The organism is Flavobacterium ovatum, assembly GCF_040703125.1.
GTDB classification, from domain to species: Bacteria; Bacteroidota; Bacteroidia; order Flavobacteriales; family Flavobacteriaceae; genus Flavobacterium; species Flavobacterium ovatum.
Map to the genome: position 1 here is coordinate 1 of NZ_CP160035.1, position 57,671 is coordinate 57,671.

Consider the following 57,671-nt stretch of genomic DNA (forward strand, 5'->3'; position numbering starts at 1 on the left):
AATTACATAGAATTTATGAACAAAACTGCACAATCAGTATGGGAAAACTGTCTGTCTTTTATAAAAGACAACATTCAAGACCAAGCCTACAAAACTTGGTTTGAACCAATCAAGTCAGTTGAACTTACCGATAATGCGCTTTATATTCAAGTTCCTAGTAAATTCTTTTACGAATGGCTAGAAGAACACTATGTGAAATTATTAAAAGTCGCCCTAACCAAAGAACTTGGGAAAAACGCAAAGTTACTCTATAAAATCAAAATGGAAAACACTTATGGTAACAAACAACCGTTTACGGAACAGTTACCAAGCGCCAATAGAGTTCCCATGAAACCGCAAGAAGTTGATGCTCCATTAAAAAATTTAAACCCAGAGTTAAGAAATCCATTTGTAATTCCTGGCATTCGTAATTTAAAAATCGAGTCTCAACTAAACGCAAATTACAGTTTTGACAATTTCCTTGAAGGAGATTCTAACAGATTAGCTCGTTCAGCAGGTATGGCTGTCGCCAATAAACCAGGTGGAACTTCTTTTAATCCGCTATTAATCTTTGGAGGTGTTGGATTAGGTAAAACACATTTAGCACACGCTATCGGTGTAGAAATCAAGGACAAATACCCTGAAAAAACAGTTTTATACATTTCAGCTGAAATTTTCACACAACAATATATTGACTCCGTCAAAAAGAACAACCGAAATGATTTTATTCACTTCTATCAATTGATTGATGTGTTGATTATTGACGATGTTCAATTTCTATCTGGAAAAACAGGTACTCAAGATGTATTTTTCCATATATTCAACTATCTACATCAAAACGGAAAACAGGTTATATTAACTTCTGACAAAGCTCCTGTTGACATGCAAGATATCGAACAACGTTTGCTATCTCGTTTCAAATGGGGACTATCAGCTGAATTACACCAACCAGATTACGAAACTAGAATCTCAATCTTAAAAAATATTCTTTATCGTGATGGTGTTGAAATCCCAGAAGATATTATTGAATATGTAGCTCGTAACATCAAATCTAACGTTAGAGAACTTGAAGGTGCTATTATTTCTTTGATTGCTCAATCTTCTTTCAATAAAAAAGAGGTGACGATCGAACTTGCTAAAAGTGTCGTAGAGAAATTTGTGAAAAATGTAAAAAGAGAAATCTCTATTGATTACATTCAAAAAACAGTTTCTGATTATTTCCAATTGGACTTAGAAACCTTACAATCTAAAACTAGAAAAAGACACGTTGTTCAAGCAAGACAATTGGCAATGTTCTTTGCTAAAAAATTCACCAAAGCGTCATTAGCAAATATTGGCTCTCAAATTGGAGACCGTGACCACGCTACTGTGTTGCACGCCTGTAAAACAGTGGATAACTTAGTTGCAACTGACAAACAATTCAAGAAATTTGTTGACGATATTCATAAAAAACTAACACTATAGAGATACTTATGTCTGTGAAAATTTTAATGGTATGTTTAGGAAACATCTGTCGTTCCCCTTTAGCAGAAGGCATTTTAGCCTCTAAACTACCTATAAACAAATTCATAGTTGATTCAGCAGGGACCGGATCTTGGCATATCGGTCATTCTCCAGACAAACGTTCAATTGAAGTCGCAAAGAAAAACAAACTCGACATCTCGAATCAAAAAGGCAGACAATTCAAAATCAAAGATTTTGAAGACTTTGACTATATCTACGTTATGGACAGTTCAAATTACGATGACATTATTGCTTTATCTCAAAATTCAACACACACTTCCAAGGTGCAACTGATTTTGGACGAATTATTCCCTGATGAAAAAGTAGATGTTCCAGACCCTTATTATGGAACAAATAATGGCTTTGATTTAGTTTACAAAATGCTAGATCAAGCTTGTGATATAATTGCTAATAAATTAATATCAGAGCATCCTTAAAAAACAGCTGTAGTTTTTTTTATATAAAAAATATGCCTTTTTTTTGATTGCAACAAATTATTCTTCACCTCTACAAATTCACAAAACTCAAACCTCATTTTTATTTTTTTTGCAAGACAAAACCTTCAAAATATATTGATTACTACTTTTGTCTAGTTTAAATCTATATAAATGTGGTTCTGAACACCTCAACAAAACCGCTATAAATACTCATCAATAATTTATAATCTTAACTTTGCTTTGACCTACTCGTAAGACATACGAATAACATAAAGTCTACTTCTGACACTATGTTTTAAACCAAAAAAGTTTATAAATTAACTATTATGAAAACAACAACATTTCTATTATTATTACTACCATTAAGTTTTAACTTAAATTCCTGCACAAAAGATTCAGCTGAAATAACAGCGCCACCACCAGTTCTAATTACTCCAAAACCAACTCCTGAAGTAACTGACTATAAGTTAATAGCTGTACCCGCCGATGCTGGAACAGGAAAAAAATGGGAATTTCAGACCGACATGTCAGATGATTTTGAATATACTTACGCCACCTCTAGTTCAAAAACTACTTTTGGAGATGGCAAATGGACTAACTTCTACCATAATGCTTGGGATGGTCCAGGATTAACTAAATGGAAACATGAAAATGTCACTATAGTAGACGGTGTTTTAAAACTGATCACAACACGCCTAAGTGGAGAAACCAAGGATTACGATTACGGAGGGGCAACTATTACCGGAAAAGCAACCCGATTAGGTGCAGTAGTATCTAATAAACAAATAGTATATCCTGTATATATTGAAAGTAGAATTAAAATCGCAAATAGCGTAAACACTTCTGGCGCCTGGATGTTAAGTCCTGATGATACACAAGAAATTGATTTCATGGAAGCCTGGGGCGGAAAAGCAGCAAGAAATAATGTGACCGGAGGAAGACTGTTCTCAAAGACTATTCATTTAAGCCACCATGTATTTATTAGGTCCCCGTTTCAAGATTACCAACCAGCAGATGTCACAACTTGGTACACGGATACTAAAGTTGGAGATTGGTCAGATGCCTACCACCGTTATGGAGTTTATTGGAAAAGCCCAACTGAGCTAGAATACTACATCGATGGTGTACTTGTACAATCAACAAACAGTTTAGACACATCAGGTTCAAAGGACGGAATTGACCCTAAAAGCTACACTTCACCAACAAAAGAAACAGCAAGTAGAACTGGTTTAAATAAACCAATGGATATTTTATTCACCATGGAAGACCAAAACTGGAGAGCTGGCATTGGTTGCACCCCTACAGATGAAGAGATAAAAGATACTGACGGTCACACCATGAAAATTGATTGGATCCGTATTTTCAAACCAGTAAATAAATAATTTTAGTTTACACAAACATTAAAAATCCTATTTGAGTAAAACCAAATAGGATTTTTTTTTAGTTAATCCCACATTGCAAATAGTGATTAAATTCCGTTCTTTGCATTTCATTTACAGATAAAACAATAAGCATAATGAAGCCCAATAATAACCTAGGAAAACTCTACTTAATCCCAACTACCATGGGAGACTGTGACCCAATGGATGTTTTACCACAAACTATAAAAAGAGCGATAGACTTAATTGACTATTATATTGTTGAAAACGAAAAGACAGCTCGAAAATCAATCAAAGAAGTACAACCTGAAAAAAAACAATCCGATCTAGTACTTTTTGCATTAAACAAGCATACCGAAACCAAAGAACATTTGGATTTCATAAAACCATTATTAGAAGGTAAAAACATGGGATTAATGAGCGAAGCTGGTTGTCCAGGTGTTGCAGACCCAGGAGCTGTAATTGTAAAAATCGCACATGATAAAGGTATTCAGGTTATCCCATTGGTTGGCCCCTCTTCAATCTTATTAGCTATGATGGCTTCAGGAATGAACGGACAAAGCTTTACTTTTCATGGTTATCTACCCATAGAAAAGGATGAAAAAAAAGCAAGTTTCAAATTATTAGAACGAACTTCATTCGAAAAAAATCAATCGCAAATTTTTATCGAAACACCTTATCGTAACAATAAATTACTGGAAGATTTAATTCAAACCTTGCATCCAGAGACATATTTGTGTATTGCCACAGATATTACTTTACCAACGGAATTCATCAAAACAAAAAAAATTGCCGCTTGGAAAAAGGAAATAATCGATTTACACAAACGACCAACTATTTTCATTATTCATAAAATGTAATTTTGGTTCTATAAATGAGTAAGCTTCCCAATATCAGTACTAGTATTTTTTCGGTTATGTCACAATTATCGGTAGAATACCAAGCAATTAATCTATCGCAAGGTTTTCCTAATTTCCCTGTAGATGACAGACTAATCCAAATTACAGCAAAGCTAGTTCATGAAGATGTACATCAATACACTCCTATGGCTGGCTTTCCGCCGTTATTGAAAAAGATAGCAGACTTAACTCAAAAACAATACAACCGAACAGTCAACCCAATTACGGAAATATTAGTAACAGCTGGAGCAACACAAGGAATTTTTACAGCTATACAAGCCATAACAAAAACAGGAGACGAAGTTATTGTACTCGATCCAAGTTACGATTCCTACGAACCGTCTATTTTATTATCCCAAGGGGTTCCTGTTCGTATTCCACTAAATGATGATTACACCGTCAATTGGAAAGCTGTTCATCAAGCGTGTTCATCAAAAACTAGGATGATTATCATCAATAACCCTCACAACCCTACGGGAAGAATCTTCACCCAAACAGACATTGAGGAATTAGAAAATATTCTAGAACAAAACCCAAACATATTATTACTATCTGATGAAGTATACGAATACATCACTTTTGAGCAGAAACATATTTCAGCAAATACTCGTAAAAAAATACTTTCACGTTCTATAATCGCTTCCTCTTTTGGCAAATCATTTCACATTACAGGCTGGAAAGTTGGCTACCTTATTGCTCCAGAAAATCTGATGCACGAAATCAAAAAAGTACATCAATTTTTAGTTTTCAGCGTGAATAGTCTTTCTCAGGCTGCTATTAGTCAATATTTAGATGTAGTTGATTTAGATCAAATTGCTTCTTTTTACCAAAAAAAGCGTGATTATTTCAGAAGACTTCTTGCCCCTAGCCGATTCAAATTACTCCCTTGCGAAGGCAGTTACTTTCAAGTGGTCTCTTATGCCGCTATTTCAGATGAAAACGATGTGGATTTTTGCAAGCGACTCGTTAGCGAATTTGGCGTTGCTGCCATTCCCAACTCAACTTTCTGCGCCAATGGGAAAGACCTCAAACTCATCCGCTTTTGTTTTGCCAAAACAGATGAAACACTTGAAGCTGCTACCAAAAGATTAATTACTTTATAATTTAACACAAAAATATTTTTACTATGCACGCATAGTAACTTTAAATTCCCTATTTTTACTAAAAAGCTAAGGATATGAATTTTAAAAATAAAATGCTACGTGATGATGCGCTCCAAGGCAAAGTGATTGTAGTTACTGGTGGCGGAAGTGGATTAGGAAAAGCCATGACTCAATATTTCCTAGAATTAGGAGCTAAAGTAGCTATTACTTCCCGTGATTTAGATAAACTAATAAACACTGCATCAGAACTTGAAAGCGCTACTGGTGGGACCTGCTTACCACTACAATGTGACGTAAGGCACTACGAACAGGTAGAGGCAATGCTACAACAAGTACTCAAAGCCTTTGGAAAAGTAGATGTATTACTCAACAATGCAGCAGGAAATTTCATTTCGCCAACCGAAAGATTATCATCCAACGCCTTTGACACCGTCATTGATATTGTCCTTAAAGGAACCAAAAACTGTACATTGGCCTTTGGAAAACATTGGATAGAAAGCAAACAAGAACATTCTACCGTACTTAATATCGTAACTACATATGCATGGACAGGATCAGCTTATGTCGTACCCTCTGCCACTGCCAAAGCAGGTGTTTTAGCAATGACACGTAGTCTAGCTGTAGAATGGGCAAAGTACGGGATTCGTACCAATGCCATCGCACCAGGTCCGTTTCCTACCAAAGGAGCTTGGGATAGATTACTACCAGGTGATTTGGCTGAAAAATTTGACATGGCCAAGAAAGTTCCTTTAAAACGTGTAGGCGATCACCAAGAATTAGCAAATTTGGCTGCTTATCTAGTTTCCGACTTTTCGGCATACATCAATGGTGAAGTTGTCGTGATTGACGGCGGAGAATGGCTAAAAGGTGCTGGACAATTCAACCTACTCGAAGCGATTCCTGAAGAACTTTGGGATCAACTCGAAGCGATGATTAAAGCTAAGAAAAGTAAATAAAAAGAACATTATTTAAATATTTTAAATTCTTCATTAAACCATTAAGATTGAGTAAATTTTTAATTAGCTCAATATTAATGGTAAATTAAAATACTAACTGTTTCACGCCAATACTATAAGAACCAAAATAATAAAACATCATTATAAATGGTCCTTTTTTTATGCGATTTAGTTTTTTCGCTCCTAATCCAGTTCCGAGACTTCGGGACTATAGCCCTCTTTCAAAACGCTTTTTCCACTAGGTCGTTACAGGAGCTTCCTCCAGCCTCTCTATACTTCCCGTAAAAAAACAGCCTTTTTCAGTCGGGGCTGCCGCTACTACCTGGGGCGTTAACCACCTATAGCATCATTCCTCAAGCTTAATCAAACTTATAGAAATACATTCTACCTCCTTGTGTGAGATTCTTTCAGAACGACAAACCGTCCGGCTAAATGATTTTGAAATTACAATTATATTTTGATTTTTGAATTTGATTTTTGATCTTTACAAATAGTCTTTTGAAAAAATCATCTAAAACAGCCCTGATCGTCCCGAAGCGTCGGGAGTATCCTATTGTGAGGCGATAGCCTAAACAATAGATATAGTATAGAGCAGGACGAAACGTACTTATGACTCAAAACGAAATGCTCCAAAAAAAAATCCAACTCACAATGAGATGGATTTCTATAAAATCAGGAGGGACTGCTATAAACCTTAATCTGAAACTTGAACTAAAAACTAAAAACTAAAAATTTAACTACAGCAGTCCCAACCTGTAAGTGAATGATATTTGTATTTAACTTTTTGATGATTCAAAACATCGCCATATTTATTAAATCGACTGCAAAAATACTTTATTCAAACGATTTCGTAAAATTTATTATGACTTTTTTTTATAAAAAAACCAACTTTGGTAAAAAAGTTGGTTTAAGATGATTTTTAAGGAGTTATTAAATAATAATTCTAATTACTTCGCCATTTTTATTGACCATTTCCAATCGAATACTTTGATTTTCATCCTTTTTGCTTAACAATTTAGAAACAGATTCAACATTGGTAGCCTTCACATTATCGATGCTCAAAATAATATTTCCTTTTAGTTCGTCGGTATACTGTGCCAAATTTTCATTGTTGATAGACTTGATTTTCACACCATAATCTAATTTGAATTTCTTTTTGTCGACAGCATCCAGATTCTCCAATTCGATTCCTTTGAATTCAGTAGAGAAGAATTCATTTTTGCTCAAAGTTACGGTTGCTGATTTAGTTCTTCCATCTCTAAGATAAGTAACTAATACTTTATCACTTGGACGTTTAGTATTGATATAACCCGATAAATCGGCAAATGTGGAGATCTTTTGACTGTCTAATTTGACAATAATATCACCTTTTTGCAAACCAGATTTTTCGGCCCCTGAATCTTTGGTCACTTTGTTAATATAAAACCCTTCAGTTTGGTTAACACCCAATTCCTTAGAAGCCATAGCGTTTAACTCGCCACCTTCTACACCTAAAATCCCTCTTTGTACATTACCATATTCCATTATATCTTCAACGATTTTACGAGTAACATTAGACGGAACAGCAAAAGAATACCCAACGTAAGAACCTGTCATTGATGAAATCATAGTATTAATTCCAACCAAGTTTCCTTGTGTATCTACTAATGCACCTCCACTATTTCCGGGGTTCACGGCCGCATCTGTTTGAATAAACGATTGGATTCCGTTATCACCCAAATTTCTAGCTTTGGCAGAAACAATTCCTGCTGTTACTGTTGAGGTCAAATTGTATGGATTCCCCACAGCCAGTACCCACTCGCCTACTTTTACATTATCTGAATCTCCAAAGGAGGTATAAGGTAACTTTTCATTAGCATCAATTTTCAACAATGCAATATCCATTTTAGAATCAGTTCCAATCAGTTTGGCTTTATAGGATTTCTTATTGTTCAATGTGATCTCTATTTCAGAAGCGTCTTTAATTACGTGATTATTGGTTACAATATAACCGTCTTCTGAAATAATTACACCAGATCCTGTTCCGATTTGTTCTTGAGATTGACCTCCTTTGTATCCATAGAAATATTCAAGCATAGGGTTTGAAACCGTTCTACGCGATACGTTTTTTACGTGAACTACTGTGTGGACGGTCTTTTCGGCTGCTTCAGTAAAATCCAACACATTTGCGGACAAACCTACATTTCGATTATAGGAATTATTCATTAAGGTTGTCAATGGTTTTTTATCTAAAGAAAAAGGAGCGTTGCTATCAAAAAATAATTTGTAAGCTCCCAAAGTAGTAGCTCCACTCATCAGTGAAACCAGAAAAAGCTGTGAAATTCTATTCATAATAAGTTAATTTACATTAATTTGTACCGTAAATTTAACACTAAAAGTATTTACTAAATAAAAGTTTAACGCTCTTTAACGCAGCTTAACTTTTCATTAATATTATTGATCATATATTCAATTTATTTCCATTGCATTGAAGTGTTTTTATATTACATCGGTATTATCCCAGAACTCTTTGGATTAAAACATAAATACATTTGGTATAATTTGTACTTTTGTATTGAAAATGAATAAAAAAATGCAAGTAGAATTTTATAAATATCAAGGAACAGGAAACGATTTTGTAATGATTGATAATCGTACGGAAACTTTCCCAAAAGAAAACACCCAACTTATTGCTCATTTATGCGATAGACGCTTTGGAATTGGTGGCGACGGACTCATTTTATTAGAAAACGACCCTGTAACTGATTTTAAAATGGTGTATTACAACTCAGACGGAAACCAGAGTACCATGTGCGGTAATGGTGGTAGATGTTTAGTGGCTTTCGCAAAAAAAATGAAGGTTATTGATAACACTGCAACTTTTAACGCTATTGACGGTTTACACCATGCGAGCGTAAGTCCTGAAGGAATCGTTTCTTTACAGATGATTGACGTAAACCAAATCAACAATACTCCTGATTATTCCTTTTTGAATACGGGTTCTCCACATCATGTGCAATTGGTAGACGACTTAAAAAATTATAATGTAAAAGAAAATGGAGCGGCTTTGCGGTACGGTTCTTTATATGGTCAAGAAGGTAGCAACATCAACTTTGTTACAAAAATAGATAACACAACTTTTTCATTACGAACGTATGAAAGAGGTGTAGAAGATGAAACTTTGGCTTGTGGTACTGGAGCAACTGCTGTAGCAATAGCGATGAACGCCACGGGACAAACAAATGCTACGGCCATCAACATCAATGTGGAAGGTGGAAAACTAGCAGTTTCTTTTGACAAAAAAGACAATCTATATACTAATGTATTTTTAATTGGGCCTGCCAAATTTGTTTTTGGTGGTACTGTGACGATCTAAAAGTCTGAATCTAAAACCTCCCAAATGATCACCTTAAAAGGAAAAAACATTTACCTACGTGCTCTAGAACCAAATGATTTGGAGTTTGTTTATGCGATGGAAAATGACGAAAGTATTTGGGAAGTGAGCAGCACTCAAACACCATACAGTCGTTTTTTAATTCGGCAATACTTAGAAAACGCACAACAAGATATATATGAAGCCAAACAATTGCGTTTAGCTATTTGTCAGGATGAAGATTTCCCCGCTATTGGATTAATTGACCTTTTTGATTTTGACCCAAAAAACAACAAAGCAGGTATTGGAATTGTCCTTCAAGGAGTTAGCCATCGGAAAAAAAACATTGGTTCGGAAGCATTAGCCCTTTTAATAAACTATTCTTTTCATCACCTTAATTTGCATCAATTGTATGCAAATATTAGTGAAGAAAACGAACCAAGTAAAGCTCTTTTTACTAAATTTGGCTTTGAATGTATTGGAATTAAAAAAGACTGGAATCTTATAAATGGAGTTTATAAAGACGAAGGAATGTATCAATTAATAAACTCGGACGCCAGCGAACTGACGTAGCAATTTAAATCTCAAATTTTGAACCTAAAGAAAATCATTTCGATCTCCGCTATTGTTATTATCTCAGGATTAATCATATATGGCTTTATTTTAGTACGACAAATTTTTGCAGAAAACACCAAGTTCTCCGAAAATGAAGTTTACATTCATATTCCTACTAATGCCAATTACAAAACTGCAAAAGCAATCATAGCAACCTATGTTGAAAATATGGATCATTTTGAAATGGTCGCAAACAAACGCAACTATCCAGCGAATGTAAAAGCAGGACGTTTTTTGTTTACCAAAGGAATGAATAGTTACGAATTAGTTAAAACATTATTCCTGAATGTCCCCGTAAAATTAGCATTCAACAATCAAGAGAGATTAGAGAATTTTGCTGGAAGAGTAAGCTCTCAAATAGAAGCTGATAGTATCTCGTTACTTAAAACGATTAAAGATTCAGTATTTATGAAAGAAAATGGCTTTAATGAAGAAACCGTTTTTGCGATGTTTATTCCAAACACTTATGAATTCTACTGGAATACCTCAGCGGTAAAGTTTAGAGACAAGATGATAAAGGAATATCGTAAATTTTGGACGGATGAACGTATTGCCAAAGCCAAACAACAAGGCCTTACTCCTGTTGAAGCCACTATCTTAGCCTCTATCGTACATAAAGAATCTGTTAAGAAAGATGAACGTCCTCGTATTGCAGGTGTTTACTTAAACCGATTAAAACTGGGAATGCCACTACAAGCAGATCCAACGGTCATATATGCTATTAAAAAGAATTCAAATGATTTCGACCAAGTAATCAAAAGAGTATTCTACAATGATCTTAGGATGAGCTCTCCTTATAACACTTATGTAAACGTTGGGCTTCCTCCAGGACCAATTGCTATGCCAGACATTACAGCCATGGAAGCGGTACTAAACCCTGAAAAGCATGATTATATCTTTTTCTGCGCTAGTGTCGAACGTTTTGGATACCATGAGTTTGCTGCTACTTTATCTGAGCATAATCAAAATGCAAAGAAATATTCCAATTGGATTAACAGTCAAGGCGTAAAAAGATAGTTTTGAACTGTAAACAAAAACACTTCTGTTTTGTGTTTATAGGAATCATAGCTTTCTCTTCTTATTCACAAAACAGAATTTCAACTTTTCTAAAACCTGCGGATAGCCTCAATATTAAGCGCAAAAATGCGGTCATACTTACAGAAGCTTTGGCGGTAACAACAGCTCTAATAGGTTTGAATCAATTGTGGTATGCCGATTATCCTCGTTCAAAATTCCATTTTATAAACGACAATCAGGAATGGTTGCAAATGGATAAACTCGGCCACAGCTACACTTCCTACCAAATGGGACGAATGGGAGCCGAATTACTAGACTGGAGCGGTGCCACCAAAAAAGAGCAACTGATTTATGGAGCAGGATTGGGTTTTACCTTTTTGACTGCTGTCGAAGTATTGGACGGTTTTTCTAGCGAATGGGGCGCGTCCATGGGAGATGTAATAGCCAATGCCTCCGGAACAGCTTTGTATGTTTCGCAAGAACTATTATGGAAAGAGCAACGTATCATTCCTAAATTTTCCTTTCAAAAAAGTGTTTATGCACAACAGCGTTCTAATGTTTTAGGAAGTACTTTTACAGAACAATTACTAAAAGACTACAATGGCCAAACTTATTGGTTATCAATCAATTTACATTCTTTTGCCAAAAACACCAAAATACCTAAGTGGTTTAACCTAGCTTTTGGACTTGGAGCAGACGGAATGATTACTGGAAACAAAGAAACACCTTACATATTAAGCGACGTAAATAGCATCCAAAAAAGACAATTTTACCTCAGCTTAGACGTTGACCTAACGAAAATAGACACAAAATCGCACTTTTTAAAAACTTTTTTCTCCGTTTTTAACAGCATAAAAATCCCCGCACCTACAATAGAATTAACAGCTAACGAGTCAGTTAGGGTCCATCTCCTCCACTTTTAACTAAGTTTAACAGCTTGATTTTCAGTTTTATAAAAAAAGTTGTATATTTGCACCGTAGAAATTTCAGATGGTGACAGCGTTCTGAAGAAAAACAATTTATGAGAAAGAAATGGTATTTTTATACAAGTTTAGCGATTATTGTAGCTTTTTTAAGCGCAGGTTTTAAACCTCTTAAAATTGATTCTAATCATTGGTTTCTAATAAAAAATCCAGACGGATCTCAGTACTTATATCCGTCACAAGAACAAGAAGATTACACCAATTTGAACATTCCTTTTACAGGGAATTTATTTATCGGTTTCAAGGAAGCAATCGGTTTCAAAGAATCTCAAGGTAAATACAAAAAAATTAATACGTTAGGTTATTTAGGTAAATACCAATTTGGTGTTGAAACCTTAAAAACAATCGGAATTAAGAACAGCCCTCAATTTTTAAGTAGCCCAAAAATGCAAGAAAAGGCATTTGTGGCGCTTTTAGCAAAAAACAAATGGCTTTTACGTGATATTATTGAAAAATATGAAGGCAAAGTAGTTGCTGGAATTCAGGTAACAGAATCAGGAATACTTGCTGCGGCCCATTTAGGTGGTGCTGGGTCAGTTAAAAAATTCTTTAGAAGTAATGGTACTCGATACCTTAGAGATGCTTATGGAACTTCTGTTAGAAGTTACATGAAAGCTTTTGGAGGTTATGACACTTCTTTTATTGTTGCCGATAACAATGCAGTTGTTAGTTTGAACTAGACTTACAGACTACAAAATATAAAAAATGCGATGTATCCTTAAAGGAAACATCGCATTTTTTTTCATCCTACTAATACATATTATTTCTCTTGTAGTAAAGATTCTAATATTACAATCGCAGTTTCACCAATCGCAGTTCCTGGACCAAAAACTGCAAAAACGCCAGCTTCAATCAAAAATTCATAATCTTGAGGAGGTACTACTCCACCAACAACGACTTGAATTTCGCTTTTAGCTTTTTCTCCAAGAGCATTTATTACTTGTGGTACTAATGTCTTATGACCTGCAGTCATCGATGACATTCCCAAAACATGTACTTCATGTGCTATCGCTTGTTGCGCAACTTCAAGGGGAGTTTGAAAAAGCGGACTAATAAAAACCTCAAAACCCAAATCAGCATAAGCGCTTGCTACTACTTTTGCACCACGATCATGACCATCTTGCCCCATTTTGGCAATCATAATTCTAGGAGCTACACCTTTGGTTTCTGTAAATTTCTGCACTAATTTTTTTGCTTTTTCAAAAGCTGGATTATCTTGAATATTCTGTGCGTAAACGCCCGTTATCGATTTTACTTTGGCTACATAACGACCATATACTTTTTCAAGAGCCAAACTAATTTCACCCAAAGTTGCTCTATTTCTAGCTGCTTCAATACTTAATTCCAAAAGATTGCCTTGCTGACTTTGCGCACAACGAGTAATCTTACCTAAAGATTCTTGTACTAGAACAACATTTCTAGTTGCTTTCAAGACTTCTAGTTGCTCCAACTGCTGACACAAGACTTTATGATTGTCTATATCACGAATTAATAACCTTTCTTCTTTTTCTAAACGGTATTTATTGACTCCTATAATGGTTTCTTGATTGTTATCAATCTTTGCTTGTTTTCGTGCAGAAGCTTCTTCGATACGTAGTTTCGGAATACCAGTTTCGATTGCTTTTGTCATTCCACCCAACATTTCTACCTCTTCAATCAATTTCCAAGCTTTTTGGGCGAGTTCATTGGTCAAACTTTCTACGTAGTAACTTCCACCCCAGGGATCAACCGTTTTTGTGATTTTGGTTTCTTCTCTCAAGTACAATTGCGTATTTCTAGCTATTCGAGCCGAAAAATTGGTTGGTAAAGCAATCGCTTCGTCTAAGGCATTGGTATGTAAAGATTGAGTTCCTCCAAAAATAGCTGCTGCTGCTTCGATACAAGTTCTTGCCACATTATTAAAAGGATCTTGCTCTGTTAAACTCCATCCGCTCGTTTGGCAATGCGTGCGCAACACCATCGACTTTGGATTTTGAGGTTCAAATTGTTTAACCAACTTAGCCCACAACATACGAGCGGCACGTAATTTAGCAACTTCCATAAAATGATTCATTCCAATTGCCCAGAAAAAGGACAAATTGGGTGCAAAATCATCAATTTTCATTCCGGTTGCCAATCCTGTTCGAATATACTCCAATCCATCAGCTAATGTATAGGCTAGCTCAATATCAGCCGTCGCTCCGGCTTCTTGCATGTGATAGCCCGAAATGGAAATAGAATGAAACTTCGGCATTTTGTTATGCGTATATTGAAAAATATCGGATACAATTTTCATCGAAGCTTTTGGTGGGTAGATATAGGTATTGCGCACCATAAACTCCTTCAAAATATCATTTTGGATTGTTCCTAATAATTGTTCAGGACTAATTCCTTGTTCTTCGGCGGCAACTATATAAAAAGCCATAATGGGTAAAACAGCACCATTCATAGTCATAGAAACTGATATTTCATCCAAAGGAATTCCATCGAACAATCGTTTCATATCATCAACTGAGTCGATGGCTACTCCTGCTTTGCCAACATCTCCTGTTACTCGTTCATGATCGGAATCATAACCTCTGTGAGTAGGTAGATCAAAGGCTATTGATAATCCTTTTTGACCAGCTGCTAGATTTTTTTTATAGAATTCATTGCTTTCTTCGGCTGTAGAAAAACCAGCATATTGTCGAATGGTCCAAGGTTTGGATACATACATGGTAGAATAAGGCCCACGCAAATAAGGCGGAAAACCGGCTCCAAAATCTAAATGCTCCAAATTAGCGACATCATTTTCTGAGTAACTGGCAGCAATAGCAATTCCTTCCGAAGTCACAAAAGGAGCCTTCGAATATGCTACTTCAACTTTTAAGGTTGAATCACTAAGTGTAATATGTTGAATGTCTTTTCTTCTCATACCAAAAACAGATTAAATCAAAGGTTCACCCCGTCTAATTCAAAGGTATTCCTTTTAAAAGTTTAAATCAAATTCTACTATTTAATTTTGTATTTATCCCATTCAAAACCCTTTTACACTCTAAGATTAATATCAATTTGTAGTGATGTCTTATTTTGCATATTCATACATAATAACAAAGTCCAAGCTTAATTACATCTATATTATTTTAAAAACAGAAATATTAGTACTTGGAGTTTTGTGTTGCTATTTATTGTTTGATATTACTTCTCGATGTGTGTATATTTGCCTTTGCTGGTTCTGGATTCCCAATACTATCAGTTGGCGTCCCTGTTGAAATTTGTTGCTTAATATTACTTCTCGATGTGTGTATATTTGCCTTTGCTGGTTCTGGATTCCCAATACTATCAGTTGGCGTCCCTGTTGAAATTTGTTGCTTAATATTACTTCTCGATGTGTGTATATTTGCCTTTGCTGGTTCTGGATTCCCAATACTATCAGTTGGCGTTCCAGTTGAAATTTGTTGCTTAATATTACTTCTCGATGTGTGTATATTTGCCTTTGCTGGTTCTGGATTCCCAATACTATCAGTTGGCGTTCCAGTTGAAATTTGTTGCTTAATATTACTTCTCGATGTGTGTATATTTTCCTTTGCTGGTTCTGAATTCCCAATACTATCAGTTGGCGTCCCTGTTGAAATTTGTTGCTTAATATTACTTCTCGATGTGTGTATATTTACCTTTGCTGGTTCTGGATTCCCAATACTATCAGTTGGCGTTCCAGTTGAAATTTGTTGCTTAATATTACTTCTCGAAGTGTGTATATTTGCCTTTGCTGGTTCTGGATTCCCAATACTATCAGTTGGCGTTCCAGTTGAAATTTGTTGCTTAATATTACTTCTCGAAGTGTGTATATTTGCCTTTGCTGGTTCTGGATTGGGATTTAAAACAAATACAAGTCCAACTCCAATATTTATCGCTTTTAATGCATCTAGATCTATAGTTGAAGCGGCATAAGTTGCGGACTCTAGTTGTTTTAAATCATAAATTCCTTTTTGTGGTTTTCCATTAGGAATTAAAGTACTTGTAACTGTTTTTCCTTTTGGTCCAATACTATAACCCGTATTTAACACAACCCCAATTTGCCTTGAAAACATATACATTACGTTCAGGTTAGGCTCAATACTAAATCCTTTTAAATTGGTTCTAGGCTGTTCAAATAATGTATATTCACTTATATTATTGTCAGCATCAACATTCTTTTGCACAGCAACAATTGCATTTTGTGTAAAAGACAAATAACCAATATTAATGCCAGTTGACACTAACAATTTATTATGGATTTTGAATTGTATTTCTGGACCAGTAGAGAAATTTACTTTTTCAATACCAGTTGATTCTTCCGTTAATCCCACTGAACTTACAGAGAAATTATTGATTTCGAATGAATCTGGGGTTTCAAATTGAAAATTACTATTCGAAAAACCATATTGAGCCTTTACATTAAGCGCCAGATTTATATGTTTACCCCTTAGTATTGGCAAAGTAACCGTAGTAGTAAAATCTGAAGTGTTTTGAGAATATAAATTTTGTTTGTATTCATTATTGATTCTTCCTTGACCAATCACAAATGCAATTTTCACTTTATCATCTAGGTGACTTGCCAAATATTTATTTGATCTATTTGCAACTAAAATCGGTGTGTTTTCTACTTTACTAAATGGTATTAAATACTTTTCCTTATTACTTATCGATGTTTTAGAAATTGTTTCTTGATAAGCAACGACCTTTTCTTGTACACTTGTTTCACTATTATTCTGAGCATAATTCAGATTGGTAATAAACACAACCGATGCAATAACTATTTTTTTTGAGATAAATATAATTTTCATGATAGTTCCTTTTATATATCTATATCAATAAAGATTATAATTTGTTACCCGTTGGTAAATTCACTAATCATTATTGAACCAACTGGTTCCTGTTATGCATTTAAGAAAGTTAACAGATACAAAACAACATTACCTCTTTGTCCACGATTACTTCACCTAACATTTATTTTTAATCAGTGTTCAGTGAACTTCATTTGAAGGGGAATCCTTGTGGGGGCTTTGGTTTTTCCTCCATAAGATTGTAACGGAAAGCGGAAAACAATATTCACCAAAAACAAAGAATGTTCTACTTCTAAAAAAAAGAATTACTCGGTCGCCAAACGATCTTGATCCAATTGATCTGCCAAACGTTTCTCAATGATGGGCGTGATTAGTGTTTTGCGAGGATTTATTTTGACAAAAGGAAATAACTCTAATTCGGCTTTCATTAAATCTTCTCGGCTGGCGTGTTTGGTAGTACCTATCAGTGGATCTGCCTTAGTGTCAAACAAGTGTTGCTCTTTGTCGGCACTGATTTGGATTTTATTTTTGATTACGCCTTCATTTAGTAATTTTAAAAAACCACCTCTAGTTTCCATTTCCTTGAAAAGCGCAAGGGCTTTATCTGCCAATTGTTGTGTCAAACTTTCGATATAATAACTACCGTCGGCTGGATTATTTACTTTGTCGAGATGGCTTTCTTCTTTTAAAACCAGTAATTGGTTACGGGAAATTCTATCTCCAAATTCGTTGTCTTTATGGTAAACGGAGTCGTAAGGAAGATTGGCAACACTATCTGCTCCGCCAAGGATTGCCGACATACATTCGGTCGTGGTACGCAACATATTTACATTGTACCCGTAAATGCTCTTATTGCGTTTGGTAGGCGTAACTAGTATATGACAATCGTGATTATAGTTGTATTCTGTAGCCAAGGCTTTGAATAAAATTCGAAAAGCACGCAATTTGGCGATCTCAAAAAAGTAATTAGTTCCTACGGAAATTTCGAATACAATTTTGGAATCTATTTTTGGAATTCTATTGAAATATTCGTTGACATGCCCTAAACCATACGCCAGCTGTTGCACCATATTAGCTCCTGCATTTTGGTACAAACTCATATCAATACTCAAAAATGCATTTTTCGAACTAATTTTTGAAATCGTATTTAAGCTATCAAAATTGGTTTTATCTGGAGTTGAAAACCAGTTTCCATCTTTGGCTAATTGCCCAATTGGATCTACATTATAATAAAGGGTTGCATTTCTGTCTTGAACAATAGTTTCAATTCTTTGAATACAATTGATAGAGAAAAAACTAAAATTAAAATAGAGAACCAAACCCTCAAGCGGCAAACTACTGAGTAGTTTATCAAAATCAATAGTTTCATTTTCAATTGTAAATCGTAAACTTTCAGCTCCACGATTTAAGGTATCTAAGGCTCTTTCAATAGATTTATCTACATCGTAAACAAAGATATTTTGGCAAATTGAAAAAGTCGAAGCGTTGGTCGTAAGAGAATATTTCCTTGCTAATTCATCACTATGATAAAAAGGCTTTACTTTGATATCTTCGGGTGAATTCCATATCATAGTATCATTATAATCCGCACCATCTAATTCAAATTGGATTTTTTGTTTCCATAACTTGGAAGAAACTGGATCAAATTCATCAAATAGTGGAGTTGTCATGACTTTTTGTTTACAATTAAAACCGTATTGGAGTTAAGCAATTTAATACTAAAATCTATTTAGGTTATTTTTTTGAAATAGTATCCCCTTCAAACTCGATGATATAAATATCTTCACTGTCTTTTTTCATAAAGTATTTTTCACGGGCATACTTCTCGATTTGCTCAGAATTTTGAAGCATTTTGATTTGCTTTTCATCTTTCGTAATTTCTTCTTGATAATAGGTTTTATTTTCTTCTAATTCATCAACTTGATTATCTAAAATTCGATGATCAAAAAAGGAATAATTATCCAAGAAAAACATCCACCCAATAAAGAACAAGAGCACCCACATGTACTTATTACTCAGGAATTTAAACCAAGATTTATCTTTATAAGGATTAGCCATTATGAGAATAGTATAAAAATTAATGATTTTATTTAAATAAGCCCGACATTGAAGTGACTTCAAAAACCAGTAAAATACTTTTAGTGGTTATAAAATTACAATAAATTAAAGCAATTTTTGATTTATTAAGGCACGAACTACCTCAATAGCTACGCTGTTAGGTTTGTCATTTGGAATAATAATGTCTGCAAAAGCCTTGGTTGGCTCGATAAACTCCTGATGCATTGGTTTTAGTGTAGTTTGATAGCGGTTCAAAACTTCATTCATATCTCTACCTCGCTCAGAAATATCTCTTTTCAATCTTCTAATTAATCGCTCATCCGCATCCGCATGAACAAATATTTTTACATCAAATAAATCCCGTAATTCTGGATTAGTAAAAATCAAAATCCCTTCAACAATGAATACTTTTCTTGGGTGTGTAATTATATACTCTTCAGTTCTATTATGAGTCACAAAAGAATATATGGGCTGACGAATGGTTTTCCCTGACTTTAAATCCTTTAAATGACGAATCAAAAGTTCAAAATCTATGGCTCTAGGATGATCAAAATTAATCGCAGTACGCTCTTCGTAACTCAAAAGACGGGTGTCATTGTAATATGAGTCTTGTGAAAGGACACCGACTTCTGTTTCTGGTAATTCATTTACAATCTGATGTACAACGGTAGTTTTCCCGCTTCCTGTACCTCCTGCAATACCTATAATTAGCATAGATTATTTTTTATTAGTAAGACTGACAAAAATAAGGATTTAATTGGGAGTGATTTTTGTTTTCTGATTAAATAAATCAATATGTAAGTTAATACGTGTTTTAAAGTTAGGGAATAACTACAACACTCTATTAACCTGAACCACTCTTTTAGAATAATAACTTTCCTTTATAGAGGAGATAATAACACCTGAATTAGAAGCATGAATAAACTTAACATCACCATCCCCTACTTCTACCACCATTCCAACATGATTAATCTGACTTCTCCCTCTTGTTTTAAAGAAAATTAAATCTCCTTTTTGAGCTTTACCCACCTCTAAAACTAAACCATACTGTGATTGTTCCAATGAAGTTCTTGGTAATTGCAAATCATAAGTACCAAAAGTAGTGCACATTAATCCTGAACAATCAAAACCATCTTTTGTAGTACCTCCTATACGGTAGCGAGTACCAATATTTTCAGAAGCAGTAAAAATAAGTTGATCTACAAATGCTTCATCATGTATTGATTTCGACTCTAAATCTTCTTCAACAATGACCAATTCTTGTTTAATTTCTACAGTAGGATTTATCACTTTCGGTTTTCTAATACTTAATAATGAACCAACCTTAAGTTGTTTTGACACCTTCGGATTTTGTCTCTCTAATTCTTTTACAGTAATTCCAAATTCTTTAGCAATACCATATTTAGTTTCCTTAGACAACACTTTATGCGTTAACTCTACCTCCTCAATCTTATTCACACCAACAGCAGGTTTTATTACAACCTCTTTATCTGTATTTACAACAACTTTTTTGAGATCCAAATTTTCAACTTTTGAAACCACTTGACCTTTAATACTATTGTCTAATTCCAAAACTGGAATAATGATTTTTTGACCGATCTTTAATGCTTCTGATTCCAAGATTGGATTGGCTTTATCTAAATCTGCTACCGTGATTCCATGTTCTCTTGCTATCGCATATTTTGTTTCTTTAGGCAAAACTTCATGTACGATTGTAATTGATTCATGAGAAACATTTTCAATCGTTACAATTGAAGTTTCAACCTTATCGGTTTCCGCATTTGTTTTTAATACAATATCATTACTTTCAACAACTATTGCTGATTGTTCTACTGTTTCAGGAATATATTTCTTAACCGGAATAATAATTTTCTGCCCACTTTTCAATTCCTCAGTTTGTAAAATTGGATTAGCATTATCCAAAAGAGTAACAGAAATCCCGTGTTCTTTGGCTATATTATATTTAGTCTGTTTGGGTAAAACTTCGTAATCAATTCCTTCGGCAATCACTTTTTCGGTAGTAGCCTCCAATTTTGAATTTGCTTTATTGGATTTAGAACCACCAAAAATACTTATTTTTTGTCCTATTTTAAGCCCTAACTCTACTATGGTTGGATTGGATTTGTATAAATCATCAACCGTAACACCATATTCTTTTGAAATACCATAAACGGTTTCTTTTGCCAAAACCTCGTGAAAAATCTCTTGGGGTGTAATTGGAGTTGCTACAGGAATGATCAACTTAGCATTGAATTTTATCCCTTTTTTGGCCGTAGGATTGAGTTCGTAAATATCCTTAGCTTTTATATTATACAAATCGGCAATCTTAGAAATAGTTTCTCCTTTAGAAACGATATGTTCAGTAGTTTTTTGCTGAGAAAAAGCTGTAAAACAAAACAATAAAACCGTAACTAATAAATAACTATAACCCTTCATACAATTCATTATTATTTTTTAAACCAGAGATAAGTACAAGACCAAAAAAAATCGTTTTAAATAAAACTTTAGCTTATTATTTATACTTCCCCAGAAAATATAAATTAACACTATTTTCAGAGCGTAAAATTAACCCATTCCTGCAAATATCGCACTTTTTTTAACAACTCTTTACACGCAATTTAACAAAATCTGTAATAAAAAAAGCGCCCTATTCACACAGAGCGCTTTAGAAATATAAATTAAAATGGATTATGCTTCAGCAGCAATTAAATTCAAAGCTGAACCAGCAACATACCAACCAATTTGTCCTGCGTTGTAAGTATGATTTGCTAATATTATATCTTTTGTTCCATCAGCATGAACAAATTCAACTGATAATGCTTTTCCAGGTGCGAAGTCAACTAAATCTAAAAAGTTAATGGTATCATCTTCTTGGATTTTATCATAATCAGATTCAGTTGCAAAGGTCAACCCAAGAAGTCCTTGTTTTTTAAGGTTTGTTTCATGGATACGAGCAAATGATTTTACCAATACCGCTTTAACACCTAAGAAACGAGGCTCCATTGCAGCATGCTCACGAGAAGAACCTTCCCCGTAATTATGATCTCCAACTACTACAGAAGGAACACCAGCTGCTTTGTACGCACGAGCTACAGCAGGAACGGCATCATATTCACCAGTTAATTGATTTTTAACCGAATTTGTTTTTTGAGTGTATGCATTTACAGCACCAATCAACATATTATTTGAAATATTATCTAAATGTCCACGGAAACGCAACCACGGCCCTGCCATAGAAATATGATCAGTCGTACATTTACCATATGCTTTAACAAGCAATTTAGCTCCTGTTATATTTTTACCATCCCATGCATCAAAAGGAGCTAACAATTGCAAACGATCTGACGTTTCGCTCACTACAATTTGAACACCCGAGCCATCAGCTGCAGGTTCTTGAAAACCATTATCCTCAACATCGAATCCTCTTTTTGGCAATTCATCACCAAAAGGAGCCGTTAATTTCACTTCTTCCCCCTTGTCGTTTAACAAAGTATCCGTTAGTGGATTAAAATCCAATCTTCCAGCAATTGCTAAAGCCGCAACCATTTCAGGCGAAGTCACAAAAGCGTGTGTATTTGGGTTACCATCGGCTCTTTTAGAGAAATTACGATTGAATGAATGTACAATTGTATTTTTCTCCTGTTTATCAGCACCATCTCTATCCCATTGCCCGATACATGGCCCACAAGCATTTGTAAATACTTTAGTTCCCAATTTTTCAAAAGCAGCAATCATACCGTCTCTTTCGATAGTGTAACGAATTTGCTCAGAACCTGGGTTAACACCAAATTCAGCTTTAGGAGTAATACCGTGTTCTACAGCTTGATTCACGATTGATACAGCACGAGCCATATCTTCGTAAGAAGAGTTGGTACATGAACCTATTAATCCCCACTCTACTTTTATTGGCCATCCATTAGCTTTCGCCTCGGCTTTCATTTTAGAAACTGGAGTACCTCTGTCTGGAGTAAAAGGCCCATTAATATGTGGCTCTAATTCTGATAGATTAATTTCAATCACTTGATCAAAATATTGTTCTGGATTAGCATACACTTCGTTATCACCAGTTAAGTAAGACGCTACTTTATCAGCTGCATCTACCACATCTTGACGACCAGTTGCTGCCAGATATCTTCTCATAGAATCATCGTAACCAAATGTAGAAGTTGTAGCACCAATTTCAGCACCCATATTACATATTGTACCTTTACCAGTACAAGACATATTGGTAGCCCCTTCACCAAAATACTCCACAATAGCACCTGTCCCACCTTTTACAGTAAGAATATCAGCTACTTTCAAAATAACATCTTTTGGAGCCGTCCAACCAGATAGTTTTCCAGTTAACTTCACTCCTATTAATTTAGGGAATTTCAACTCCCACCCCATTCCTGACATTACATCAACAGCATCAGCTCCACCAACACCAATTGCTAACATCCCTAACCCACCTGCATTTACAGTATGTGAATCAGTACCAATCATCATTCCACCTGGAAAAGCATAATTCTCCAAAACGATTTGATGAATAATCCCTGATCCAGGTTTCCAGAAACCAATACCGTATTTATCTGAAACAGATGATAAGAAATCAAAAACTTCGCTTGATTGTTTTTTCGCAAATGCTAAATCTTTTTCAGCACCTACTTTCGCTAAAATCAAGTGATCACAATGTACTGTAGTTGGAACAGCAACCGTTTTCTTCCCAGCGTGCATAAATTGCAATAAAGCCATTTGTGCTGTTGCGTCTTGACATGCCACTCTATCCGGAGCAAAATCGACATAATCAACACCTTTTTTGTAAGCTTCTTTTGCTACACCCTCCCATAGGTGGCTATACAAAATCTTCTCCGTTAAAGTAAGTGGACGACCAACAATCTTACGTGCAGCATCAACACGACTTGTCATGTTGTCATACACTTTTTTTATCATTTCAATATCAAATGCCATAGGTGAAGTTATTTATATTATTGTATGTTAGATACCACAAGGTACAAAAAATAAAAAAAGCCTGAGTCTTAGACTCAGGCTTTTTGATATAATTAACTAATTTTAGTTATTACATAACTAACAATTTATGAGATGGCGCAAATTGAGTTAGATTGATACCCTTTACTGCTGCTTTATATTCCTCCATAGTAGGCGTTCTACCTAAGATGGTAGACAATACAACAACAGGTGTAGACGAAAGCAAAGATTCTCCTTTTTTACCTTCAGAGTCTTCGACAACTCTTCCTTGAAAAAGACGCGTAGAAGTCGCCATTACGGTATCCCCTTTTTCTGCTTTTTCTTGGTTACCCATACATAAGTTACATCCTGGACGTTCAAGGTAAAGAATATTTTCATATCCAGTACGCGCTACTCCTTTTGGAGCATTATCGTCAAATTCGAAACCAGAGTATTTTTGTAAAACTTCCCAGTCTCCTTCCGCTTTCAATTCATCTACGATATTATAAGTTGGAGGCGCAACCACAAGCGGTGCTTTAAACTCAACCTTACCATATTGCTCATCGATATTCTTCAACATTTGAGAAAGAATTTTCAAATCTCCTTTGTGAACCATACAAGATCCAACAAAACCGAGGTCTACTTTTTTCACTCCTCCGTAAAAAGAAAGTGGTCTAATAGTATCGTGTGTGTATCTTTTAGAAACATCTGCATTATTCACATCTGGATCTGCAATCATTGGCTCTTCAACCAAGTCAAGATCAATTTCAACTTCGGCATAATACTTCGCATTTGCGTCTGGAGTCAAAGCTGGTTTTTCACCAGATCTAATGTCTGCGATTCTTTTATCAGCGATAGCAATCAATCCTTTAAGAACTTGTTTCGCATTATCCATACCTTTATCAATCATGATCTGGATTCTTCTCTTAGCGATCATTAATGATTCGATCAAAGTTTCATCCTCAGAGATACAGATAGAAGCTTTTGCTTTCATCTCTGCAGTCCAGTCTGTAAAAGTAAATGCTTGATCAGCAGTAAGGGTACCTAAGTGAACCTCAATGATTCTTCCTTGGAACACATTCTCGCCACCAAATTGTTTCAACATTTGAGATTGAGTAGCATGAACCACATCACGGAAATCCATGTAAGATTTCATATCTCCTTTGAACGTAACTTTTACTGATTCTGGAATTGGCATTGAAGCTTCACCAGTAGCAAGAGCAAGAGCAACTGTTCCTGAATCTGCCCCAAAAGCAACCCCTTTTGACATTCTTGTATGAGAGTCACCACCAATAATGATAGCCCACTCATCAACAGTAATATCATTAAGTACTTTATGAATAACATCAGTCATTGCAAGATATTCTCCTTTTGGGTCACGAGCAGTAATCAAACCGAAATCGTTCATAAACTTCATCAATCTAGGGATATTTGCCTTAGATTTATTGTCCCAAACTGAAGCAGTATGACATCCTGATTGATACGCACCATCAACAATTGGTGAAATCACAGTAGCAGCCATAGACTCTAATTCCTGAGAAGTCATCAAACCAGTTGTGTCTTGGGAACCTACAATGTTTACCTCTACACGTACGTCTGAACCTGCGTGTAAAACTTTACCTGGAGTACTACCAACTGCATTTTTATTAAATATTTTTTCTACCGCTGTAAGCCCTTGTCCTTCGATAGAAACTTCTTTTGAAGGAGCAAATACGGGAACGATATCGACACCTAACGTTTTCGATGCAAAAGTTTGCAATTTTTTACCGAATACAATAGCGTATGATCCACCCGCTTTTATAAATTCCATTTTTTGAGGAGTGAACGCTTTAGAAATATCTATCAGCTCTTTCTCCCCATTATATAATTTCTTAGTTTTTGTATTTATCGTAAGAACAGTACCAGTAGCAACAGAATACGCTTCTTCTAAAACCACATCACCACTTTCATTACGAACAGCGTTTCCTTTTTCATCAAGTACTTTTACCCAGTTTTTAAGGTCAAGACCAATACCACCAGTAACATCAACAGTAGTCAAGAAAATTGGAGAAATTCCGTTTGTACCTGCTACAATTGGAGCAATATTAATGAAAGGAACATAAGGACTTGCTTTTTTCCCAGTCCAAAGTGCCACGTTGTTCACACCTGACATCCTTGAAGAACCTACACCCATAGTACCTTTTTCAGCGATCAACATCACACTTTTATCAGGATGTTGTGCTTGCAATGCTTGAATCTCGTTTTGTGCTTCAGGAGAAATCAAACATTTACCATGAAGTTCACGATCTGATCTTGAATGTGCTTGGTTTCCTGGAGAAAGTAAATCAGTTGAAATATCTCCTTCACCAGCTACATAGGTAACTACCTTAATTTCCTCTACTACTTCTTGAAGTTTTGTAAAGAATTCAGCTTTAGCATAGCTCTCTAAAATTTCTTTTGCGATTTCACTACCATTATTAAAAGCAACTTCTAAACGAGCTGTATCAGCTTCGTAAAGGAAAAATTGCATTTTAAGCACTTTAGCTGCTTCTGTTGCAATTGCAGCATCATTACCTAAAGCTAAATCAAGCAAAACCTCTATTGAAGGACCACCCTTCATGTGTGATAATAACTCAAATGCAAAAGCAGGAGTAATTTCTTTCACTACAGATTCACCTAGAATAACTTCCTTTAAAAAGGTAGCTTTCACAGCAGCTGCAGGAGTCGTACCTGGAACAATATTATAAATAAAGAATTTAAGAGAATCTTCGCGGTCTGCGTTATCTAAATCTTTAATTTGTGCAATGATTTCGCTTAGCAATTCAGCGCCATCAATCGGCTTTGGATTAAGTCCCTGACCTTTTCGTTCTTCGATCTCGTTAAGATAATCGTTATAAATGTTCATAATAGAAGTCTTTTCAATGTTAAAGGCTAATTTTTTTTGATTATTTCAAAATCAAAAGCCATAATATCTAGCTGTTTTTATTTATTTGTGTCGCAAATTTAGTTATTTAAGATGATATTTAAAAAAAATTAATTAATGTGATTTTTTCACCTCAAAAATATTGCAAAATAAAAGATTTGAGTGTGTAAAATTATCAAATAAACACCAATTGAAGGATATTCTTGAAAAATCAATAATCAGAGTTCTTTTTTCTAACAAAGTAGAAATAGAATGTTACATGAAAAGACAAATCACCTTCTGAATTCTAATTAAAACATACCAAAAACCGAACAATAACAAATTAAACTAACTTTTCAATAATCATTTCTTCTGTAATTCCCTCTGCATCGGCTTTATAATTCTTGATAATACGGTGACGTAAAATCCCAACAGCAACTGCTTTGACATCTTCAATATCTGGAGAAAATTTACCATGAAAAGCAGCATGAGTTTTAGCCGCTAAAATTAAATTTTGAGAAGCACGTGGCCCAGCTCCCCAATCTAAATAAGTATTTACATACTCTGTTGCCAATGAACTTTTGGGTCTCGTTTTACCAACTAAAGTTACAGCATACTCAATCACATTGTCTGCCACAGGAATACGGCGAATTAAATGTTGAAAATCAATTATCTCTTGCGAACTGAACAAAGGACTAATTTCATTAACAACATCGGAAGTTGTTCTTTTCACCACTTCAACTTCTTCTTGAAATGAAGGATATTCAAGCTTTACGGCAAACATAAAACGATCTAACTGCGCCTCTGGCAAAGGATAAGTCCCTTCTTGCTCAATTGGGTTTTGTGTTGCTAATACGAAATAAGGCAAAGCCAATTTATAATTATGACCTGCAATAGTAACAGAACGTTCCTGCATAGCCTCTAACAAAGCTGCCTGAGTTTTAGGTGGCGTTCTATTAATTTCGTCTGCTAATACGATATTCGAGAATACAGGTCCTTTTATAAATTTGAACTGTCTATTTTCATCTAATATTTCACTCCCTAAAATATCTGAAGGCATCAAATCCGGCGTAAATTGAATTCGTTTAAAATCCAATCCTAATGCACGAGAAAGTGTATTTACCATCAATGTTTTTGCCAAACCAGGAACCCCCACTAGTAAAGCGTGACCACCTGAGAAAATACAAATCAAAATTTGATCCACTACTTCATCTTGTCCTACAATTACTTTTGCGATTTCTTGTTTAAGTTCATTTCGTTTCTGAACCAAATTGTGTATAGCAGCTACATCAGACATTTTCAAATATATTTTAAATTAAAAAAGAGTTAGAATTACTAAAACATAAAACTAACTCTTTTTACTTATTCTGAAAAATTATTTTTTCACCCAATTGTTTGTAAACTCACAATCTCTATACTCTACTAGTATCTTGACGTACGTTTCTTTTATCTTTTCATCAAACCATTTCCCAATAGCCTTGATTTGCTTTTCTTTCAATGCTAAATCCTTTACCTTGATATAATCTTTAGCATAATCCGCAACGTGCTCGTTTATTCTATTGGTTACAGTTATAATTTTGTATTTTTTCTTTCCTTGTTTTTCTTCATCAACAATTGGTAATGAAATCTCATTGTCTTTTAAACTTGAAACTTGACCATACAAAGCAGGATCCATCTTTGTCAATTCAAAACGAGTATCTTGTGTTTGTGGATTAATTAAAGTACCTCCATTAGCTCTAGTTTCTTTTTCATCAGAGGTCGATCTTGCTGCATCTGCAAAAGTAATTTCTTTGTCTATTATTCTTTTTCTAATTAAAGTTATTTTTTCTTTAGCTTCATTTAATGACTCCTGAGTCACTGTTGGCGCTAATAAAATATGGCGTAATTCTAGTTCTTGACCTTTAATCTTTTCTACATATATAATATGGAATCCAAATTCCGTTTCAAAAGGAGCTGAAATCTCTCCTTCATGCAAAGCAAATGCAATGTCTTTAAATTCCTTGACAAAAGGCGTTTTTCTAGTCATTTTATAAAAGCCACCACTCGATCTTGATCCTGGGTCTTGAGAATATAATACTGCCTTGGTAGCAAAACTCGACTCCCCTGATTGTATTTCTTTTCTGAACTCGTTTAGTTTATCGATTACTTTTTGTTTATCTGCTTCAGATACTTTTGGCGTTATAACAATTTGCGCCACTTCCATCTCAGCTCCAAAAAGAGGTAATTCGTCTTTTGGTATTTTTTTGAAAAAATTACGAACTTCTTCTGGAGTAATTTCCACGGCGTCTACAATTTTCTTTTGCATTTCTGAAGTCAATTTATTCTCCTTCAAAATATCAAAGAAATAGGTTTTAAAGTCTTCTACTGACTCTTTTTTATAATAGGCAACTACTTTCTCAATAGAACCTATTTGTTCTACCATGTAGTTCAAACGTTCTTCCATCATTCCCTTCACCTCTGCATCTGTAACCTTTATACTATCTTGAATGGCTTGGTGTGCGTATAGTTTATCTTCTAATAGTTTACCCAGCATCTGACATCTGGTGATATCTTTAATTGAATTTCCTTGGCTAGACAACTCTAAGAATGTCTTATCGATATCTGAATCTAAAATAATATAATCCCCTACAGTAGCAATAATACCGTCAATTTTATATCTTCCAAGTGCTACAGGTGCTTTCGCTACAACAGCTTCTGTCTCTTTAATGATTTCTTGTGCGCTAGTATCGAAACTTGCAAACAACATTACAAAAAACAACAAGAGAGCTTTACTATTTATAAACTTCATTCTAATGATTTTAATTTGGTATATTTTAATTATTATAATTTGGATCCCCCTCTTGTTTGCCTCTTAAACTCTCAACACAAAAAGACTTCCTTTACTAATGCGCCCAAATATAAGGTATAACTATCAGTAAATAAAAATTCCACAATTTGATTTGTGAAATATAAACGAACAAAAATAACAATTCATACCTATATAACAAGTTTACCTACTACTATTAACAAAATATTATCGAGCGATTTACAACGCTATTGTTTTTAGACTGAAATAAGTCATTGAAAGCAATAAATATTCTAGCTAGCCGTGATGGTAGTGGCATCCTCTTGTGGAGCCAAAGCGGAACAAGAGATACAACGGACAGCAGGAGCAATCTTGATTGAAAACACAAAATGATCCGCTCCTAAAAAAAGCAATAAAACAGGCGAAATAAAAGAATGGAGCATTTTTTTCAAATCGCATTTATAAATAGTACTTTTGCAATCCATTTACATGAAATATGAGCTTTTTAGAAGAAATACAAAAAAGAAGAACTTTTGGAATTATATCGCATCCTGATGCTGGTAAGACAACATTGACAGAAAAGCTATTGCTTTTTGGAGGTGCTATTCAAGAGGCGGGTGCTGTGAAAAATAATAAAATCAAAAAAGGAGCTACGAGTGACTTTATGGAAATTGAGCGTCAGAGAGGAATCTCGGTATCAACTTCTGTATTGGCATTTAACTACCAAAATAAAAAAATCAACATTCTGGATACTCCAGGGCACAAGGATTTTGCCGAAGATACTTTTCGAACGCTTACTGCGGTGGATAGTGTGATTGTGGTGATTGACGTTGCAAAAGGGGTTGAGGAACAAACGGAAAAATTAGTTTCGGTTTGTAGAATGCGAAATATTCCAATTATTGTTTTCATTAACAAAATGGACCGTGAAGGAAAAGACGCTTTTGACTTGATGGACGAAGTGGAACAAAAACTTGGTTTGACGGTTACTCCATTGAGTTTCCCTATTGGAATGGGTTACGACTTTCAAGGAATTTATAATATTTGGGAGAAAAACATCAATATATTTAGTGGTGATAACCGTAAAAATATTGAGGAAACAATTGCTTTCTCGGATGTTCAAAATCCAGAATTGGAGAAAATCATTGGTGAGAAACCTGCTGCAACTTTGCGTGAAGAATTAGAATTGATAGACGAGGTGTACCCTAAATTTGATCGTCAAGATTATTTAGACGGAAAACTACAACCTGTATTTTTTGGCTCTGCTTTAAATAATTTTGGTGTTCGTGAATTGTTGGATTGCTTTGTTGCGATTGCTCCATCACCAAGACCGAAAGATTCAGAAACTCGTTTGGTAGACCCCAAAGAGGAAAAATTAAGTGGTTTTGTTTTTAAAATCCATGCTAATATGGATCCTAAGCATAGAGACCGTTTAGCATTTATTAAAATTGTTTCGGGAACTTTTGAAAGAAACAAACCGTACTACCATGTAAGACAAAAGAAAAATTTAAAATTTTCTAGTCCAAATGCATTTTTTGCGGAAAAAAAAGAGATTGTTGACATTTCGTATCCAGGAGACATTGTAGGATTACATGACACAGGGAATTTTAAAATTGGTGACACTTTAACCGAAGGCGAAATTATGAGTTTTAAAGGTATACCAAGTTTCTCTCCAGAACATTTTAGATACATCAATAATGCCGATCCAATGAAAGCAAAACAGCTAGACAAAGGTGTTGACCAATTGATGGATGAAGGAGTTGCACAGTTGTTTACTTTAGAGATGAATAACCGTAAAATCATTGGAACTGTTGGTGCGTTACAATACGAGGTGATACAATACCGCCTAGAGCACGAATACGGCGCTAAATGTACGTATGAGAACTTCCCAGTTCACAAAGCATGTTGGGTAAAACCAGATGACGCTAAGAACGATGAGTTTAAGGAATTCAAACGTATCAAGCAAAAATTCTTAGCTAAAGATAAATATGGGCAATTGGTTTTCTTAGCCGATTCGGATTTTACAATTCAAATGACTCAAAATAAATATCCATCTGTAAAATTGTTTTTTACTTCGGAATTTGAATAAAACTAGTATCTATTACTACATATCTGACTCTCTTGTCAATAAAAAAGCAGACCAAATGACTAAAATCAATTGATTTTAGTCATTTTTTTTTATCGTATTTTAAAGAGTAATTTGAATTAGTATTTTACAGAAAACAACCTTGACTATTTAAGCGATTACTAAATTTATTATAAAAAACAACATACAATTAAAACATATTGAAAATAGAAATCATAACGTAACTTTTACAAAAAAATTGACGGTTAACCGCTTACTTTTGTGTTTGCTCCCGAAATATACTTCTTGTTATTTTTTGTGAAATTTGAATAAATAGCGTTTTTATAAAATAAGAAAGCCGTCTCAAATTTAGTATTGAGACGGCTTTCTTATTTTATATATTTTTAACTTAAACCATAGCGCTTTCAAAATTCACAGCTTTCTTTAAGAAGGCTTTAATCAACAAACGATTGGGAGCCAATCCTGAAGTTATGATTTGATTTCTAGTACTAGTATTGTCTTCTGTTGAAATGATAGTGTTTGGATTTTGTTTTGACCCCATAAACCATAAAACGAATTCCATATTTGAAGACTTGGAACTACTTACTTGACTTGATTTTGAAATAGGTTCAGCAACATCTGTTAGTAAATTAGCTTTTTCAGATTGGCTAAAAGCAGACATAGAAAACATAAAAACTAAAAGCACCAATATATTGCTTATGAATTTTCTTGATTTTTTCTGTTCAGTCGTAGTTGTCATTGTGTTTTTTTTTATTGAGATATAATTCAATCCTTATATCTGAGAGCAAAGCTACAGGAACAACAAGGAGATAAAAAACTTATTCGACTATCAACAAATAAACTCGTTAACACACAATATAAAGGAACATTAATGATGAATAATAAATGATTTATAATAAAAAAGACTCCTAATGGAGTCTTTCAAAATATTATGCTTGTCCAGCTGGACCAAAATTAAGTGGAATTGGAGCTTGCTCTGTGTCTTTAATTTCACCATGAGCACTTTCAAAACGGTGAATATTTTCACCTATGGCTTTTAACAATCGCTTAGCATGTTGCGGAGTCAATACAATTCTTGATTTTACTTTAGCTTTTGGAATACCTGGCATGATACTCACAAAATCTAAAACAAACTCAGAAGAAGAGTGATTGATAATCGCTAAATTGGAGTAAATACCTTCCGCGGTTTTTTCGTCCAATTCAATATTGATTTGTTCCTGTTGATCTTTCATAATGAAATGGTTTAAAATTAAAATAGAAAGACTACACGAGGTAATCTTTCTATTTTATTGAATTAATTATTTAAGGAGAAATACTTACTAGTAAATATATTCTTCTTTATTAGCCATCATGTCATTGTAATCTTCTTTAGAACCTACAATAGCATTATCATATTCTCTCATACCTGTACCTGCAGGGATTCTGTGTCCTACAATTACATTTTCTTTCAATCCTTCTAAGTAATCAATTTTACCTGCTACAGCAGCTTCGTTTAATACTTTAGTTGTTTCTTGGAAAGAAGCAGCAGAAATAAATGATTTCGTTTGAAGAGAAGCTCTAGTAATACCTTGTAAAACTGGAGTTGCAGTTGCTGTAATTACATCACGTGCTGCAACTAGGTTTTTATCATTACGTTTCAACAATGAATTCTCATCTCTCAATTGACGTGGAGTAACAATTTGACCTTCTTTTAAATTAGAAGAATCTCCTGCATCTTCAACTACTTTCATTCCGTACAATTTATCGTTTTCAACAATAAAATCTTTAGTATGAATCAATTGATCTTCTAAGAATAAAGTATCACCTGGATCTTGAACTCTTACTTTACGCATCATTTGACGAATAACTACCTCAAAGTGCTTGTCATTAATTTTCACCCCTTGTAAACGGTATACCTCTTGAATTTCATTAACCAAGTACTGTTGTACAGCAGCCGGACCTTGAATTCTTAAGATATCCTCCGGAGTAATAGCTCCGTCAGACAAAGGAATACCCGCTCTTACGAAGTCATTTTCTTGAACAAGAATTTGACTAGATAATTTAACTAAGTATTTTCTAATATCACCGAATTTAGATTCAATGACAATTTCACGATTACCTCTTTTGATTTTACCAAAAGAAACAACACCATCAATTTCAGAAACTACTGCTGGATTAGAAGGATTACGAGCCTCTAACAACTCCGTAATTCTTGGTAAACCTCCAGTAATATCCCCTGATTTAGAAGAACGACGTGGGATTTTAACCAATACTTTACCTGCTTTAATTTTCTCACCGTTGTCAACCATCAAGTGGGCTCCAACTGGTAAGTTGTAAGAACGAATCAATTCACCATCATTACCGTAAACCAATAATGTTGGAATTAATTTCTTAGCTCTAGATTCAGAAATTACTTTCTCTTGGAAACCAGTTTGCTCATCAATTTCAACCATGAACGATTGACCTTGCTCTAAATCTTCGTAAGCAATTTTACCAGTAAACTCAGAAACGATAACTCCATTATATGGATCCCATTTACAGATCGTATCTCCTTTTGCAATAGACTGACCGTCTTTTACAAAAATACTAGAACCGTAAGGAATATTATGTGTATTTAATACAATACCTGTTTTTTCGTCAACTAATTTTAATTCTGTAGAACGAGAAACTACAATATCCACTTGGTTACCGTCATTATCTTCTCCTTTTACAGTTTTCAAATCTTCAACTTCTAGTTTACCCGCAAATTTAGCAACAATACTAGATTCTTCAGATATACCTCCTGCAACCCCTCCAACGTGGAAAGTACGAAGTGTCAACTGTGTACCTGGCTCTCCAATAGACTGTGCAGCAATTACACCAACAGCCTCACCTCTTTGAGTCATTTTTCCAGTTGCTAGGTTACGACCGTAACATTTAGCACAAATACCTTTTGGCGCCTCACATACAAGAGGAGAACGAACTTCAACTCTCTCTAATGGAGAAGCTTCAATTACCTTCATAATAACCTCTGTGATTTGCTCTCCAGATTTAACTAAAACCTCATTAGTTAAAGGATTGATAACATCTTGCAATGCAACACGTCCTAAAATTCTTTCTCCTAATGATTCAACGATTTCTTCATTCTTTTTTAATGCTGAAACTTCAACACCTCTAAGAGTCCCACAATCTTCGATATTAACAATAACATCTTGAGAAACATCATGCAATCTACGAGTTAAGTATCCAGCATCTGCCGTTTTCAAAGCCGTATCCGCAAGTCCTTTACGAGCACCGTGAGTAGAAATAAAGTATTCAAGAATCGAAAGTCCTTCCTTAAAGTTGGAAAGAATCGGGTTTTCAATAATCTCACCACCACCAGCAGTCGATTTTTTAGGCTTAGCCATCAAACCACGCATACCAGTTAACTGACGAATTTGTTCTTTAGATCCCCTTGCTCCAGAGTCAAGCATCATATACACCGAGTTGAAACCTTGTTGGTCTTCTCTAATGTTTTTCATTGCTAATTCTGTCAATTGAGCATTTGCAGAAGTCCATACATCAATAACTTGGTTGTAACGCTCGTTATTGGTAATAAGACCCATGTTATAATTTGCAGAGATGCCTTCAACTTGCTCTCTAGCATCTGCAATCAATTTTGGTTTTTGTTCTGGAATTCTAATATCACCTAAAGAGAATGATAATCCACCTCGGAAGGCAAATTTATACCCCATATCTTTCATATTATCCAAAAAGGCAGCCGTTTCAGGAACACTTGTTGAATTTAATACGTGACCAATAATATCTCTAAGATTTTTCTTAGTCAATACATCATTAATATATCCAGCTGCTTGTGGTACTACTTCATTAAATAATACACGACCCGCAGTTGTTTGTATAATTTGATATACTAATTCTCCAGCGTCATTAAAATCTTTTGCTCTAATTTTCACACGAGCATTCAATTCTAATCTTCCTTCGTTAAATGCAATATTTACCTCTTCTGCAGAATAGAAAGTAAGGCCTTCACCTAAAATTTTCTTTTCTGGAGTAGATAATCGTTCTTTGGTCATATAATAAAGACCCAATACCATGTCCTGAGAAGGTACCGTGATAGGCGCTCCATTAGCAGGGTTCAAAATATTGTGAGAAGCCAACATTAACAATTGTGCTTCAAGGATTGCTTCTGGTCCTAATGGCAAGTGAACTGCCATTTGATCCCCATCAAAATCCGCATTAAAGGCCGTACATACTAATGGGTGTAATTGGATTGCTTTTCCTTCAATTAATTTTGGTTGAAAAGCTTGAATACCCAATCTGTGCAAAGTAGGAGCACGATTCAGTAATACTGGATGTCCTTTAATTACATTTTCTAAAATATCCCAAACTACAGGCTCTTTTTTGTCTATTATTTTCTTAGCAGATTTAACTGTTTTTACAATACCTCTTTCGATTAATTTACGAATCACAAAAGGCTTGTATAATTCAGCTGCCATATCTTTAGGCAATCCGCATTCGAACAATTTCAATTCAGGTCCAACAACAATTACCGAACGAGCAGAATAATCCACACGTTTTCCAAGTAAGTTTTGACGGAAACGTCCTTGCTTACCTTTTAGGGAATCAGATAATGATTTTAATGGTCTGTTAGATTCTGTTTTTACTGCAGAAGCTTTACGAGTGTTATCAAATAATGAATCAACAGATTCTTGCAACATACGTTTTTCGTTTCTCAAGATTACTTCAGGAGCTTTAATCTCCATTAATCTTTTCAAACGGTTATTACGAATAATTACACGACGGTATAAGTCATTTAAATCTGATGTAGCAAAACGACCTCCATCAAGTGGCACAAGTGGACGTAATTCTGGTGGAATAACTGGAACCACTTTCATAATCATCCATTCTGGACGGTTTTCACGGTTTAAGTTAGACTCACGGAAAGATTCTACAACTTGTAATCTCTTAAGAGCTTCCGTTTTACGTTGTTTAGATGTTTCGTTATTAGCATTATGTCTTAATTGGTAAGACAATTGATCTAAGTCAATACGTGCTAATAAATCCATAATACACTCTGCTCCCATTTTGGCAACAAATTTATTTGGATCAAAATCATCTAAATATTGATTATCTTGAGGAAGAGTATCTAAAATATTCAAATATTCTTCTTCAGTAAGGAAATCTAATCTTTTAACAGATTCACCTTCCGCGTTTTTAGCAATACCTGCTTGAATTACTACATATCTTTCGTAGTATATGATCATATCCAATTTCTTAGATGGCAATCCAAGAATATAACCAATTTTATTAGGAAGTGAACGGAAATACCAGATATGAGCAATAGGCACAACAAGGTTGATGTGTCCAACTCTATCTCTACGTACTTTTTTCTCAGTTACTTCAACACCACAACGGTCACAGATGATCCCTTTGTAACGTATTCTTTTATATTTCCCACAAGCACATTCGAAATCCTTTACAGGACCAAATATTCTTTCACAAAAAAGACCGTCACGCTCTGGTTTGTGCGTACGGTAGTTAATAGTTTCTGGTTTTAAAACCTCACCTCTTGACTCTTTCAAGATAGATTCAGGAGAAGCAAGACCAATTGATATTTTACTGAATCTTTTTATAGGATTCTTATCTTTATTATTGTTGTTATTTCTATTATTCATCATAGTTTTTACTACTGATTTAATTGCAATTGAAAAATTGATTTGTACAGACGTTACACTGCAACGTCTCTATCCCTCGGATTACTTCTCTAAACTTTAAATTTTCATTAAAGTGCTAATTATACAAAACACTCTTTTATATAAAAAATCGGAACGATTTACGGGGCTAAATCCTAAAAACTTATTATTACAAAATCAAAGTAGAGAACGTTGCAATGCAACGTCTCTACAGTGATCAACCTTATTTATTCTTCTAATCTAATGTCTAATCCAAGACCTTTCAATTCATGCATCAATACATTGAATGATTCAGGTAATCCTGGTTCTGGCATAGACTCTCCTTTTACGATAGCTTCGTAAGTTTTGGCTCTACCAATAACATCATCAGATTTTACTGTTAAGATTTCACGAAGTGTACTCGAAGCTCCATAAGCTTCAAGTGCCCAAACCTCCATCTCTCCAAAACGTTGACCTCCAAATTGAGCTTTACCACCCAATGGTTGTTGCGTAATCAATGAGTATGGTCCGATAGAACGTGCGTGCATCTTATCATCAACCATGTGTCCTAATTTCAACATATAGATCACACCTACAGTTGCTGCTTGATGGAAACGCTCTCCTGTTCCACCATCATAAAGATAAGTATGTCCAAAACGAGGAATTCCAGCTTCGTCAGTCAATTCATTGATTTGGTCTAATGAAGCACCGTCAAAAATTGGAGTAGCATATTTTCTACCTAATTTTTGTCCAGCCCATCCAAGAACCGTTTCATAAATTTGACCAATGTTCATACGCGAAGGTACCCCAAGTGGGTTCAACACGATATCAACTGGTGTTCCGTCTTCAAGGAAAGGCATATCTTCGTGACGAACGATACGTGCAACAATACCTTTGTTACCGTGACGTCCAGCCATCTTATCTCCAACTTTCAATTTACGTTTCTTAGCGATGTAAACTTTAGCTAATTTCAAAATTCCTGCTGGCAATTCATCTCCAACAGTAATGGTGAATTTCTCTCTTCTTAAAGCACCTTGTAAATCGTTCAACTTAATTTTATAGTTATGAATTAAATCATTAACCATTTTATTAGTTGCATCATCAGCTACCCATTGACCTTTGCTTAAGTGAGCAAAATCTTCAACAGCGTAAAGCATTTTTTGAGTGTATTTTTTACCTTTTGGTAAAACTTCTTCACCCAAATCGTTCATTACACCTTGTGATGTTTTTCCGTTTACAATCAAGAAAAGTTTTTCAATCAACTTATCCTTCAAGTCTGAAAACTTAACTTCGAAATCCATTTCAAGAGATCCTAAAGCATCTTTATCTTGAGTACGTTTTCTCTTGTCTTTTACAGCTCTTGCAAATAATTTTTTATCAAGAACAACACCATGAAGTGATGGAGAAGCTTTCAATGAAGCATCTTTTACATCACCTGCTTTATCTCCAAAGATTGCACGAAGCAATTTCTCTTCTGGAGTTGGATCAGATTCTCCTTTTGGTGTAATTTTTCCAATTAGAATATCGCCAGGTTTAACCTCTGCACCAATTCTAATCATACCGTTTTCATCCAAGTCTTTAGTAGCCTCTTCAGAAACGTTAGGAATATCATTCGTTAACTCTTCGTTACCCAATTTTGTATCTCTTACTTCTAATGAGTAATCATCTACGTGGATTGAAGTAAAGATGTCATCACGAACCACTTTTTCAGAAATTACAATCGCATCCTCAAAGTTGTACCCTTTCCATGGCATAAACGCTACTTTTAGGTTACGACCTAAAGCAAGTTCACCATTTTGAGTAGCATAACCTTCAGACAATACTTGACCAGGTATAACTCTATCCCCTTTTCTTACGATTGGTTTCAAGTTGATACTTGTTCCTTGATTGGTTTTTCTAAATTTAATTAGATTATATGTTTTATCATCAGATTCAAAACTTACCATTCTTTCTTCTTCAGAACGGTCGTATTTGATAGTGATAATATTAGCATCTACATATTCTACAGTACCATGCCCTTCAGCATTGATTAATACTCTAGAATCTGAAGCTACTTGACGCTCAAGACCAGTACCTACAATTGGAGCTTCAGGACGTATTAATGGAACGGCCTGACGCATCATGTTAGATCCCATCAAGGCTCTATTCGCATCATCATGTTCCAAGAAAGGAATCAAAGATGCAGATATAGAAGCAATCTGGTTTGGTGCAACGTCTGTATAATGAACTTCTGATGGAGTAATAACTGGGAAATCACCTTCCTGACGAGCAATTACAAAGTCAGATGTCATTTTTCCTGCATCATCCATTTCGATATTTGCTTGCGCAATCATCATACCTTCTTCTTCTTCAGCAGATAAGTAAATTGGAGTAGATACTAAATCAACCACACCTTCAGTTACCTTACGGTAAGGTGTTTCGATGAATCCCATTCCGTTTACTTTAGCATAAACACCAAGAGATGAAATCAAACCAATGTTTGGTCCCTCTGGAGTTTCAATAGGACATAAACGTCCGTAGTGCGTATAGTGAACATCTCGAACCTCAAAACCAGCTCTTTCTCTCGAAAGTCCACCTGGTCCTAGGGCAGATAATCTTCTCTTGTGCGTAATCTCAGCCAATGGATTCGTTTGATCCATAAATTGAGACAACTGGTTTGTACCAAAGAAAGAGTTGATTACAGAAGATAATGTTTTAGCATTAATCAAATCTATAGGTGTAAACACCTCGTTATCTCTAACATTCATTCTCTCACGAATAGTTCTAGCCATACGAGCTAAACCAACACCGAATTGTTGCGACAATTGTTCACCAACTGTTCTAACACGACGGTTTGATAAGTGGTCAATATCATCAATATCCGCTTTCGCATTAATTAATTCAATCAAGTACTTAACAATAGTTATGATATCTTCTTTGGTAAGCACTTGCTTTTCCATTGGGATATCCAACTGTAATTTTTTGTTCATTCTATAACGACCTACTTCACCTAAGTTGTAACGTTGGTCAGAGAAGAATAATTTATCTATAATACCACGAGCAGTTTCTTCATCAGGCGGTTCTGCGTTACGCAATTGTCTGTAGATATGCTCAACAGCTTCTTTTTCAGAGTTTGTTGGATCTTTTTGTAACGTGTTATGGATGATGGCATAATCAGCTTGATTAGCATCTTCCTTGTGTAACAAAATAGATTTAACGTTAGAATCAATGATTTCTTCCACATTATCTTTATCGATAATAGTATCACGATCAAGGATTATTTCGTTACGTTCGATAGAAACTACTTCACCAGTATCTTCATCTACGAAATCTTCGTGCCATGTATTTAATACACGAGCAGCCAATTTTCTACCGATATATTTTTTAAGTCCTGTTTTAGAAACTTTAATTTCTTCTGCAAGGTCGAAAATTTCAAGGATATCCTTATCTCTTTCGAAACCGATAGCACGGAATAAAGTTGTAACAGGTAATTTTTTCTTTCTATCAATGTAAGCGTACATTACGCTATTAATATCTGTAGAAAATTCGATCCAAGATCCCTTGAACGGAATTACTCTAGCAGAGTATAATTTTGTACCATTAGCATGAAAAGATTGACCAAAGAAAACCCCTGGTGATCTGTGCAATTGAGAAACAACAACACGTTCAGCTCCATTAATTACAAATGTTCCGCTTGGCGTCATGTAAGGAATTGTACCAAGATAAACATCTTGAACAATAGTTTCAAAGTCTTCGTGCTCTGGGTCTGTACAATATAGTTTCAACCTCGCTTTTAAAGGCACACTGTGTGTTAAACCTCTTTCAATACACTCTTGGATAGTGTAACGTGGTGGATCTACAAAGTAGTCTAGGAATTCCAATACAAAGTTGTTTCTTGTATCTGTAATTGGAAAGTTTTCCATGAAGGTATTATAAAGTCCTTCATTGCCTCTTTCATCTGATTTAGTTTCTAATTGAAAAAAATCTTGAAAAGATTTAACCTGAACATCTAGAAAATCTGGATATGCAGGAATGTTTTTAGTAGAGGCAAAATTCAATCTTTCAGTCTGATTTGTTATCATCAATGGACAAAATTTTGATTATAAAAGTAATTTTTTTGTATAAGAGATTAATCTTATACCTTATAATTCACAACCATTACATCTTTAAAAATCAATTTAGGATAACTACTTTCTTATTATCTGTTAATTTTTTTTCCTCGTAATGGGAGTAAAAACTTGTAAAGACAAAAGTCAAAATGATTGCTCATACTTATAGACTTTTGTTATACGAAAAATGGTTTAGGCCATTGGATGACTAAATCCAAGACCTAAACCTTATTCTTTAAACTAAGTTTAACTATTTAAGCTCAACTACAGCTCCAGCTTCTTCTAAAGATTTTTTAAGACCTTCAGCCTCTTCTTTAGAAACACCTTCTTTTACATTAGATGGTGCGCTATCAACTACATCTTTAGCTTCTTTCAAACCTAAACCTGTAAGTTCTTTTACCATTTTCACAACAGCTAATTTAGAAGCACCAGCTTCTTTCAATACAACTGTGAATTCAGTTTGTACTTCTTCAGCAGCAGCTTCGCCACCACCTGCACCTGCAACTACTACTGCAGCAGCTGGTTCGATTCCGTACTCATCTTTCAATATTGTTGCTAAATCATTAACTTCTTTTACAGTTAAGTTAACTAATTGTTCTGCGAATTGTTTCAAATCTGCCATTTTTTCTATCGTTTTAAAATGATTTGTAAAATTATATTTTGTTTATCGTGCGCTTATTTAATAATATAAACAGAGAGATTCTCTAATAAATATTAAGCTTCTTCAGCTTGAACTTCTTCAGCTTGCTCTTCTCCAGCGAATTTGTTTTGAAGTGCAGCGATGATTCTTTGAGCTGGTGATTGAAGTAAACCAATAAGTTCTCCAAGTAATTCTTCTTTAGATTTAATTGTAGACAACATTGTTAATTGGTCGTCTCCAATGTAAACTTCAGCATTCACATAAGCACCTTTTAATACCGGCTTATCTGATTTCTTACGGAAATCTTTAATGATTTTACCTGGAGCATTAGCTACATCTGAAATAAAGATTGCTGTATTACCTACCAATACTGAAGGTAATTCACCATATTCATTTTCAGAAGTTTCCATTGCTTTTGCAAGTAATGTATTCTTTACAACTTCTAATTTAATACCTGCTTTATAACAAGCTCTTCTCAACTTTGAAGTAGTTTCTGCATTTAATCCAGAAATATCTGCTACATAAACAATATTTGTACCAGCTAACTGTGCAGTTAATTCTTCAATCGCGATTGATTTTTCTTCTCTAGTCATACTAAAAATTATTAACTACCAATTATACTGCTTTAGGATCCAATGCAATTGCAGGACTCATAGTGCTTGTAAGGTGCATACCTTTAATGTAGGTACCTTTAGCAGCAGTTGGCTTAAGTTTGATTAATGTTTGAATAATTTCGTGTGCATTGTCATAAATTTGTTCAGCTCCGAAAGAAACTTTACCAATTCCTGCATGTACGATACCAGTTTTATCAACTTTAAAGTCAATTTTACCAGCTTTTACCTCTGCAACAGCTTTAGCAACATCCATAGTTACTGTACCTGTTTTAGGATTAGGCATTAAACCTCTAGGTCCTAAAATACGACCTAATGGACCTAATTTACCCATTACAGATGGCATAGTGATGATTACATCAACATCTGTCCAACCATCTTTAATTTTTTGTAAGTACTCATCAAGACCAACAAAGTCTGCACCAGCTGCCAAAGCTTCCGCTTCTTTATCTGGAGTAACCAATGCTAATACTTTTACATCTTTACCAGTTCCGTGAGGCAATGTAACTACACCTCTTACCATTTGATTCGCTTTTCTTGGATCTACACCCAATCTTATTGCGATATCAACAGACTCATCAAATTTTGCAGAAGCAAGAACTTTAATTAATGCAGAAGCATCTTTTAAAGAATATAACTTGTTCTTTTCAATTTTTGAAGCAGCCTCTTTTTGCTTTTTTGTCAATTTTGCCATGTCTTTCTCTTAATTAAAAAGGAGCGTCTCCTGATACAGTTATACCCATAGATCTAGCTGTTCCAGCAACCATACTCATTGCAGACTCCGTAGTGAATGCATTTAAGTCTGGCATCTTGTCTTCAGCAATAGCTCTAATTTGTTCCCAAGTAACACTAGCTACTTTTTTACGATTAGGCTCACCTGAACCAGATTTTAGCTTTGCAGCTTCCAATAATTGAACTGCTGCAGGAGGAGTCTTAACAACAAATTCAAATGATTTGTCTTTATACACAGTAATTTGTACTGGGCATATTTTGCCGGGTTTATCTTGTGTTCTAGCATTGAACTGCTTACAGAACTCCATGATGTTTACCCCAGCAGCTCCTAAAGCAGGTCCAACCGGTGGCGACGGATTCGCAGCACCTCCCTTAACTTGTAGTTTAACTACCTTACTAATTTCTTTAGCCATTTTTTAAAAATTTAACACAACAATTATAGAAGCAATTGATGTGATTTATTATAGTGTAACAAAAATTATACTTTTTCAACTTGCATAAAACTCAATTCTAATGGCGTTTTTCTTCCGAAAATCTTAACCATTACTTCAAGTTTACGCTTTTCATCATTAATTTTCTCAACAGTACCGTTGAAACCATTAAATGGACCATCAACAACTTTGATAGTTTCTCCAAGATTGAATGGTATTGAATGATTATCAGTATTCACTGCTAATTCATCTACCTTACCTAACATTCTATTAACCTCTGACGTTCTTAATGGAACAGGCTCCCCCCCTTTAGTTTCTCCTAAAAAACCAATTACAGAAGTAATTGACTTAATAATATGAGGAATTTCACCAACAAGATTCGCTTCGACCATTACATAACCAGGAAAATAAACTTTCTCTTTAACTATTTTTTTCCCATCTTTTACTGTAACTACTTTCTCAGTAGGAACAAGAACTTGAGAAACAAAGTCTTCCATTCCCAATCTAGAAATCTCAGTCTCGATATAAGCTTTCACTTTATTCTCTTGACCACTTACAGCCCTAACGACATACCATTTCTTTAAATTATTATCTGCCATGTCAATTATTAAGCTTTAATCCAGTTAAAAAATCCTGCTAATGCTTTTGCAAAAACTTCATCTACTCCCCATGTTGCCAAAGCAAACAATACTGAAAAAACAGCCACAACAATAGTTAGTCGCTGCACCTCAGCCCACTCTGGCCAAGTTACATTTGATTTTAATTCTTCAAATGCTTCTGAAATGTAATTAACAATTTTTGCCATTAGATATGTTTTTTTTATTGCACGGGCGGAGGGATTCGAACCCCCATCAACGGTTTTGGAGACCGCTATTCTACCCTTGAACTACGCCCGTAAAATTAACCAGCAACAACCTAAGAAGTTGCTGGTTATATAATTTAATTTGAATTATGCTACAATTTCAGTTACCTGACCTGCACCTACAGTTCTACCACCTTCACGGATAGCAAAACGTAATCCAACATTCATTGCGATTGGGCTTAACAAAGCAACATTGATCGTTAAGTTATCTCCTGGCATCACCATCTCTACACCTTCTGGCAAAGTAATAACTCCTGTTACGTCAGTTGTACGTACGTAGAACTGTGGACGGTAGTTGTTATGGAATGGAGTATGACGTCCACCTTCTTCTTTTTTCAAGATATACACCTCAGCTTTGAAAGTCGCGTGTGGTTTTACTGAACCTGGCTTAATGATAACCATTCCTCTTTTGATAGAATCTTTATCAACACCTCTTAAAAGTAAACCTACGTTATCTCCAGCTTCACCTCTATCAAGGATCTTACGGAACATTTCAACTCCCGTAATTGTAGAAGCTAATTTCCCAGCTCCCATACCGATGATTTCAACAGCGTCTCCTGTATTAGCAATACCAGTTTCGATACGACCTGTAGCAACAGTTCCACGACCAGTAATTGTAAATACATCCTCAACTGGCATCAAGAAAGGTTTTGCAGTATCACGTATTGGCTCTTCGATCCAAGCATCAACAGCTTCCATCAATTCAAGAATTTTAGGAACCCATGCAGCATCATTATTCAATCCACCTAAAGCAGATCCTTGAATAACTGGACAGTTGTCTCCGTCATATTCATAGAAAGACAATAAGTCTCTAATTTCCATTTCAACAAGTTCTAACAACTCCTCGTCATCAACCATATCCACTTTGTTCATGAATACAACCATTCTAGGAATACCTACTTGGCGACCTAAAAGGATATGCTCACGAGTTTGTGGCATTGGTCCATCAGTTGCAGCAACCACAAGGATAGCTCCATCCATTTGAGCAGCACCAGTAACCATGTTCTTTACGTAATCCGCGTGACCTGGACAGTCAACGTGAGCGTAATGACGATTAGCTGTTTCATACTCAACGTGAGATGTATTAATTGTAATACCTCTTTCTTTTTCTTCAGGAGCATTATCAATTTGATCAAAAGATTTCGCTTGACAGTAACCAGCATCAGATAACACTTTAGTTATTGCAGCAGTTAATGTAGTTTTTCCGTGATCTACGTGTCCGATTGTACCAATATTTAAGTGTGGTTTCGAACGGTTAAAGGTTTCTTTTGCCATTTTACTTAGATTTTAATCTTTATTAATTTATTAGTGTTCAAAATTTTTTATTGAGCCAATGTCGGGAATTGAACCCGAGACCTCTTCCTTACCAAGGAAGCACTCTACCCCTGAGCTACACCGGCGGTAAAGTTTAGTTTCATGCTTAAAGCTTCTTGTTATCATCAACATCTGAAACTTAAAACGCTCAAACTTCTTTTGTGGGGAGAGCAGGATTCGAACCTGCGAAGTTCACACAGCAGATTTACAGTCTGCCCTCGTTGGCCGCTTGAGTATCTCCCCTCTTTTTTTATTTAATTTCAACTTTCAAAACCTCAGTTTCATTTGAGCCGGCGGAGGGACTCGAACCCACGACCTGCTGATTACAAATCAGCTGCTCTAGCCAACTGAGCTACGCTGGCAATTTCAATAAAAAAAGTCCGCTATTTCTAACGGACTGCAAATGTATAGATTTTATCTCTCAAACAAAACATTTTTTTAAAAAATTTTCACATTATGCTTGAGCTCGAGTTTTTTCTTTCCTTTTTACCAGCAAACGCTCTAAAGATTCAGCAGATAACTCAAGCGCTTCTTCAAATGATTTACACTGTTTTTTCACTAAAAAACCATCTCCAGGCACATTTATCTTGACCTCGACAATTTTATTTTCTTTATCGCTCGTTTTCTCTACTTTCAAATACACATCAGACGACACTACTTTATCGTAATACTTTTCTAACTTATCCATTCTCTCCTGAACAAAATTAACTAGTTTTCCGTCAACATTAAAGTTAACTGCATGAATACTTACCTTCATAATCAATACTTATTTAATGGTTAAACTTAATTATCATCACTCCTAGGGTGCGCCTTTCCATATACTTTCTTAAGTTCTAACAAACTACTATGTGTGTATATTTGAGTTGACGCTAAACTAGAATGCCCTAATAATTCTTTTACTGAATTCAAATCCGCTCCATTATTTAATAAATGAGTAGCAAAGGAATGCCTTAACACATGAGGACTCTTTTTTATCTTTTCTGAAGCTCTACTAAAGTACAAATTTACCAACCGATAAACAAGAGAGTTATTTAACATTAGACCTTTTTTTGTTACAAAAAAATACTCAGAATCTTCAACTACCTCAACACGAGACCGTTCCCTAATGTAGTAAATTATATTTTTTTTAATTATAGGCAGAATCGGAAGTACGCGTTCTTTATTTCTTTTCCCAAGAACTTTCAGTGTATTATTAACCAAATCAATATCACTCATTTTTAATTGAATCAATTCAGCCCTACGCATACCCGTCGCATAAAACAACTCTATTATCAATTGATTGCGAATAGAATCAAAGCTCTCCTTCTCCTGAACCTCATCCAAGACACGAACAACTTCATTCTCAGAAAAAGGAATCTGAAGTGATTTAACCACCTTTAAAGACTTATGTTTCAACAAAGGACTTACCTCTATTTGCTTTGTCTTTAATAAGAATTTATAAAAAGCCTTCAAAGAAGCAATTTTCCTATTTACAGAAACCGCAGACAAACCTCCATCTACCAAACTAACAATCCAACTTCTAATCTGACTATAATTCGCTTGCTCAACACCTACTTGCTCAAAATTAAACTTATTGAAGCTTTGAAAACTAAGCAAATCCTTCTCATACGCTACCAAAGTATGAGTAGAGTATTTTTTCTCTTTTAAAAGATATTCCTTAAATGCATCGATAGTTGTAGCCATAAAAAAACCGTTAGCATCAAAGTTACTAAACTTTGAATACTAACGGTAATTATTTTCAATAAAGAAAACTACTAACTCTCTAAACCATCTTTCATGTTTTGGATATAAGCTGCTTTCTGAACTTTAATTCTATTTTTCACAGAAGGCTTGATAAAAGCTTGACGTGCTCTTAACTGACGAACTGTTCCAGTTTTATCAAATTTTCTTTTATAGCGCTTTAATGCTCTATCGATATTTTCTCCGTCTTTAATTGGTATAATTAACATAATTTTGACACCCCCTTTCGTTAAGTGTGCAAAGGTAAAATTAAAAATGAATTATGAGTTATGAATTATGAATTATTTTCCAAAAAGAAAATAGAACAAAGAATAAAGACTTCACTACATATTTAAAATAACTATCTAAAAAAAGAGCCAAGTTACAACATCTTGCTTCTTGGCTCTTTTCTCTATTCTCTTAAACCTATCTTAATCCTTCAACAGATTTCTCGCAATCACTACTTTCTGAATCTCGGTAGTTCCTTCTCCTATAGTACATAACTTAGCATCCCTATAGAATTTTTCCACAGGATAATCTTTAGTATAACCATAGCCGCCGTGTATCTGAACAGCTTCGTTTGCCACTTTACAACATACCTCAGAAGCATACATTTTAGCCATTGCTCCCATAGTAGTTACGGGTTTGTGTTGTTGTTTCAAAAAAGCAGCTTTATGCAAAAGCAGTTCAGAAGCTTCTATTTCAGTGGCCATATCTGCTAATTTAAAAGAAATCCCTTGAAAGCTACTAATCGGTTTTCCAAATTGATGTCTTTCTTTAGAATATTTCAAAGCCGCTTCATATGCACCTTTGGCAATCCCTAAAGATAAAGCTCCAATAGATATTCTACCACCGTCTAAGATTTTCATAGCTTGAATAAAACCATTACCTACTTCCCCTAAGCGATTAGAGTCTGGAATACGACAATTATCAAATACCAACTCTGCTGTTTCACTGGCACGCATTCCTAATTTATTTTCTTTTTTACCAGAGCTAAAACCTACCATTCCTTTTTCAAAGACAAAAGCAGTCATTCCATGAGAATCGCCTTTTTCGCCTGTACGAACAATCACAACTGCAACATCTCCCGAAATAGCATGTGTGATAAAGTTTTTAGCTCCATTTACAACCCAAAAATCACCCTCTTTTTTTGCCGTAGTATTCATTCCTCCAGCATCCGAACCTGTATTATGCTCTGTTAATCCCCAAGCACCAATATGTTCACCACTGGCCAATTTAGGAATCCATTTTTTCTTTTGTTCCTCATTACCAAACGTCAAAATATGATTGGTACAAAGTGAATTATGCGCGGCTACCGATAGACCAATCGAAGGATCGACTTTTGAAATTTCTTCGACTATAGTAATGTATTCATGATAGCCTAGACCTGAACCTCCTAATTCTTCAGGAACTAAAATACCCATAAATCCCATCTCTCCTAACTTCCTAAATAACGGAACTGGAAAAGTCTGAGCCTCATCCCATTCCATAATAAATGGACGGATGTTTTTCTCTGCAAAATCTCTTATGGATTGCGCAATCATGGACTGCGTTTCGTTATAATCAAAGTTCATCGTAAAGCTTTTGTTTTTTAAAAGGTCAAATATAAGGCTATAATATTAGCTTTTTCAATAGACAAGCCTTTAATTTTTGTTAAATCAGTTGCGTTTTTAAAATCACCATTCATGCTTCTACACATCACTATTTCTTTAGCTAAAGCATATCTAAAATAAGGGAATTGTGCTATTTCTTTCAAAGAAGCATTGTTTATATCTAATTTCATAATTTGAGAAATTACTCCAATTTTAAAATTTGAATTCAACTTAGTAATTACTTCAGGTGGTAACCCCCACACATCATCCATTTGTTGCATCGAAACAAAGCCACCTAAACTTTCTCTAAATTTTATAATTCGATCCGAATAACCTGCTCCAATGCCGTTGATTTTCATAAAATCTTCTTGTGAAGCCGTATTCACATCCGTTATTGTGATTTTATCACTTTTGGCAAACGATTCCTTTTCATACTGTACATATCCTTTGAATTCCTTTTTATTCGTAACCCAGTCTGGAAATTTAAAATAAGGAGAAATAGTAGCCAATAAAGAATCCGAAACCTGAGTTATTTTTTGAAAATCTTGTACTGAATTTACGTATTGATTGGTTTTTCTAAAAGCTAAAAGTCGATCAATTTCAGGAACTGACATACCTAATTTATACCCTTTATAATCGGTTATAAAATTTGGATTAAATGGTTTTAACTCATATTTGTATCCGGATGAAACCATTTTTAATCGATCTATTTCGGGTTGAATAGCTAACCACTGTTTTTCAGCATCCGAATGAATCATTTCAAACTCAGTTTTCTCATAGAAAAACCAAATGGTTTGAATCAAAACAATCAGTAATACCAAAACAAAAATCCCGTTCCTTTGTTCTTTGGAAAACAAAAAGTAGGATTTTAAATCTTTCATAATCTAAAAATAAAATTACACTTCAAAACTATTCTTTAGGTTGTCTTTCTACCTCATCATCATTTTCAGAAAATGAATCTGGTTCTTGTTTAGGTTTTATGGTAAGAACTTTATAGAAGAAATAAACCGCAAAAAAAACAACTATCCCTTGGGTAAGCAACATGGTTATTAAAGCTTCTGTATTCATAATATATTTTATTTAAATAAATTAAACCACTTTTTACAAAGTGGCACGACCTTCTCTTCTTCTTTTTTGAAACGCTGCGTAAACTAAACTACTGATAAAAACAAACAATCCTAACAACATTAATCGAGCAAAATTAAGATAGAAAATTTTATCTTCCAACTGTGTAATTAGAGCCGAATCAGTCGCTACCGCTATTTGTTCTTTAATACCTGCGTGTGTAATCGTTTTAATAATTGAACCATTATCCAATACCCACGTTTTACCAGAAATCAAATTATTCATATTTCCTGACCAGTCATTATCTAGCGGTTTAAATACCGATCCCATAAAAATAATAATCAACATCAATGGTGTAACATACTTGATAATATATTTATAAATAGTAGGCACTTTAATATCCGCCCCATTGGTAATCGCTGGCCAACCTTTTTCCATTCCGAAAATCCATGAAAACAAAATAGTTTCAAGCATTGCAAACAATACTAAACTTACCGTTCCTGCCCAATAATCATATTCATCAAACACCCCTTCTTGAAAGAAAATAACCGTAGGTAATCCTAAAATTAAAGCAATTAAACCAAATGACCAAGCTCCTTTATTCTGATTCCAGCCAAATTCATCCCGCATAAAACCTATCCATGGAGTCCCCATCGCTAGTGAAGAAGTAATTCCTGCAAAAAACAATAAACCAAACCAAAGTACCCCAGCAAATACAGCAATTAAACTTCCCCACTGTTGAAACAGATAAGGCATCGTTTGAAATGCCATCCCAAAACCAGCATTTTGAATTACCCAGTCCAGTCCTAAATAACCTGCAGCAATAGGGATTACAATTAAACTTCCTAAAACCACCTCAACAAATTCATTCATAAATCCTGCTGAAACAGCATTCAATGCGACATCATCTTTTTCTGCTAGGTAAGACGAATAACAATGTACTGTCCCCATCCCAACTGATAAGGTAAAAAAGATTTGTCCAGCTGCTGCCATCCATACTTTTAAATCTAACAAAGAACTGTATTGCGGTGTCCAAAGAAAATTAAGTCCATCCCAAGCATTAGCGTCTGGAAAAATCTCAGAAGCTCCTGAAGTTCCCAAAGTCAATCCTTTGATCGCTAAAATAGCTCCAAATAAAATCAAAAGTGGCATACCAATTTTCGCCACTTTTTCAATTCCTCTAAGCCCTTTCGATAAAATATAAGTATTGATAATCAAACAAATTACATAAAAAATAACTCCTTCATAAGGAATTCCTGTTGTGGAATGCCCTATATCAACATAATCACCAAAAAAAGCAGCAACATTCGCCTGACTCATTCCGTCAAAAGTTCCTATTAGAGAATGATAAACATAAGACATTGTCCAAGATTCGATATAACAATAATAGGCAGCTACAGCGATATTAGTAAAAATCCCAAAAACCCCTATATACTTAAGCAGTCTTCCTTTGACCATGGAATCCAAGATATATGGCGTGCTGTGGTTCCCAAATTTACCACCAAATCGGCCCGAAGACCATTCGATGAAAAGCAACGGAATCCCCATGATTAAAAAACAAATTAGATATGGAATTATAAAAGCTCCCCCACCATTTTGAACTGCTTGGACAGGAAATCGTAAAAAATTCCCCAAACCTACAGCATTTCCGGCCATTGCTAAAATTAAACCTACACGTGAACCCCAAGCATCTGATTTTACGGCCAAAATATATTGATTAAATTAATATTGATTATTGTTAAAATAAAAAAAGAGTAAATTGTTAAAGGTCAAAAACCGAAGTTCGCTTAGCACGAATCAAATCTTTCAACCGAATCCAAAAAGCGAGAATCAGGTAAATCCCAAATCCCAACCCTACGGTTACAAAGGAGATATAAATAAAAAAAAGTCGAACACTATTAGCACGCATTCCCAACTTATCCGCCAAACGAGACGAAACATGAAAACCATGCTTTTCTAAAAAAAATTTAAGTTTGATAATTGCTGACATCTAATTTATTCTTTTTGACTTCGTTGCTTTATAAATCTTGTATTACGAATTTAACTTTTTATTCACTTATTGCGTAAAACTACAAAAAAAATAATTACTCCTTCATTCTTAGTTCGTTTTCAACAACTCCACACCTATTGCGCATTCCAAACATTTACTTTTTATACAATATTCATTTTTAAGTTGGAGCAAAGACTGGGTTTCAAATGCATTCTGTGGCTTGATACCGTGAATTACAAATTTATCCATAATACTATTTTTCTCTGCTTGAACTTGAGAAAGTAATTGAATTAGATCTTCAGAAACTTCTAAACCTTGACTTTTTGCATAAGCAAACTGTAAAGGAATAATCGTATTGATAGTAAGTAAATCGATAAATGAATGAGACAATCGCTTCTTCTTTTTGGGACTTTGTTTGTCAAAACTATAATGGTCTTGCCAATAGTCCGCCGTTGCCACTTGAAACAAATCATACACTTCTTGAACCGTGTTTAAACTTTGAATTTTTGAAAACAGGTTTTGGTGCAAATGGTATAAATTTGCCAATTGTGACAATCGTATAGTCGGAAAATTATCTGGTCTGTGTTTAAAAAACTGAACGGGTGATGTGTGTGGTTTTTCAATTTGGTATTTATGAAGCAAATAATAGTATCGAAACTTAAGATTTTTATAATAATTATCTTCTTTTTCAGTATCCAATAAACCTGCGGTACCAAAAAGAAGACTTTCTAAGTTTTCGACTTCAAAGCTTTCTTTTCTGATGACTGAGAAAGGAATAGATTGCGCAATTTGCAGAAAAGGTTCTCCGTTGGTATTGAGTCCGAAATTCTTGGCTAGTAAACAGAAAAGTACGGCTTCCCAATCACTATTAGTTTTTTCGAGTAAATCATAAATGAATTTGGACTTTCTTTCCAATCGCTCAAAAAACAATCGTTCTTGCCAGTTTTTAAGTAAAAAGCTCTCAATATGCTTGAGCTCATTTTCGCAAAAAATCCATGATTTAGGTGTTACTAGAGATTGGTAATTGTCTAATGTATTCTTATCTACATAACTTTTGAGCTCCAGTACTGGAATCTCCGTATTGTCTTGCCTAAAAATAGCAGCATCATGTTCCCAAACTACATGTAGAATCACATTTTCATAAGCAGTATCACGCTCATGATGGTGTACGTACCAATCTGAAGATTTTATATGAATCTCAACATTTCCTGCCCATTTTTGATTTCCAATGGTGATGTTGGCATTGAAAAAATCAGGCCCAGCTAATTCTAAGTATTGCCCTTGGTGATGAATGGTCACTAATTCTTGTTGCGTCGTTTTTAAATCAAGAATATCAAACTTCTTGAATTTCCATAAGTAGTGCAGAAAATCTTCTTTCATATCGAATAGTCTATAATACAAGACTAAAGTAAGAAAAATTCCCAAACGAAATAAAACTATTTTAAAAGATACAATTTAGCGCATGCTCGGGCATCAGATAGTGCTTCGTGGTGGTTGAGTTGTATGTTCATCTCGCGGCAGCAATCGCTTAACTTTGTTGGCTTTAGCCCTTTAGCTTTGTATATTTTCACAGTACATTCCCAACGTATACCAATGTTGAGTTCGTCGTAATTCAAACCGTAAAGCGCCATGGATTTGGCTAACACATTTCTATCAAAACTCTCATTATGTGCGACTACTACTCTATTTTGTAGTCTTTTTTGAATTTCGGGAAATACTTGTGCAAATGTTTTTGCATTCACCGTATCATGTGGATAAATACCATGTACTTTTATTGTAAACGGATTATACAAATTGTTTGGTGGTTTGATCAACGTGACAAACTCATCGACAATAATGCCGTTCTCAACAGTTACAATCCCTACGGAGCAGGGGTGAAATGCTGTTGCTGTTTCAAAATCTATAGCGGTAAAAGTCAATTGAAATGTATTTTTGGTTTGAAAATAATATGCTTTTTTAAAGCATTAATAAAAATCCTAATGTCTAATTTTTGAGCCCCGATAGTAGTAAAATCCTCTAGTGTTGCGATAGCAAAAACTAGAGGTTGTAACGTCACGAAGCATCGGGAGCGGGAACCCAACTTTCTAAAAATGCCAAATGTGGCGCTCCTAAAAGTCTTAATTGAAGAAATTCCACACCAATCCGAAACGAATTGCCATATCACGGAACGGCGTATTGGGTGCAGAATAATAATTATTCCCCGATAATGACGAATTAAAATGCTCTGCTTTAATGAAGATTCGGGTTCTTTGAATTTTAGCATTTACAAAGAAATCAAGATTGGGGTAATTACCAATTTGTTTTTGATTTTGCACAAAAAACTCTCCAATCACTCCATTGTAATCGTTACCATAATATTTAGTGAAATAATTCAGACTCACTCCTGTTTGTAAAAAAAGTGCTTTATCGAAAAAGAAATTTGTGTAATATAAGGTGTTGCGCGTTACTAATTCAGGAACGTTAAGCACTGCGTCTTGTTGATCTACTTTTTGGTATAAAATGGTATTATCAAAGCCGAATTTTCCGAATTTGATCTCCTTACTTACTTTTAAAGACAGATAACTGATGGTTTTCTCATATTGATTAGGCGCCATAATTTGTTGTGTTGTAGATGTTGCTACATTTTCAAAATATAAATGGTCATCAAGTGTTAACAAGGTCAATGAGGCGTTGAGCCAGGGAGTAATAGCATTGGCAGCTAAGCGATTGATTTTTTCGTTTTTGAAACTATTGGTCCAGTTGTAGTCAATAAAACTACTTTGGTATAAATTATAGTTATCACTTGGTAATTTATTGATGTTTTGGTATTGAAAATCAAACTGAAAATCATCATTCCAATCCAATTTCATTTTTGCATCAAGATTTGATAACGATTGATTGGTGATAGATCTTGAATAAAGGAATTTGCCAGTCCATTTATTTTTTTGATAATCGTATTGTCCTCCAGCAGTATTTATTTTTCGGGTGAATGAAGCGGGAACGATTGTTCCGTCTTCTTTCACCAATATTTTATAATAATAAAAATTGCTTCGGAAATCATCTAGATAAAACTGAAATCTTCCTAAAGTAGTATTTTCGTAGGTCAATCCAGCTTTGTTATACATTTTGTTGTAATGCGTATGGTCTTTTAAACTAGAAGTAACGTATGAATCTCCAAATCGATATACCGTAGTTGATGCCCCAGATGTTGAAGTTACTGTTGAAGCGACCGTAGGCTGTTTGTACTCGAAAAATTTATTTTCATAGTTGAACTGATGATTCACATAAAGATTGTTACTTCCCTTTTTAGGATTAACTCTAAAACTATGGTCTAAAAAATATCGTTTCCCTTTCAAAAAAGATTCGGCATCAGTGAGATAAACTTCTAAACTTTGGCGATTGTTAAAATTAACATCTGCACTTTCAAAATCATTTATAGTTGTTATTCCTCCATTTTCCTCATTCAAAATATCTTGAGACACAAAATGAGTATTAGCAACATAACGTCCATTTTTAGTACTATAACTAGTTGTAAACCTAAAATGTCCTGAATTAGCAAAATGGTTAATGTATTTTCCTTCAGAACGAATTCCTTTATAAGCGATTGAAAAATTCAGTCTAGGGTGAATGTTTAAAGTAAAATAAGAATCGACCAATTGTCCTTTACCAATAATGGACTTAAAAAACAGCTCCGTAACAGGTGTTGCAACCGATGCATATCGAATATCACCCGCTTCCATAAAACTAAAATGCTTCCCTTTTAACCCCATGTCTGGATAAGGTGAAAAATTGGTTAGGCTATATTGAAGTGTATTATACGTCTGTCCTTCATTAGGAAAAGCTAATAATCCAAAAGTATCTCTCCTTAAATAGTTGTGGCTGTATTCTCTTTGGATAGTCAAGGAAGTGTCAATATAAGTAGTATCTCTTTCTAAAGAAATAAAACGGTACATGTCAAGCGTAGCTACTTTTGCTGAGTCTTTTTCTTTTGGTCCTTTTAATCTGTCTGAGAAACTGCCTTGAGACTCGTCTTCTAATGGTTTTGCTTGAGAAAACAATAAGGTAGGTAATGTTATTATAAATATATAAAAGAGAATTCTCATTGGGTACAACTGATTAGGAAATTCATTGAATTGACAATTAATTTGCACAAAGGTAATTGATATAAAGCTATAAAAAAACAACTAACTTAAAAGTCGGTCATCAAATATTTAAAAGCAATAACGTTGTCTAAAGACTGATTATTGTCTTTAAATAGAATGCAAATTCTCTAAAAAATTACAATCTTTGTTTTTTCAAAATTTGGACTTATGCTCGAAAGACAATTCTCTACTTTTATCTTAGAATCTGGAACTGATGAAGCAGGACGCGGTTGTCTGGCTGGGCCTGTAACGGCGGCGGCGGTAATTTTGCCATTAGATTTTGAAAATGAAATTCTCAATGATAGTAAGCAACTATCAGAAAAGGTACGTGAACTACTAAAACCATTGATCGAAGTACAAGCTTTAACTTTTGCAGTGACACATTTGTACCCGAAAGAGATAGATGAAATCAATATCTTGAATTCGTCGATGAAAGCCATGCAAGAATGTATTTTGAAACTCAACCCTACTCCTGAATATATTATCGTAGATGGAAATAGAGCGATCAATGCGAAACTGGGATTGAAAAGTAAATCTGGAAAAAAATTCTCGAAAGTGGAAATTGAATTATTACAATCGATCCCAAATCAGAGTATCGTGAAAGGCGATTCTAAATATTTGAGTATTGCAGCGGCTTCTGTGTTGGCAAAAACGTATCGAGATGAATATATGAATGTCATTCACGAAGAATACCCAATGTATAATTGGAAAAAAAACAAAGGCTACCCTACCAAAGAACATCGTGAAGCGATTCGGAAATTCGGCCCGACAAAATATCATCGAATGAGTTTTAGATTATTGCCGGAGCAGCTATCTTTGGATTTTTGATTGAAGATAAACGATTAACGATTTTTGATGTAATCCTAGAATGCAAATTTTGTCTTCTAATTGATTTTTGAGATTGACTTTTGATTTTTGACTAAACAATTTGACATTCAAATAAAGCGGACAAATGCTTGACAATTTTATCTTTCACTTCTTGTTCATCTACTTTTTCAACACCTAGCTCTACGTTTAAAGATGTAACGGCTTTTCCTTTTATTCCACACGGGATGATATTATCAAAATAACCTAAGTCAACATTTACATTTAGTGCAAATCCGTGCATGGTTACC

At 34.7% G+C, this 57,671-nt stretch carries 48 protein-coding genes and 4 tRNA genes (1 of these 52 running past the window's edge); 13 read left to right on the plus strand and 39 right to left on the minus strand.

What is annotated here, in order from left to right; genetic code table 11:
* Positions 1-15 precede the first annotated feature (15 nt).
* From dnaA to ABZP37_RS00030, 6 genes are all read left to right on the plus strand, one after another.
* Positions 16-1,443 carry a chromosomal replication initiator protein DnaA gene (gene dnaA, locus ABZP37_RS00005; RefSeq protein WP_366184600.1) on the plus strand — a complete coding sequence of 476 codons (1,428 nt, stop codon included), beginning with the start codon at positions 16-18 and terminating at the stop codon, positions 1,441-1,443.
* A gap of 8 nt (positions 1,444-1,451) precedes the next feature.
* Positions 1,452-1,919 carry a low molecular weight protein-tyrosine-phosphatase gene (locus tag ABZP37_RS00010; RefSeq protein WP_366184602.1) on the plus strand — a complete coding sequence of 156 codons (468 nt, stop codon included), beginning with the start codon at positions 1,452-1,454 and terminating at the stop codon, positions 1,917-1,919.
* Between the two features lie 326 nt (positions 1,920-2,245).
* A complete protein-coding gene (locus ABZP37_RS00015) occupies positions 2,246-3,301 on the plus strand; it encodes a beta-agarase (RefSeq protein WP_366184603.1) in 1,056 nt (351 codons plus the stop codon).
* A 134-nt stretch (positions 3,302-3,435) separates the two neighbouring features.
* Positions 3,436-4,158 carry an SAM-dependent methyltransferase gene (locus ABZP37_RS00020; RefSeq protein WP_366184605.1) on the plus strand — a complete coding sequence of 241 codons (723 nt, stop codon included), beginning with the start codon at positions 3,436-3,438 and terminating at the stop codon, positions 4,156-4,158.
* Positions 4,159-4,172: 14 nt separating this feature from the next.
* Positions 4,173-5,300: a methionine aminotransferase gene (locus tag ABZP37_RS00025; RefSeq protein WP_366184607.1), complete on the plus strand. Its 1,128-nt coding sequence runs from the start codon at positions 4,173-4,175 to the stop codon at positions 5,298-5,300.
* A gap of 74 nt (positions 5,301-5,374) precedes the next feature.
* The gene (locus tag ABZP37_RS00030) at positions 5,375-6,256 is read left to right on the plus strand and encodes an SDR family oxidoreductase (protein ID WP_366184609.1); all 882 of its coding nucleotides are present in this window, start codon (positions 5,375-5,377) and stop codon (positions 6,254-6,256) included.
* Between the two features lie 930 nt (positions 6,257-7,186).
* Here ABZP37_RS00030 and ABZP37_RS00035 read toward each other — a convergent pair.
* Entirely contained in the window at positions 7,187-8,587 is a 1,401-nt protein-coding gene (locus ABZP37_RS00035) for a Do family serine endopeptidase (RefSeq protein ID WP_366184611.1), read from the minus strand.
* A gap of 241 nt (positions 8,588-8,828) precedes the next feature.
* Here ABZP37_RS00035 and dapF point away from each other — a divergent pair, with 241 nt between their 5' ends.
* The 5 genes from dapF to ABZP37_RS00060 all read left to right on the plus strand — a co-directional run bounded on the left by dapF (position 8,829) and on the right by ABZP37_RS00060 (position 12,903).
* Complete coding sequence (gene dapF, locus ABZP37_RS00040) at positions 8,829-9,611, plus strand: diaminopimelate epimerase (RefSeq protein WP_366184613.1); 783 nt, start codon at positions 8,829-8,831, stop codon at positions 9,609-9,611.
* 24 nt (positions 9,612-9,635) lie between these two features.
* Positions 9,636-10,181, plus strand: a complete 546-nt coding sequence (locus tag ABZP37_RS00045; RefSeq protein WP_366184614.1) for a GNAT family protein — start codon at positions 9,636-9,638, stop codon at positions 10,179-10,181.
* 18 nt (positions 10,182-10,199) lie between these two features.
* Positions 10,200-11,240: an endolytic transglycosylase MltG gene (gene mltG, locus ABZP37_RS00050; protein WP_366184616.1), complete on the plus strand. Its 1,041-nt coding sequence runs from the start codon at positions 10,200-10,202 to the stop codon at positions 11,238-11,240.
* 32 nt (positions 11,241-11,272) lie between these two features.
* Positions 11,273-12,163: a DUF2279 domain-containing protein gene (locus tag ABZP37_RS00055; protein WP_366184618.1), complete on the plus strand. Its 891-nt coding sequence runs from the start codon at positions 11,273-11,275 to the stop codon at positions 12,161-12,163.
* 98 nt (positions 12,164-12,261) lie between these two features.
* The gene (locus tag ABZP37_RS00060; protein WP_366184620.1) at positions 12,262-12,903 is read left to right on the plus strand and encodes a peptidoglycan-binding protein LysM; all 642 of its coding nucleotides are present in this window, start codon (positions 12,262-12,264) and stop codon (positions 12,901-12,903) included.
* A gap of 80 nt (positions 12,904-12,983) precedes the next feature.
* On the opposite strand, the gene scpA is transcribed toward ABZP37_RS00060, so the two are convergent.
* From scpA to ABZP37_RS00115, 11 genes are all read right to left on the minus strand, one after another.
* A complete protein-coding gene (scpA, locus tag ABZP37_RS00065) occupies positions 12,984-15,116 on the minus strand; it encodes a methylmalonyl-CoA mutase (RefSeq protein ID WP_366184622.1) in 2,133 nt (710 codons plus the stop codon).
* Between the two features lie 250 nt (positions 15,117-15,366).
* Positions 15,367-17,007: a hypothetical protein gene (locus ABZP37_RS00070; RefSeq protein WP_366184624.1), complete on the minus strand. Its 1,641-nt coding sequence runs from the start codon at positions 17,005-17,007 to the stop codon at positions 15,367-15,369.
* Positions 17,008-17,312: 305 nt separating this feature from the next.
* The gene (locus tag ABZP37_RS00075; protein WP_366184626.1) at positions 17,313-18,677 is read right to left on the minus strand and encodes a methylmalonyl-CoA mutase subunit beta; all 1,365 of its coding nucleotides are present in this window, start codon (positions 18,675-18,677) and stop codon (positions 17,313-17,315) included.
* Between the two features lie 64 nt (positions 18,678-18,741).
* Positions 18,742-19,065 (minus strand): septum formation initiator family protein, encoded by a 324-nt coding sequence (locus tag ABZP37_RS00080; RefSeq protein WP_366184628.1) that lies wholly within the window; start codon positions 19,063-19,065, stop codon positions 18,742-18,744.
* 105 nt (positions 19,066-19,170) lie between these two features.
* Positions 19,171-19,779, minus strand: coding sequence for a uridine kinase (gene udk / locus ABZP37_RS00085; RefSeq protein WP_366184629.1), 609 nt, complete (start codon positions 19,777-19,779; stop codon positions 19,171-19,173).
* Positions 19,780-19,896: 117 nt separating this feature from the next.
* Complete coding sequence (locus tag ABZP37_RS00090) at positions 19,897-21,501, minus strand: LysM peptidoglycan-binding domain-containing protein (RefSeq protein ID WP_366184631.1); 1,605 nt, start codon at positions 21,499-21,501, stop codon at positions 19,897-19,899.
* A 252-nt stretch (positions 21,502-21,753) separates the two neighbouring features.
* Positions 21,754-24,015 (minus strand): aconitate hydratase, encoded by a 2,262-nt coding sequence (locus ABZP37_RS00095; RefSeq protein ID WP_366184633.1) that lies wholly within the window; start codon positions 24,013-24,015, stop codon positions 21,754-21,756.
* A 109-nt stretch (positions 24,016-24,124) separates the two neighbouring features.
* Entirely contained in the window at positions 24,125-26,896 is a 2,772-nt protein-coding gene (locus ABZP37_RS00100; protein WP_366184634.1) for a bifunctional aconitate hydratase 2/2-methylisocitrate dehydratase, read from the minus strand.
* A gap of 340 nt (positions 26,897-27,236) precedes the next feature.
* Positions 27,237-28,190, minus strand: a complete 954-nt coding sequence (locus tag ABZP37_RS00105; protein WP_366184636.1) for a MoxR family ATPase — start codon at positions 28,188-28,190, stop codon at positions 27,237-27,239.
* A 78-nt stretch (positions 28,191-28,268) separates the two neighbouring features.
* Positions 28,269-29,681, minus strand: a complete 1,413-nt coding sequence (locus ABZP37_RS00110) for a peptidylprolyl isomerase (RefSeq protein WP_366184637.1) — start codon at positions 29,679-29,681, stop codon at positions 28,269-28,271.
* 290 nt (positions 29,682-29,971) lie between these two features.
* Positions 29,972-30,121, minus strand: a complete 150-nt coding sequence (locus tag ABZP37_RS00115; protein ID WP_366184639.1) for a hypothetical protein — start codon at positions 30,119-30,121, stop codon at positions 29,972-29,974.
* 53 nt (positions 30,122-30,174) lie between these two features.
* On the opposite strand from ABZP37_RS00115, the gene ABZP37_RS00120 reads away from it, so the two are divergent.
* Complete coding sequence (locus tag ABZP37_RS00120; RefSeq protein WP_366184640.1) at positions 30,175-31,764, plus strand: peptide chain release factor 3; 1,590 nt, start codon at positions 30,175-30,177, stop codon at positions 31,762-31,764.
* Between the two features lie 385 nt (positions 31,765-32,149).
* Here the strand turns inward: ABZP37_RS00120 and ABZP37_RS00125 are convergent, their stop codons facing one another.
* The 26 genes from ABZP37_RS00125 to ABZP37_RS00250 form a co-directional block, all read right to left on the minus strand.
* The gene (locus tag ABZP37_RS00125) at positions 32,150-32,500 is read right to left on the minus strand and encodes a hypothetical protein (RefSeq protein WP_366184642.1); all 351 of its coding nucleotides are present in this window, start codon (positions 32,498-32,500) and stop codon (positions 32,150-32,152) included.
* 190 nt (positions 32,501-32,690) lie between these two features.
* Positions 32,691-32,993: a DUF3467 domain-containing protein gene (locus tag ABZP37_RS00130; protein WP_366184644.1), complete on the minus strand. Its 303-nt coding sequence runs from the start codon at positions 32,991-32,993 to the stop codon at positions 32,691-32,693.
* An 87-nt stretch (positions 32,994-33,080) separates the two neighbouring features.
* Complete coding sequence (gene rpoC, locus ABZP37_RS00135) at positions 33,081-37,397, minus strand: DNA-directed RNA polymerase subunit beta' (protein ID WP_366184646.1); 4,317 nt, start codon at positions 37,395-37,397, stop codon at positions 33,081-33,083.
* Between the two features lie 242 nt (positions 37,398-37,639).
* Positions 37,640-41,452, minus strand: coding sequence for a DNA-directed RNA polymerase subunit beta (gene rpoB, locus ABZP37_RS00140; RefSeq protein ID WP_366184648.1), 3,813 nt, complete (start codon positions 41,450-41,452; stop codon positions 37,640-37,642).
* Between the two features lie 277 nt (positions 41,453-41,729).
* Entirely contained in the window at positions 41,730-42,101 is a 372-nt protein-coding gene (gene rplL / locus ABZP37_RS00145; RefSeq protein WP_366184650.1) for a 50S ribosomal protein L7/L12, read from the minus strand.
* 92 nt (positions 42,102-42,193) lie between these two features.
* The gene (gene rplJ / locus ABZP37_RS00150) at positions 42,194-42,712 is read right to left on the minus strand and encodes a 50S ribosomal protein L10 (RefSeq protein ID WP_366184652.1); all 519 of its coding nucleotides are present in this window, start codon (positions 42,710-42,712) and stop codon (positions 42,194-42,196) included.
* Between the two features lie 22 nt (positions 42,713-42,734).
* Complete coding sequence (gene rplA / locus ABZP37_RS00155; RefSeq protein ID WP_366184654.1) at positions 42,735-43,424, minus strand: 50S ribosomal protein L1; 690 nt, start codon at positions 43,422-43,424, stop codon at positions 42,735-42,737.
* 13 nt (positions 43,425-43,437) lie between these two features.
* The gene (gene rplK / locus ABZP37_RS00160; RefSeq protein WP_366184656.1) at positions 43,438-43,875 is read right to left on the minus strand and encodes a 50S ribosomal protein L11; all 438 of its coding nucleotides are present in this window, start codon (positions 43,873-43,875) and stop codon (positions 43,438-43,440) included.
* 65 nt (positions 43,876-43,940) lie between these two features.
* Positions 43,941-44,492 (minus strand): transcription termination/antitermination protein NusG, encoded by a 552-nt coding sequence (nusG, locus tag ABZP37_RS00165; protein WP_366184658.1) that lies wholly within the window; start codon positions 44,490-44,492, stop codon positions 43,941-43,943.
* 8 nt (positions 44,493-44,500) lie between these two features.
* A complete protein-coding gene (secE, locus tag ABZP37_RS00170; protein ID WP_264618426.1) occupies positions 44,501-44,698 on the minus strand; it encodes a preprotein translocase subunit SecE in 198 nt (65 codons plus the stop codon).
* 20 nt (positions 44,699-44,718) lie between these two features.
* A tRNA-Trp gene (locus tag ABZP37_RS00175) sits at positions 44,719-44,789 on the minus strand.
* Between the two features lie 53 nt (positions 44,790-44,842).
* Positions 44,843-46,030, minus strand: coding sequence for an elongation factor Tu (tuf, locus tag ABZP37_RS00180; RefSeq protein WP_366184660.1), 1,188 nt, complete (start codon positions 46,028-46,030; stop codon positions 44,843-44,845).
* Positions 46,031-46,083: 53 nt separating this feature from the next.
* Positions 46,084-46,155 (minus strand) — tRNA-Thr (locus ABZP37_RS00185).
* A gap of 76 nt (positions 46,156-46,231) precedes the next feature.
* Positions 46,232-46,312, minus strand: a tRNA-Tyr gene (locus tag ABZP37_RS00190).
* Positions 46,313-46,357: 45 nt separating this feature from the next.
* Positions 46,358-46,431: transfer RNA gene (locus ABZP37_RS00195), tRNA-Thr, on the minus strand.
* Positions 46,432-46,523: 92 nt separating this feature from the next.
* On the minus strand, positions 46,524-46,826 hold the full coding sequence (gene raiA, locus ABZP37_RS00200) for a ribosome-associated translation inhibitor RaiA (RefSeq protein ID WP_366184662.1): 303 nt from the start codon (positions 46,824-46,826) through the stop codon (positions 46,524-46,526).
* 26 nt (positions 46,827-46,852) lie between these two features.
* Positions 46,853-47,752, minus strand: coding sequence for a tyrosine-type recombinase/integrase (locus ABZP37_RS00205; RefSeq protein ID WP_366184663.1), 900 nt, complete (start codon positions 47,750-47,752; stop codon positions 46,853-46,855).
* 71 nt (positions 47,753-47,823) lie between these two features.
* Entirely contained in the window at positions 47,824-48,018 is a 195-nt protein-coding gene (gene rpsU, locus ABZP37_RS00210; protein WP_366184665.1) for a 30S ribosomal protein S21, read from the minus strand.
* A gap of 201 nt (positions 48,019-48,219) precedes the next feature.
* The gene (locus ABZP37_RS00215) at positions 48,220-49,362 is read right to left on the minus strand and encodes an acyl-CoA dehydrogenase family protein (protein ID WP_366184666.1); all 1,143 of its coding nucleotides are present in this window, start codon (positions 49,360-49,362) and stop codon (positions 48,220-48,222) included.
* Between the two features lie 17 nt (positions 49,363-49,379).
* The gene (locus ABZP37_RS00220) at positions 49,380-50,261 is read right to left on the minus strand and encodes a helix-hairpin-helix domain-containing protein (protein ID WP_366184668.1); all 882 of its coding nucleotides are present in this window, start codon (positions 50,259-50,261) and stop codon (positions 49,380-49,382) included.
* A gap of 28 nt (positions 50,262-50,289) precedes the next feature.
* Positions 50,290-50,448: a hypothetical protein gene (locus tag ABZP37_RS00225; RefSeq protein WP_366184669.1), complete on the minus strand. Its 159-nt coding sequence runs from the start codon at positions 50,446-50,448 to the stop codon at positions 50,290-50,292.
* A gap of 33 nt (positions 50,449-50,481) precedes the next feature.
* Positions 50,482-52,152 carry a sodium-dependent transporter gene (locus tag ABZP37_RS00230; RefSeq protein ID WP_366184671.1) on the minus strand — a complete coding sequence of 557 codons (1,671 nt, stop codon included), beginning with the start codon at positions 52,150-52,152 and terminating at the stop codon, positions 50,482-50,484.
* 55 nt (positions 52,153-52,207) lie between these two features.
* Complete coding sequence (locus ABZP37_RS00235) at positions 52,208-52,435, minus strand: PspC domain-containing protein (RefSeq protein ID WP_128194301.1); 228 nt, start codon at positions 52,433-52,435, stop codon at positions 52,208-52,210.
* Between the two features lie 108 nt (positions 52,436-52,543).
* Entirely contained in the window at positions 52,544-53,815 is a 1,272-nt protein-coding gene (locus tag ABZP37_RS00240) for a DUF2851 family protein (protein ID WP_366184672.1), read from the minus strand.
* Positions 53,816-53,871: 56 nt separating this feature from the next.
* Positions 53,872-54,354: a 3'-5' exonuclease gene (locus tag ABZP37_RS00245; RefSeq protein WP_366184673.1), complete on the minus strand. Its 483-nt coding sequence runs from the start codon at positions 54,352-54,354 to the stop codon at positions 53,872-53,874.
* A gap of 198 nt (positions 54,355-54,552) precedes the next feature.
* Positions 54,553-56,517, minus strand: a complete 1,965-nt coding sequence (locus ABZP37_RS00250) for a putative porin (protein ID WP_366184675.1) — start codon at positions 56,515-56,517, stop codon at positions 54,553-54,555.
* A gap of 207 nt (positions 56,518-56,724) precedes the next feature.
* Between ABZP37_RS00250 and ABZP37_RS00255 the strand changes: the two genes are divergently transcribed.
* Entirely contained in the window at positions 56,725-57,384 is a 660-nt protein-coding gene (locus ABZP37_RS00255) for a ribonuclease HII (RefSeq protein WP_366184677.1), read from the plus strand.
* 91 nt (positions 57,385-57,475) lie between these two features.
* On the opposite strand, the gene lipB is transcribed toward ABZP37_RS00255, so the two are convergent.
* Positions 57,476-57,671, minus strand: the 3' end of a protein-coding gene (gene lipB / locus ABZP37_RS00260; protein WP_366184679.1) for a lipoyl(octanoyl) transferase LipB. It continues 503 nt past the right edge of the window; only the last 196 of its 699 coding nucleotides appear in the window; the start codon falls outside the window, past its right edge — the gene reads right to left on this strand; its stop codon occupies positions 57,476-57,478.

Bases quoted from the DNA above. Each gene is read 5' to 3' on its own strand.
- dnaA (WP_366184600.1), top strand. From the start codon at position 16: ATGAACAAAACTGCACAATCAGTATGGGAAAACTGTCTGTCTTTTATA.
- secE (WP_264618426.1), bottom strand. From the start codon at position 44,698: ATGGCAAAAATTGTTAATTACATTTCAGAAGCATTTGAAGAATTAAAA.
- rplJ (WP_366184652.1), bottom strand. From the start codon at position 42,712: ATGACTAGAGAAGAAAAATCAATCGCGATTGAAGAATTAACTGCACAG.
- ABZP37_RS00130 (WP_366184644.1), bottom strand. From the start codon at position 32,993: ATGAAAGATCAACAGGAACAAATCAATATTGAATTGGACGAAAAAACC.
- rplL (WP_366184650.1), bottom strand. From the start codon at position 42,101: ATGGCAGATTTGAAACAATTCGCAGAACAATTAGTTAACTTAACTGTA.
- ABZP37_RS00125 (WP_366184642.1), bottom strand. From the start codon at position 32,500: ATGACAACTACGACTGAACAGAAAAAATCAAGAAAATTCATAAGCAAT.
- ABZP37_RS00255 (WP_366184677.1), top strand. From the start codon at position 56,725: ATGCTCGAAAGACAATTCTCTACTTTTATCTTAGAATCTGGAACTGAT.
- ABZP37_RS00250 (WP_366184675.1), bottom strand. From the start codon at position 56,517: ATGAGAATTCTCTTTTATATATTTATAATAACATTACCTACCTTATTG.
- ABZP37_RS00080 (WP_366184628.1), bottom strand. From the start codon at position 19,065: ATGGCTAATCCTTATAAAGATAAATCTTGGTTTAAATTCCTGAGTAAT.
- ABZP37_RS00240 (WP_366184672.1), bottom strand. From the start codon at position 53,815: ATGAAAGAAGATTTTCTGCACTACTTATGGAAATTCAAGAAGTTTGAT.
- ABZP37_RS00090 (WP_366184631.1), bottom strand. From the start codon at position 21,501: ATGAAGGGTTATAGTTATTTATTAGTTACGGTTTTATTGTTTTGTTTT.
- rpoC (WP_366184646.1), bottom strand. From the start codon at position 37,397: ATGATGAATAATAGAAATAACAACAATAATAAAGATAAGAATCCTATA.
- dapF (WP_366184613.1), top strand. From the start codon at position 8,829: ATGCAAGTAGAATTTTATAAATATCAAGGAACAGGAAACGATTTTGTA.
- udk (WP_366184629.1), bottom strand. From the start codon at position 19,779: ATGCTAATTATAGGTATTGCAGGAGGTACAGGAAGCGGGAAAACTACC.
- rpsU (WP_366184665.1), bottom strand. From the start codon at position 48,018: ATGTTAATTATACCAATTAAAGACGGAGAAAATATCGATAGAGCATTA.
- ABZP37_RS00075 (WP_366184626.1), bottom strand. From the start codon at position 18,677: ATGACAACTCCACTATTTGATGAATTTGATCCAGTTTCTTCCAAGTTA.
- ABZP37_RS00035 (WP_366184611.1), bottom strand. From the start codon at position 8,587: ATGAATAGAATTTCACAGCTTTTTCTGGTTTCACTGATGAGTGGAGCT.
- ABZP37_RS00115 (WP_366184639.1), bottom strand. From the start codon at position 30,121: ATGCTCCATTCTTTTATTTCGCCTGTTTTATTGCTTTTTTTAGGAGCG.
- ABZP37_RS00060 (WP_366184620.1), top strand. From the start codon at position 12,262: ATGAGAAAGAAATGGTATTTTTATACAAGTTTAGCGATTATTGTAGCT.
- ABZP37_RS00120 (WP_366184640.1), top strand. From the start codon at position 30,175: ATGAGCTTTTTAGAAGAAATACAAAAAAGAAGAACTTTTGGAATTATA.
- ABZP37_RS00235 (WP_128194301.1), bottom strand. From the start codon at position 52,435: ATGTCAGCAATTATCAAACTTAAATTTTTTTTAGAAAAGCATGGTTTT.
- ABZP37_RS00070 (WP_366184624.1), bottom strand. From the start codon at position 17,007: ATGAAAATTATATTTATCTCAAAAAAAATAGTTATTGCATCGGTTGTG.
- ABZP37_RS00045 (WP_366184614.1), top strand. From the start codon at position 9,636: ATGATCACCTTAAAAGGAAAAAACATTTACCTACGTGCTCTAGAACCA.
- ABZP37_RS00110 (WP_366184637.1), bottom strand. From the start codon at position 29,681: ATGAAGTTTATAAATAGTAAAGCTCTCTTGTTGTTTTTTGTAATGTTG.
- rplA (WP_366184654.1), bottom strand. From the start codon at position 43,424: ATGGCAAAATTGACAAAAAAGCAAAAAGAGGCTGCTTCAAAAATTGAA.
- ABZP37_RS00100 (WP_366184634.1), bottom strand. From the start codon at position 26,896: ATGAACATTTATAACGATTATCTTAACGAGATCGAAGAACGAAAAGGT.
- ABZP37_RS00215 (WP_366184666.1), bottom strand. From the start codon at position 49,362: ATGAACTTTGATTATAACGAAACGCAGTCCATGATTGCGCAATCCATA.
- rplK (WP_366184656.1), bottom strand. From the start codon at position 43,875: ATGGCTAAAGAAATTAGTAAGGTAGTTAAACTACAAGTTAAGGGAGGT.
- tuf (WP_366184660.1), bottom strand. From the start codon at position 46,030: ATGGCAAAAGAAACCTTTAACCGTTCGAAACCACACTTAAATATTGGT.
- rpoB (WP_366184648.1), bottom strand. From the start codon at position 41,452: ATGATAACAAATCAGACTGAAAGATTGAATTTTGCCTCTACTAAAAAC.
- ABZP37_RS00020 (WP_366184605.1), top strand. From the start codon at position 3,436: ATGAAGCCCAATAATAACCTAGGAAAACTCTACTTAATCCCAACTACC.
- scpA (WP_366184622.1), bottom strand. From the start codon at position 15,116: ATGAGAAGAAAAGACATTCAACATATTACACTTAGTGATTCAACCTTA.
- ABZP37_RS00030 (WP_366184609.1), top strand. From the start codon at position 5,375: ATGAATTTTAAAAATAAAATGCTACGTGATGATGCGCTCCAAGGCAAA.
- raiA (WP_366184662.1), bottom strand. From the start codon at position 46,826: ATGAAGGTAAGTATTCATGCAGTTAACTTTAATGTTGACGGAAAACTA.
- ABZP37_RS00225 (WP_366184669.1), bottom strand. From the start codon at position 50,448: ATGAATACAGAAGCTTTAATAACCATGTTGCTTACCCAAGGGATAGTT.
- ABZP37_RS00220 (WP_366184668.1), bottom strand. From the start codon at position 50,261: ATGAAAGATTTAAAATCCTACTTTTTGTTTTCCAAAGAACAAAGGAAC.
- ABZP37_RS00105 (WP_366184636.1), bottom strand. From the start codon at position 28,190: ATGTCTGATGTAGCTGCTATACACAATTTGGTTCAGAAACGAAATGAA.
- ABZP37_RS00025 (WP_366184607.1), top strand. From the start codon at position 4,173: ATGAGTAAGCTTCCCAATATCAGTACTAGTATTTTTTCGGTTATGTCA.
- ABZP37_RS00015 (WP_366184603.1), top strand. From the start codon at position 2,246: ATGAAAACAACAACATTTCTATTATTATTACTACCATTAAGTTTTAAC.
- ABZP37_RS00095 (WP_366184633.1), bottom strand. From the start codon at position 24,015: ATGGCATTTGATATTGAAATGATAAAAAAAGTGTATGACAACATGACA.
- nusG (WP_366184658.1), bottom strand. From the start codon at position 44,492: ATGGCAGATAATAATTTAAAGAAATGGTATGTCGTTAGGGCTGTAAGT.
- ABZP37_RS00010 (WP_366184602.1), top strand. From the start codon at position 1,452: ATGTCTGTGAAAATTTTAATGGTATGTTTAGGAAACATCTGTCGTTCC.
- ABZP37_RS00205 (WP_366184663.1), bottom strand. From the start codon at position 47,752: ATGGCTACAACTATCGATGCATTTAAGGAATATCTTTTAAAAGAGAAA.